The organism is Xanthobacter sp. DMC12 (genome assembly GCF_056314105.1).
This window is the reverse complement of record NZ_JBQUYZ010000005.1, coordinates 393,984-451,654: the sequence shown is the minus strand read 5'-3', so window position 1 is coordinate 451,654 and position 57,671 is coordinate 393,984. Positions and strand designations below refer to the sequence as shown.

Annotated in this window: 43 protein-coding genes (1 of these 43 only partly in view); 20 read left to right on the top strand and 23 right to left on the bottom strand. The window is 69.7% G+C overall.

Annotated elements, in window-relative coordinates:
• Positions 1–158: 158 nt before the first annotated feature.
• The 10 genes from ACT535_RS19870 to ACT535_RS19825 form a co-directional block, all read right to left on the bottom strand.
• Positions 159–3,638: an indolepyruvate ferredoxin oxidoreductase family protein gene (locus tag ACT535_RS19870; RefSeq protein WP_476365733.1), complete on the bottom strand. Its 3,480-nt coding sequence runs from the start codon at positions 3,636–3,638 to the stop codon at positions 159–161.
• A gap of 209 nt (positions 3,639–3,847) precedes the next feature.
• Positions 3,848–4,888 (bottom strand): nickel/cobalt transporter, encoded by a 1,041-nt coding sequence (locus tag ACT535_RS19865; RefSeq protein WP_476365732.1) that lies wholly within the window; start codon positions 4,886–4,888, stop codon positions 3,848–3,850.
• Positions 4,885–5,520, bottom strand: a complete 636-nt coding sequence (locus tag ACT535_RS19860) for a DUF1007 family protein (protein WP_168457317.1) — start codon at positions 5,518–5,520, stop codon at positions 4,885–4,887. The genes ACT535_RS19865 and ACT535_RS19860 overlap by 4 nt, the downstream gene beginning before the upstream one ends.
• 176 nt (positions 5,521–5,696) lie before the next feature.
• Positions 5,697–6,638: a prephenate/arogenate dehydrogenase family protein gene (locus ACT535_RS19855; RefSeq protein WP_476365731.1), complete on the bottom strand. Its 942-nt coding sequence runs from the start codon at positions 6,636–6,638 to the stop codon at positions 5,697–5,699.
• The gene (gene hisC / locus ACT535_RS19850; protein WP_476365730.1) at positions 6,635–7,789 is read right to left on the bottom strand and encodes a histidinol-phosphate transaminase; all 1,155 of its coding nucleotides are present in this window, start codon (positions 7,787–7,789) and stop codon (positions 6,635–6,637) included. The genes ACT535_RS19855 and hisC overlap by 4 nt, the downstream gene beginning before the upstream one ends.
• Positions 7,790–7,815: 26 nt before the next feature.
• Complete coding sequence (locus tag ACT535_RS19845) at positions 7,816–8,706, bottom strand: chorismate mutase (RefSeq protein WP_476365729.1); 891 nt, start codon at positions 8,704–8,706, stop codon at positions 7,816–7,818.
• Between the two features lie 317 nt (positions 8,707–9,023).
• On the bottom strand, positions 9,024–9,614 hold the full coding sequence (locus tag ACT535_RS19840) for a hypothetical protein (protein ID WP_476365728.1): 591 nt from the start codon (positions 9,612–9,614) through the stop codon (positions 9,024–9,026).
• A 147-nt stretch (positions 9,615–9,761) separates the two neighbouring features.
• A complete protein-coding gene (locus ACT535_RS19835; protein ID WP_476365727.1) occupies positions 9,762–11,030 on the bottom strand; it encodes a cytochrome P450 in 1,269 nt (422 codons plus the stop codon).
• Positions 11,017–12,753 carry a di-heme-cytochrome C peroxidase gene (locus tag ACT535_RS19830; protein ID WP_476365726.1) on the bottom strand — a complete coding sequence of 579 codons (1,737 nt, stop codon included), beginning with the start codon at positions 12,751–12,753 and terminating at the stop codon, positions 11,017–11,019. The genes ACT535_RS19835 and ACT535_RS19830 overlap by 14 nt, the downstream gene beginning before the upstream one ends.
• A gap of 159 nt (positions 12,754–12,912) precedes the next feature.
• A complete protein-coding gene (locus ACT535_RS19825) occupies positions 12,913–14,049 on the bottom strand; it encodes a helix-turn-helix transcriptional regulator (protein WP_476365725.1) in 1,137 nt (378 codons plus the stop codon).
• Positions 14,050–14,374: 325 nt separating this feature from the next.
• Between ACT535_RS19825 and ACT535_RS19820 the strand changes: the two genes are divergently transcribed.
• From ACT535_RS19820 to ACT535_RS19800, 5 genes are all read left to right on the top strand, one after another.
• On the top strand, positions 14,375–15,853 hold the full coding sequence (locus ACT535_RS19820) for a peroxidase family protein (protein WP_476365724.1): 1,479 nt from the start codon (positions 14,375–14,377) through the stop codon (positions 15,851–15,853).
• Between the two features lie 291 nt (positions 15,854–16,144).
• Complete coding sequence (locus ACT535_RS19815; protein WP_476365723.1) at positions 16,145–25,393, top strand: SDR family NAD(P)-dependent oxidoreductase; 9,249 nt, start codon at positions 16,145–16,147, stop codon at positions 25,391–25,393.
• A gap of 52 nt (positions 25,394–25,445) precedes the next feature.
• Entirely contained in the window at positions 25,446–26,636 is a 1,191-nt protein-coding gene (locus tag ACT535_RS19810) for an efflux RND transporter periplasmic adaptor subunit (RefSeq protein ID WP_476365722.1), read from the top strand.
• Between the two features lie 9 nt (positions 26,637–26,645).
• On the top strand, positions 26,646–27,791 hold the full coding sequence (locus ACT535_RS19805) for an ABC transporter permease (RefSeq protein WP_168457328.1): 1,146 nt from the start codon (positions 26,646–26,648) through the stop codon (positions 27,789–27,791).
• Complete coding sequence (locus ACT535_RS19800) at positions 27,788–28,558, top strand: ABC transporter ATP-binding protein (RefSeq protein WP_476365721.1); 771 nt, start codon at positions 27,788–27,790, stop codon at positions 28,556–28,558. The genes ACT535_RS19805 and ACT535_RS19800 overlap by 4 nt, the downstream gene beginning before the upstream one ends.
• Before the next feature lie 198 nt (positions 28,559–28,756).
• On the opposite strand, the gene ACT535_RS19795 is transcribed toward ACT535_RS19800, so the two are convergent.
• Complete coding sequence (locus ACT535_RS19795) at positions 28,757–29,347, bottom strand: MarR family winged helix-turn-helix transcriptional regulator (protein WP_476365720.1); 591 nt, start codon at positions 29,345–29,347, stop codon at positions 28,757–28,759.
• A 148-nt stretch (positions 29,348–29,495) separates the two neighbouring features.
• On the opposite strand from ACT535_RS19795, the gene ACT535_RS19790 reads away from it, so the two are divergent.
• From ACT535_RS19790 to ACT535_RS19775, 4 genes are all read left to right on the top strand, one after another.
• Positions 29,496–30,044: a flavin reductase family protein gene (locus tag ACT535_RS19790; protein WP_476365719.1), complete on the top strand. Its 549-nt coding sequence runs from the start codon at positions 29,496–29,498 to the stop codon at positions 30,042–30,044.
• 21 nt (positions 30,045–30,065) lie between these two features.
• Positions 30,066–31,553, top strand: a complete 1,488-nt coding sequence (locus ACT535_RS19785; protein ID WP_476365718.1) for a 4-hydroxyphenylacetate 3-hydroxylase family protein — start codon at positions 30,066–30,068, stop codon at positions 31,551–31,553.
• Positions 31,554–31,656: 103 nt separating this feature from the next.
• Positions 31,657–32,037, top strand: coding sequence for a cupin domain-containing protein (locus ACT535_RS19780; RefSeq protein WP_168457333.1), 381 nt, complete (start codon positions 31,657–31,659; stop codon positions 32,035–32,037).
• 24 nt (positions 32,038–32,061) lie between these two features.
• Positions 32,062–33,408 carry an amidase gene (locus ACT535_RS19775; RefSeq protein ID WP_476365717.1) on the top strand — a complete coding sequence of 449 codons (1,347 nt, stop codon included), beginning with the start codon at positions 32,062–32,064 and terminating at the stop codon, positions 33,406–33,408.
• 7 nt (positions 33,409–33,415) lie between these two features.
• On the opposite strand, the gene ACT535_RS19770 is transcribed toward ACT535_RS19775, so the two are convergent.
• The gene (locus ACT535_RS19770; RefSeq protein ID WP_476365716.1) at positions 33,416–34,804 is read right to left on the bottom strand and encodes an ATP-binding protein; all 1,389 of its coding nucleotides are present in this window, start codon (positions 34,802–34,804) and stop codon (positions 33,416–33,418) included.
• Positions 34,788–35,504: a response regulator gene (locus ACT535_RS19765; protein ID WP_168457336.1), complete on the bottom strand. Its 717-nt coding sequence runs from the start codon at positions 35,502–35,504 to the stop codon at positions 34,788–34,790. Before ACT535_RS19765 ends, ACT535_RS19770 begins: the two co-directional genes overlap by 17 nt.
• 207 nt (positions 35,505–35,711) lie before the next feature.
• Between ACT535_RS19765 and ACT535_RS19760 the strand changes: the two genes are divergently transcribed.
• The 3 genes from ACT535_RS19760 (at position 35,712) to ACT535_RS19750 (ending at position 37,533) form a co-directional block, all read left to right on the top strand.
• Positions 35,712–36,038, top strand: a complete 327-nt coding sequence (locus tag ACT535_RS19760) for a hypothetical protein (RefSeq protein WP_476365715.1) — start codon at positions 35,712–35,714, stop codon at positions 36,036–36,038.
• 127 nt (positions 36,039–36,165) lie between these two features.
• A complete protein-coding gene (locus ACT535_RS19755) occupies positions 36,166–37,008 on the top strand; it encodes a sterol desaturase family protein (protein ID WP_476365714.1) in 843 nt (280 codons plus the stop codon).
• Between the two features lie 150 nt (positions 37,009–37,158).
• Positions 37,159–37,533 (top strand): hypothetical protein, encoded by a 375-nt coding sequence (locus ACT535_RS19750; RefSeq protein ID WP_024280968.1) that lies wholly within the window; start codon positions 37,159–37,161, stop codon positions 37,531–37,533.
• A gap of 68 nt (positions 37,534–37,601) precedes the next feature.
• On the opposite strand, the gene ACT535_RS19745 is transcribed toward ACT535_RS19750, so the two are convergent.
• A complete protein-coding gene (locus ACT535_RS19745; protein WP_476365713.1) occupies positions 37,602–41,303 on the bottom strand; it encodes a hydantoinase B/oxoprolinase family protein in 3,702 nt (1,233 codons plus the stop codon).
• A gap of 332 nt (positions 41,304–41,635) precedes the next feature.
• Here ACT535_RS19745 and ACT535_RS19740 point away from each other — a divergent pair, with 332 nt between their 5' ends.
• The 5 genes from ACT535_RS19740 to ACT535_RS19720 all read left to right on the top strand — a co-directional run bounded on the left by ACT535_RS19740 (position 41,636) and on the right by ACT535_RS19720 (position 46,346).
• On the top strand, positions 41,636–42,184 hold the full coding sequence (locus ACT535_RS19740) for a TRAP transporter small permease (RefSeq protein WP_168457339.1): 549 nt from the start codon (positions 41,636–41,638) through the stop codon (positions 42,182–42,184).
• Positions 42,185–42,187: 3 nt separating this feature from the next.
• Entirely contained in the window at positions 42,188–43,504 is a 1,317-nt protein-coding gene (locus ACT535_RS19735) for a TRAP transporter large permease (RefSeq protein ID WP_476365712.1), read from the top strand.
• A 49-nt stretch (positions 43,505–43,553) separates the two neighbouring features.
• Entirely contained in the window at positions 43,554–44,540 is a 987-nt protein-coding gene (locus ACT535_RS19730) for a TRAP transporter substrate-binding protein (protein WP_168457341.1), read from the top strand.
• Positions 44,541–44,602: 62 nt separating this feature from the next.
• Positions 44,603–45,154 carry a winged helix DNA-binding protein gene (locus tag ACT535_RS19725; RefSeq protein WP_168457342.1) on the top strand — a complete coding sequence of 184 codons (552 nt, stop codon included), beginning with the start codon at positions 44,603–44,605 and terminating at the stop codon, positions 45,152–45,154.
• 97 nt (positions 45,155–45,251) lie between these two features.
• Entirely contained in the window at positions 45,252–46,346 is a 1,095-nt protein-coding gene (locus ACT535_RS19720) for a hypothetical protein (protein ID WP_476365711.1), read from the top strand.
• A 225-nt stretch (positions 46,347–46,571) separates the two neighbouring features.
• Here the strand turns inward: ACT535_RS19720 and ACT535_RS19715 are convergent, their stop codons facing one another.
• Positions 46,572–47,288, bottom strand: a complete 717-nt coding sequence (locus tag ACT535_RS19715) for an MgtC/SapB family protein (RefSeq protein WP_476365710.1) — start codon at positions 47,286–47,288, stop codon at positions 46,572–46,574.
• A 174-nt stretch (positions 47,289–47,462) separates the two neighbouring features.
• On the opposite strand from ACT535_RS19715, the gene ACT535_RS19710 reads away from it, so the two are divergent.
• Together ACT535_RS19710 and leuC are read left to right on the top strand one after the other, a co-directional pair.
• Positions 47,463–47,627, top strand: coding sequence for a hypothetical protein (locus ACT535_RS19710; protein ID WP_155982206.1), 165 nt, complete (start codon positions 47,463–47,465; stop codon positions 47,625–47,627).
• Positions 47,628–47,746: 119 nt separating this feature from the next.
• Positions 47,747–49,159 (top strand): 3-isopropylmalate dehydratase large subunit, encoded by a 1,413-nt coding sequence (gene leuC / locus ACT535_RS19705; protein WP_476330132.1) that lies wholly within the window; start codon positions 47,747–47,749, stop codon positions 49,157–49,159.
• A gap of 60 nt (positions 49,160–49,219) precedes the next feature.
• Here leuC and ACT535_RS19700 read toward each other — a convergent pair whose 3' ends face one another.
• Positions 49,220–50,218 carry an MBL fold metallo-hydrolase gene (locus ACT535_RS19700; RefSeq protein WP_476365709.1) on the bottom strand — a complete coding sequence of 333 codons (999 nt, stop codon included), beginning with the start codon at positions 50,216–50,218 and terminating at the stop codon, positions 49,220–49,222.
• Positions 50,219–50,290: 72 nt separating this feature from the next.
• Here ACT535_RS19700 and ACT535_RS19695 point away from each other — a divergent pair, with 72 nt between their 5' ends.
• Positions 50,291–51,079 (top strand): helix-turn-helix transcriptional regulator, encoded by a 789-nt coding sequence (locus ACT535_RS19695; RefSeq protein WP_476365708.1) that lies wholly within the window; start codon positions 50,291–50,293, stop codon positions 51,077–51,079.
• A gap of 7 nt (positions 51,080–51,086) precedes the next feature.
• On the opposite strand, the gene nadC is transcribed toward ACT535_RS19695, so the two are convergent.
• From nadC to leuD, 7 genes are all read right to left on the bottom strand, one after another.
• Entirely contained in the window at positions 51,087–51,941 is an 855-nt protein-coding gene (nadC, locus tag ACT535_RS19690) for a carboxylating nicotinate-nucleotide diphosphorylase (RefSeq protein WP_476365707.1), read from the bottom strand.
• 20 nt (positions 51,942–51,961) lie between these two features.
• On the bottom strand, positions 51,962–53,491 hold the full coding sequence (locus ACT535_RS19685; protein ID WP_476365706.1) for an L-aspartate oxidase: 1,530 nt from the start codon (positions 53,489–53,491) through the stop codon (positions 51,962–51,964).
• On the bottom strand, positions 53,488–54,513 hold the full coding sequence (gene nadA / locus ACT535_RS19680) for a quinolinate synthase NadA (RefSeq protein ID WP_476365705.1): 1,026 nt from the start codon (positions 54,511–54,513) through the stop codon (positions 53,488–53,490). Before nadA ends, ACT535_RS19685 begins: the two co-directional genes overlap by 4 nt.
• Before the next feature lie 58 nt (positions 54,514–54,571).
• A complete protein-coding gene (locus ACT535_RS19675) occupies positions 54,572–55,501 on the bottom strand; it encodes an NUDIX hydrolase (RefSeq protein WP_476365704.1) in 930 nt (309 codons plus the stop codon).
• A 102-nt stretch (positions 55,502–55,603) separates the two neighbouring features.
• Positions 55,604–56,626 carry a diguanylate cyclase domain-containing protein gene (locus ACT535_RS19670; RefSeq protein WP_168457351.1) on the bottom strand — a complete coding sequence of 341 codons (1,023 nt, stop codon included), beginning with the start codon at positions 56,624–56,626 and terminating at the stop codon, positions 55,604–55,606.
• Positions 56,623–57,285 carry a chemotaxis protein CheB gene (locus tag ACT535_RS19665; protein ID WP_476365758.1) on the bottom strand — a complete coding sequence of 221 codons (663 nt, stop codon included), beginning with the start codon at positions 57,283–57,285 and terminating at the stop codon, positions 56,623–56,625. The genes ACT535_RS19670 and ACT535_RS19665 overlap by 4 nt, the downstream gene beginning before the upstream one ends.
• A gap of 40 nt (positions 57,286–57,325) precedes the next feature.
• Positions 57,326–57,671, bottom strand: the 3' portion of a protein-coding gene (gene leuD / locus ACT535_RS19660; protein WP_168457352.1) for a 3-isopropylmalate dehydratase small subunit. Its footprint extends 260 nt past the window's final position; only the last 346 of its 606 coding nucleotides appear in the window; its start codon lies beyond the right edge, outside the window; its stop codon occupies positions 57,326–57,328.

Here is a 57,671-nt window from a genome sequence, read left to right as displayed (position 1 = left end):
TCACCGCCTTCCTTCACCGCCGTCGCCCTCCGGCTTGACCGGAGGGCCTATCTTTCCGCCAGAGCAGGCGTCCAGTCGCCGGGACACGCGGTGCCATGGGTCCTCCGGTCAAGCCGGAGGACGACGGGACGAGTCCCCTTTATGGCGCCGGAGACCTCCTACTCCGCCGCCACCGCCGTCGGGGCGGGCGGGTTGCGGAAGCGGGCCAGAAGGTCCTTCTCCTCGGCCTTCGCGGCTTCCAGGTGCCGCACCTTCACAGGACCGAAGCCGCGGATCTTCTCCGGGACGGAGGCGATGGCCACCGCGAGCGCGTGGTTGGCGGGATCGAGCTTTGCGATCAGCTCGCCCACCGTGCGCTCATAGTCCGCGATCAGCGCCCGCTCGGTCTTGCGCTCCTGCGTGTAGCCGAAGACGTCCAGCGCCGTGCCGCGCAGGCCCTTCAGCTTCGCCAGCAAAGAGAAACCCTTCATCATCCACGGCCCGAGGGTGATCTTGCGCGGCTCCCCCGTCGCCGGATTGGGGCGGGCGAGGAGCGGCGGGGCGAGGTGGAACTCGAACCTCAGCGCGCCGTCGAACGCCGCATCCGCCTGGGCGCGGAAGGCGCCGTCCGCATAGAGACGGGCGACCTCGTATTCGTCCTTGTAGGCCATGAGCTTGTAGAGATTCTTCGCCACCGCCTCGGCGAGCCCGCCCCGGCCGGGGGCCTTGGCCTGCTCCGCGGCGCGCACCTTGTCCACCAGAGCCTTGTAGCGGGCCGCGTAGGCGGCGTTCTGATAGAGGGTCAGATCGGCGACGCGGCGGGCGATCACCTCGTCGAGGCTCTGGGACAGCCGGCGGGCGTCGCTGGAGACGGTGCCCTTCGGCGTGGCGATGGCCTCCACGGCGGCCGGATCATGGGCGGCGCGGCGGCCCCAGAGGAAGGCGGCCTTGTTCATGGCCACCGCCTCGCCGTTCAGCTCGATGGCCCGCTCGATGGCGGCGGCCGAGAGGGGCAGGGCGCCGAACTGGTAGGCATAGCCCACCATGAAGATGTTCTGCGCCAGCGCATTGCCGAACAGCGCCTGGGCGAGGCGGCTCGCCTCGATGAAGTGGGTCTGCGGCTCGCCCGCCGCCTCGCGGATGGTGCGCTTGATGCGCTCGGTGGGCAGCGAATAGTCGGCGTTGCGGGTGAAATCGCCGGGCAGCACCTCGTGGGTGTTCACGACGACAATGGTCTTGCCCGGCTTCACCGCCGCCAGCACCTTCTTGGTGCCGGCCACCACCAGATCACCGCCCAGTACCACGTCCGCCCCGCGCGCCGGCACGCGGATGGCGGTGATGTCGGCGGGATCGTTGGCGAGGCGGATGTGGCTGTAGACGGCGCCGCCCTTCTGGGCGAGGCCGGCCATGTCGATCATGCCGCAGGCCTTGCCTTCCAGATGCGCCGCCATGCCGAGGATGGCGCCGATGGTGACGACGCCGGTGCCGCCCACCCCGGTGGCGATGACGCCATAGGTGCCGTGGATCTCGGGATGCGCCGGCTCGGGCAATTCGGGCCAAGCATCAGCCCCGCCAGCCGCGCCGGCGCTCTTCTTCGGCTTCGCCCCGTGGACCGTGACGAAGGAGGGGCAGAAGCCGTTCACGCAGGAGAAGTCCTTGTTGCAGGACGACTGGTCGATCTCGCGCTTGCGGCCCCACTCGGTCTCCAGCGGCTGCACGGAGACGCAGTTGGATTTCACCCCGCAATCGCCGCAGCCCTCACAGACGCGCTCGTTGATAAGCACGCGCTTGTCCGGATCGGGGAACTGGCCGCGCTTCCGGCGCCGCCGCTTCTCGGAGGCGCAGGTCTGGTCGTAGATCATCACCGTGACGCCCGGCACCGCCGCCAGCTCGCGCTGCACGGCATCCAGCTCGTCGCGGTGGTGGATGGTGAGGCCGGCGGGCCAGAGGGTACCCGCGGGATACTTGCCCGGCTCGTCGGTGACGACGACGACCCGCTCCACCCCCTCCGCCGCCACCTGACGGGCGATGACCGGCACGGTGAGGTCGCCGTCGTGCTTCTGCCCGCCGGTCATGGCGACCGCATCGTTGAAGAGGATCTTGTAGGTGACGTTCACCTTGGCGGCGCAGGCGGCGCGGAGCGCGAGATAGCCCGAATGGTTGTAGGTGCCGTCGCCGAGGTTCTGGAACACATGGTTGCGCTTGGAGAAGGAGGCTTCGCCGATCCAGTTGGCGCCCTCGCCACCCATCTGGGTGAAGCCGGTGGTCTCCCGGTCCATCCACTGCACCATGTAGTGGCAGCCGATGCCGGCATAGGCGCGCATGCCCTCGGGCACTTTCGTCGAGGAATTGTGCGGGCAGCCGGAGCAGAAATAGGGAATGCGCGTCGCCACGTCGGAGGTGGCGGCGAGCACCCGCTGCGCCTCTTCCAGCTCCGCCACGCGGGCGGCGATATCAGGGATGTCGCCATAGGCCAGCAGCCGGCGGCCGAGCTGGATGGCGATGTCGTTGGGGTCCAGCGCGCCCTTCACCGGGAACATCCAGCGGCCCTGCTCGTCCTTCTTGCCGATGCAGACGGGCTGGTTGGCGGTGCCGTACAATTCCTCGCGGACCTGCACCTCGATGAGGGAGCGCTTCTCCTCCACCACCATGATGAGGTCGAGGCCCTTGGCGAACTCGTAGAGGCCCTGCGTCTCCAGCGGCCACGGGCAGGCCACCTTCCAGATGCGCAGGCCGAGATCGTTGGCGCGCACCTCGTCGATGCCGAGTTCGTCGAGCGCGAGGCGCACGTCGAGATACGACTTGCCCACGGTGGCGATACCGATGCGCGGGCGGGCGCCGCCGGTGGTGATGAAGCGGTTGAGGCGGTTCGCCCTCAGGAAGTGCAGCACGGCGTCGCGCTTGAATTCCTGCAGCCGCTCCTCCTGCGCGATCGGCGTGTCGCCGAGGCGGATGTTGAGGCCGCCGGGCGGCATGGCGAAGCCGAGCGCCGGCTCGATGCGCACGCGGTCCAGCCGCCCGTCCACGATGCCGGTGCTCTCGATGGTGTCCTTCACCGCCTTGAGGCCGACCCACGTGCCGGAAAAGCGGGAGAGCGCCCAGCCATAGAGGCCGTAATCGATGATCTCCTGCACGCCGGCGGGGTTCAGCACCGGGATCATCACGTCGACGAAATGGAATTCGCTCTGGTGGGCGGTGGTGGAGCTTTCGCAGGTGTGGTCATCGCCCATGAGGGCCAGCACGCCGCCGTGGCGGGAGGTGCCGGCATTGTTGGCGTGGCGGAACACGTCGCCGGACCGGTCGACGCCCGGCCCCTTGCCGTACCAGAGGCCGAACACGCCATCGAACTTGCCTTCGCCCCGCAGCTCCGCCTGCTGGGAGCCCCAAAGCGCGGTGGCGGCGAGATCCTCGTTGAGGCCGGACATGAACTTGATGTCGTTGGCCTTCAGCACCTTCTCGGCGCGCAGGAACTGCTGGTCGAGCCCGCCGAGGGGGGAGCCGCGATAGCCGGTGACATAGCCGGCCGTGTTGAGGCCGGCGCGCCGGTCGCGCTCCTTCTGCATCAAGGCGAGGCGGACCAGGGCCTGCGTGCCCGATACGAACACGCGCTCCTGGGCCAGGTCATATTTGTCGTCGAGCGAAACAGGCTTCAGAGCCATCGCGACGCCTCCAGCGGGGCCGGCCAAGGCGCCGCGTCCAAGGGCACGGTGTCACGCGGAAATCACGCGCACCGTTCGACCTTCAGGCTGGCACGGAGTGTCGCACCCGGCAATTTCGTTGTTTCAATTCAAAGCGAAACGAAATTGCCGAAAAGCTGGGCGTGACGCATTTTGGTGCATCGCACCTGAACTTGGCTGCGTTGCGGCATTCAGCCGGGCAGCAGGCGCTCGCTTTCGAGATATCCGGTGAGCAGGCCGAAGCCGAACAGCATCACCAGTAGAGCCGCCCCCAGTTCCACCCCCAGCCGGGCCATGGTGGACCATTTGGTGTCGCGGCCGGCGATGCGCACGGCGAGCCGTTTGCCATAGACGGCGATGGCGGCGATGGCCGTCACGGTGGCGGCGGTGCCGAGGCCCATGGCGAAGGCGGCGGCGACGCCGCTCAGGAACACGCCCTGCGACAAGGCGAAGGTCAGCACCAGGATGGCGCCCGAGCACGGCCGCGCCCCGGCCGACACCACCGCGATGGCGGCGCGCTTCCATCCGCCTTGTCCCGCCAGTAGGGCAGGATCGGGCGCGTGGCTGTCTCCGCAATCGCAATCGGCAGCGTGGATGTGGCCCACGTCGCCCCGCGCCGCAGCAACGAGGGCGCGGCCCTTCACGATCGCGAGATAGAGCCCGAACAGGCCGATGCCGCCATAGGCCGCGACCTCAACGACCGTCATGGCCTGCGCCATGGAGACGGCGGTGGCGCCGAGGAGCAGGGCGAGGATGCCGACGAAGAGGATGGCCGCCACCGCCTGCACCATGCCGGCGGCCAGCGACAGCACGGCGCCCCGGCGCAGCGTACCGCCATCGGCGAGGAGATAGGAGGAGATCACCGCCTTGCCGTGTCCGGGACCGGCGGCATGGAAGACGCCGTAGGCGAAGGACAGGCCGGCGAGGAGGAAGGTGGCATTGCCATCCTTTTTGGCGGCGCGCACGGCCCCCACCAGCGCGCGATAGAATTCCGACTGCTTGGCGAGGATGAAGCCGGTGATGCCCGAGGGCGGCGCGCCGCCGCCGCCGAGGCCGAAGGGGGTGGCCTTCGGTCCACCGCCGCCGGGCGGTCCGAACCCCTGCGCGAACGCCATGTCCGGATAGAGTACCAGCGCCACGAGCAGCGCGAACAGCAACGCGGCGCCGAGCCCGAGAAGGATCATCCCCGCCCGGCGCATCCGCCCGGGGACGGCCGCGGTGGATGCGCTCACGGGCACTTCACCGTGATCTTGTCCGCGAACTGGGCGCCATAGGTGCTGCCCGAGGTGAGGCCGGCGAAGAAGGCTTCGTTCAGGGCGGAACTGGGCGGCGGCTCTGGCGAGGTGACTTCCTGCGTGCAGCCGGCGGGCGCCGCGACCATCTTCACCGGATCGTTGTCGGCGAAGGAGAAGGAGACGAACACGGTGGGATCATAGATCTCGATGGTCGCCGCCCCCTTCACCGCGATGGGCTTCGCCAGCGGCAGGGTGAAGTGCAGGGTCAGCAGCTCGTTCTCATAGGTGAGGTAATAATCCACCGGGTCCTTGAAGGCGAGCTTGCCGGTGGCGGTCTTTCCCCGGACGAAATAGTCATATTCCTTCAGGGACGTCACATTCACCTCGGCGAGCGGCTTCAGCACGTCGTCGCCATACGTGCCGTCCTTCTGCTTCTCCAGCCCCTGCAAGGCGAAGGCGGTGAAGGCGTCATCGAAGGTCCAGGCCTGCTTGAGCGCGGTGAGCTTGCCGTCAGCGCCATAGACCACCTCGGTCTTCATGGTCACCCAGACGTGGGGATGCGCCTCAGCCACCCCCGGCAGGAGCGCCGCGGCGAGCAGCATGACGACGGGCAGCAGGCGCGCCAGCATCCGAATCTACTTCCTTGTGTCGGGGCGAACCCTTCTCAGGTCGCGCGAGACTTCGGCGGAATGGTGACGCCGCTGCTACAGCGCCCATGACACGCGAAGATGACACGCGGGTGTGACGGAAGCTGACTGTGCGTCATATTCCCTGCGTCATCTTTTCCCGGCCCCTTAACCGGGGGTCAGCTGTCCTCGTGCTTCGGCTTTTCCGCCGCGCGGCGGCCGAAGTCGGGGGCGGCGGTCTCCTGCCCCTGCTCGATGATGGAGCGGCGGATGGCGCGGGTGCGGGCGAAGTGCTCGAACAGCGCATCCCCGTCGCCGTAGCGGATGGCCCGCTGGAGGGCGGTGAGATCCTCGGTGAAGCGGCCGAGCATCTCCAGCACCGCTTCCCGGTTGGTCAGGAACACGTCGCGCCACATGGTGGGGTCGGACGACGCGATGCGGGTGAAGTCGCGGAAGCCGCCGGCCGAGAACTTGATGACCTCGGAGGTCAGCGTCTCCTCCAGATGCGCCGCCGTGCCCACGATGTTGTAGGCGATGAGGTGCGGCACGTGGCTGGTGATGGCGAGCACCAGATCATGGTGCTGGGCGCTCATGGTCTCCACGTTCGCCCCCGCCGCCCGCCACAGGCTGACGACGCGCTCCACCGCCGCCGGGTCAGCGCCTTCGGGCGGGGTGACGATGCACCAGCGGTTCTCGAACAGCGTGGCGAAACCCGCGTCGGGGCCGGAAAATTCGGTGCCGGCCACCGGATGGGCGGGGATGAGATGGGCGTGGGCCGGCACATGGGGGGCCATGGCCTCCACCACGAAACCCTTCACCGAGCCCACATCCGAGAGGATGGCGCCCGGCTTGAGGCGCGGTCCCACCACCTCGGCGACCTTGCCCGAGGCGCCGACCGGAACGGCGACGACCACGATGTCGGCGCCTTCGGCGGCCTCTCCGGCATCCTGCGTCACCACGTCGGCGAAGCCGAGCTGGCGCACGCGTTCGCACACGGCGGGGTCAGCGTCGGCGACCACGAGGGTGCCGGCGAGGTGCTTCTCCCGCGCGGCGCGGGCGAGGGACGAGCCGATGAGACCCGCGCCGATGATGGCGAGGCGCGGCACGAGGGGCTGGATCACTTGGCGGGTCCCTTGACTTGCCCCGTCTCTCCGCCGGCCATGAACTCCGCGAGCGCGGCGACCACCAGTTCGTTGGCCTCCTCGGTGCCCACCGTCATGCGCAAGGCGTTGGGCAGGCCGTAGCTCGCCACCTGCCGCAGAACGAGGCCCCGGCGCGTGAGGAAGGCGTCCGCCTCCTTCGCCGTGCGGCCGGGCTCTTCCGGGAAGTGGATGAGCAGGAAGTTGGCGACGGACGGCGTCACCTTCAGCCCCAACGCCTCGATCTTGCCGGTGAGCCACGGCAGCCATTGCGCATTGTGCGCCACGGCCTTTTCCACGTGCGCCGCATCGGCAATGGCCGCGGCGCCCGCCAGCAGGGCCGGGGTGTTCATGTTGAACGGTCCGCGGATGCGGTTCATGGCGTCGATGACATGGGCCGGGCCCACCGCCCAGCCGATGCGCAGCGCCGCGAGGCCGTGGATCTTGGAGAAGGTGCGGGTCATGAGCACGTTCTCGGTGGAGAGCGCCAGCTCCAGCCCGGTCTCGTAATCGTTGCGGCGGACGTATTCGGCATAGGCCGCGTCCAGCACGAGGAGCACGTTGGAGGGCAGGCCCGCGTGCAGGCGCTTCACCTCGTCGAACGGCAGGTAGGTGCCGGTGGGGTTGTTCGGGTTGGCGAGGAAGACGAGGCGCGTCTTCGGCGTCACCAGCGCGAGCAGGGCGTCCACGTCCGCCGTGAGGTCGCGCTCCTTGGCCACCACCGGCACGCCGCCGGCGGCCAAAGTCGCGATCTTGTAGACGAGGAAGCCGTGCTCCGAATAGATCACCTCATCCCCCGCCGCCACATAGGTGTGGGTCACGAGGTTCAGGATCTCGTCGGAACCGGCGCCGCAGATGATGCGGTCGGGATCAAGCCCGTTGGCCTTGGCGATGGCCTGGCGCAGCGCGCTCGCAGAGCCGTCGGGATAGTCCTCCAGACGGCGGCCGGCCTCTGCGAAGGCCGCGAGGGCCTTCTCGCTCGGGCCGAGGGGGGTCTCGTTGGAGGAGAGCTTGAACACCTTCTCCACCCCCGGCGCGTGGCTCTTGCCCGGCACATAGGCCTCGATGGCGAGCACGCCCGGCTTCGGCTCGGGCCGGCCGGTGGGGATGGGGTCGTTCAGCACGGCGGACATCTCGGGTTACTCCAGACGATCTTTCTTCACGGCCGGGCGGAGACGCGCTCCACCTTGTGGGTGGCGGCGTGGCTGCCCACCTCGGCGACGGCGCGGATGCCCGCGCCCGCGTCAGTGAGGGGGCCCGTCACCTCGTCCACGGCATGGCCGGGGGGCAGGGACACCAGCAATGCGGCGCCGTCGAGGGCTTCATCGGGCGCCACCACCACCTCGGCGAAGGCGGGTATGGCACGGCCCGCGGCCGCGCTCCATCCCGTCACGCGCAGCGAATAGACGCGGACCTCGCGCACGGCGGCATCCGCGATGGGGTGGGAGACCACGAACACCGGCAGGCCGGCGGGATGGTCGTCGCGCTCCACGAAGGGCAGGCGGGCGATGATCTTGGGGGCGCCTTCCGCCTCCAGCGCCGTCCACCAGGGATCGGCGGCGGAAGGAGAGGGAGCGGCGGCGAGCAGGCCGAGATCGCCGCGTGAGCCGGCCACCGCGTCGATCACGCCGCGCGCCCCCATATGGGGCAGGAAGGGCACGGTGAAGCCGAAGTGGAAGCGCGCGCTGTCGCGCATGGGCGCCTCGCCGCCGGACAGGTCGGCATGCACGGAATAGGGCGCCTGGACGTACGTGAACGTGGCGATGATGACGCGCCAGATGCTCTCCACCGTGTCGAGCGGCAGCAGGCCGTGGTGGCGCTCCACCAGCCGGCGCATCATGTCCGCCTCGCGGGCGGGGCGGAAGGCGGAGCCCCCCTCTGTGCCCTGCGTGTGCTTCACCTGCACGAGGCGGTCGATGATCTCGCTGCGTTCCATGAGCAGCTGGTGCATGGCCGCGTCGATGCGGTCGATCTCGGACCGCAGATCGGCCAGAGACAGGGGAGCGCTGGAGATCGGAGCGTCGGAGAGGGGAGCGTCGTTGTGTGTCATTGGCGTTCGCGCGTCTGGAGCGCGACGCCCTGGCGGATGAAGTCCGTCCGCCGGATGAAACGCCCCTCCAACTCGGGGACGGAGAGCGCGGGCCGATCCGCCCGCATCGCAGGCTTCTGGCGCGCCCTCCAGCCGGCGAGGCTTACCGGGAACGGGCGCGGGAATCAAAACTTTGTTGCGCGGGTGGCTGGTATCGGGTGGCGCTAGAGCACGCGCCGATCTGATTGCATCGCAATCAGATCGGATCACGCGTTCTCTTTCTTGGAGTAAGAGGGCGATTCACCGAGCGGATTGATTCAATCCGCTCGGATCGCGCTCTAGCGCTTGAAATAGCCCTTCACCAGATGCTGCGCCACGAAGGCGTCGATGGCGGCGTGGATGGTGTCCCAGCGGGGCAGGGCGCTTGCCGGCACCTCCACGGCGGCGGACCAGACGGGCGTCTGGAACCAGAGCTGCGCGCGGGCGTCGGCGGCGTCCGGGGTCGCCGGCAAGCGGGCGAGCACGCCGCGATCCTCCGAGATGCGCACCAGATAATCACCCCCCGCCGCCGGAAACCGCTCCAGATCGTTGAGGAAGCCCTGCCTCTTGTCCTCCCGGCGCACGGTGGCGATGGTCTTGGTCATGCCGGCGAAATCGGGGTGGGGGCCGAGGTAGAAGGCGGTAACCCGGATCGTGGGATCATCTCCGGCCGGAGGTCCCTCGGCACGGGGAGGCGCGACGCCGGGCGTTGCCGCATGGGCCGCCATGGCGGCGGCCATGCCCGAGAGGGGGAAGGCGAAGGCGGATTCCCGGCTGCGGATGATGCAGCCGATGAGGCCAAGCTCCGGTGGCGCGAGGGCATAGCGCGTGGGGAAGGCGAAGAGGTCGTCGCCCGCCCGATAGAACAGCGTCTCGCCGAATTTCGCCACCGCCGCCTGCCGCGCCTCCCGCGGCGCCTCTTGCGGCTTGCCCGAGGGCTTTGCGGCAGGATTTGCCGCAGTTTTCGCGGCGGGCGCGGGCTGGCAGATCGCGGGAGGGACGTCGGGGACAGGAGCCATGCCCCCGACTATAGGCCCTTACGTCAGCCCGATGCGATAGGTCTGGGGAAAGGGCGTGCCCGCCATGTCCACCGGCGCCAGCGGTCGGGCGGCGGGGCGCAGCAGCACGCGCTTCACGATCTCGGGGATCATGGTGCCGCCCACATAGCGGCCGAGGCATTCGTGGTGCCCGTAGCCGAAATGCAGATAGGTGTGGAAGGGCCGGTCCGGCTTGAAGGCGTCCGGCTCCGGCACGAAATCGGGATCGAACATGGCGGAGAGGCTAAGCGGCAGCACCACCGTGCCCGTGCCCAGCACCTTTTCCCGTGCCGTGCCCTTGGCCAGCGTGTAGGTGGAGGCCGCCTCGCGGAACATGAAGGCGACGATGGGCGAGAAGCGCAGCGCCTCCCACACATAGCCGTCGAACACGGCATCATCGCCCGCCTTGGCCGCGGCCCGCGCATCGCTGAGCACTTCCGGCCGGGCGAAGAGCTCGGCCAGCGCGTTGATGGCGGCTTCCGCCGTGGTCTCGATGGCGCCGATGAGCAGGCCGCCGATGTTGATGACCACCCGGTCCATGCCGAAATGGTCCGCCGCCGGCAGGTTCAGGCTCAGGATGCGGGTGAGGCTGTCGTCCGGCGCGGTGCCGGCCTTGATCTCGGCGATGCGCGCCGGGATGAGCTGGGCGAACAGCGCGCGCAGCTTCACCCGGCTGTCCTCCGCCGCCTGGTGGATGGCGTCGGCGTCCGGGCGGTCGTCGTAGGGCAAATTGTTGAACTGGTCCATCTGGTTGGCATAGGACCAGTCGAGCAGGTCGGCGTCCGGGCCCTTGATGCCGAAGATGCGCTGCACGATGCGCAGGGGCACGAGCCGCGCCAGCTTCTGCACCGCCTCGATCTCGCTGCCGGCCGCGTTCAATGCCTCGTCGGCCACCTCGGCCACGGTGGCGCGGATCTTCGGCAAATCGTCCCAGGCGAGGATGGCGCGCATCACGGACTTGTCGCGGTAGTTCACCACCGTCTCGTCCATGGCGAGCATGAAGTCGCCCATCTTGGGCTTGTAGAGGTCGACGGTGAACACCTTCGGCACGGACAGGATCTCGATCACGTCCGCCCGTTTGGCGACGAGCGTCACCTCGCTGGTCTCGTAGACCGGCGCGTGGGCGCGCAGTTCCGCGAAGAAGGGGCGCGGCTCGCTGGCGATCCAGCCCCGCGCGAGCGGCCAGCGCTCTGCGGGGCGGACGGCGGCGAGCTTGTCGAGATAGGGCGTGTAGGGGCGCACGCGCGCCGCGGCCTCAGGGACGGACATCGGGGCCCTCCAGGACCTTGAGATATTCGATGATGGCGTAGCGATCCTCGGGCGAAAGCTTCGCCCCCGCGGGGAAGGCGTGGCCGCGGTTGGAATTGCCGGGCAGGCTGGTGTCGAAGCGGGACACGCGGGCGCGCTCGGCCTCGGGGATCGAGTCATAGGAGGACACGAAGCCGAGCTTCTCGGTGTCGAGCCGCTTCGAGCCCACGTAGAACACCGCCGGGCGCTCGTCCTCGGGGGAGAGCAGGTCGTAGATGGTGGGCACCGAGCCGTTGTGCAGGAATGGCCCCGTCGCCCACACGCCCGCGAGCGGGCCGGCCTTGTAGCTCGGCGGCAGCAGCCAGCCTGATTGCGGGGTGTTGCTGCCGGGGGCGAAGCGCCAGCCATAGGCGGCCTTGCGCGCATCACCGGTGATGCCGCGGGCGCGCAAATCGTTCTCGGTGATGGTGCTCACCGCCGCCAGCAGCAGGGAGCCGGCGAGAACCTGTCCGTCCGGCAGGCGCGGCGTGGTCGGCGGCAATTGGGTGAAGGGACCGGGCTTGGCGTAGCGGGTGATGAAGTTCATCGCCATCTTCGGGTCGGTCTTCACGGTGGCGACGTCCACCATGGACACGGCCAGCCACTGCCGTCCGCCCTCGGTCTCGGCGGCGGGGGTGAGGCGATAGTCGGGGCCGCCGTGGCAGCCGGCGCAATTGGCCTTGAACAGCTCGGCGCCGCGCTTCGCCTTGGCGGCGTCCACCTTGCCCAGCGCCTTCTCCGGCCACGGCGGCGGCTTCAGGCCCGAGACCCAGGCTTCGAGCGCGACCAGGTTTTCGGACAAGGCCGTCGAGCTGGCGGCGGCGAGGTTGCCGTTGGCGAAGTCCGCATGGCCGAACACGCCCAGCACCTCGCCGAGGTTGCGGCCCAGCGGGTTTCCGGCGACGCCGTTCCACTGCACGTAGCGCTGCTGCGGCGTGGTCCACAGGAAGGGGTAGCTCACCGGCGCATCGGGGATGCGGTAGTTGGCGGGCTCGTTGAGCGCGGTGGCGGACACCGCGTTCAGGATGTGGCCGAAGGCGTCGAGCCGCCCGCGGCCGTAGGGCACCGGCGTCCAGGAGGCGGCTTCAAGCCGCCGGATTTCGGTGGCGAGGGCTTCGAGCGCCGGGCGCACCGCCTTGGGGTCCATGGCCACGAGCCGCGCCGCGAAGCGCTGGAACTTGGCGGGATCGGCAAGGGTGATGTCCAGCGCCTTGCTGAGGCGCGCCATCAGCAACTGGTAGTCGCCCTGCGAGGCGCCGCCGTCGATGCGGATGAGCGCGCCGTTCTTCGCCTCGATGTCGGCGGTGTGGCAGGCGGCGCAGGTGAGCCCCACCATGGGGCCGAGCGCGCCCGGCGCGGGGCGCGGGTCCTTCACGAAGCCGATGGGCAGGCCATCCGGATTGAGCGCCGAAGGTCCGTCCGCGGGCAGGAAGCCCATCTCCGCCACATGGGCGGGGTCGAGGAACAGCTTGTCTGAGAGCGGCTGCTCCAGCGCCCGCAGCATGGCGTAGGGCATCAGCTGGGAGCCCTGGGAGGTGAAATAGAATTTCTCGCGCAGCTCGGGCGACCAGCCCTGGTCGAGGGCCTGCGCCTTGCCCGGCTCGGCCGGCGCCTCGTTGCGCGACATGATGGCGTCGGTGAGGGCGGCGAGCCCCAGGAACACGATGACCCCCGCCCCGACGACCAGACCCTTGCGCCCCACCATTCTTCCCCCCGGAAATATGCTCGATCCTGCCGCGCCGCCGGCCCCTGCCGGCGAACGCCCGTTTCAACCCCTCACGCATGAGCGGCCGCGCCATCTCGGGCGCGGCCGTATGATGTCCACGCGCCATGAATGCGCGATGAACCAGTGCGCGTGGAACCGTCAGACCAGCGAGAGGTCGAGGCTCTCGCGCAGCCGGGCGACAAGCTCGCCCTGCCGGTTGGTGCCGGTCTTCTCGTAGAGCGCCTTCAATTGGCTGCGCGCCGTGGAAAGCGCCACGTTGCGCTGCTGGGCGAAGTCGGCGAGGGAGGCCCCCACCGCCAGCGCCGCCGCCAGCGCCGCCTCGGAGGGCGTGAGCTTGAAGGTGGTCTGGATGCGCCGCGCCACGTCGGCCCCGCCGCGTCCCGGCTGGCGCACCACCACCGCGATCTGCGAGCGGGTGGCGAGGCGCGGGCTGCCTTCGCCGGCTGGAAGCGGATGCAGCGATACCCGGTAGGGGCCGGCATCCTCGCCGGCGCGCGGCACTTCCATGTGCTCGGCATGGGTGATGTTCGTCTCGCCCCGCGCCGCCGCCAGAGCCAGCGCGACGGCGGAGGCGACCTGCCGGGAGGCGCGGTCGTCGCGGAAGGCGAGCCGGCCCTGCCGGACAGTGATGTCGCCGGACTTCACCATGGTCTCGCCCGCCCGGTTGACGTGGGCGACGTGCATCTCTGCATCCACCAGGAAGATGCCGGCATCCACGATGTCGAGGGCGGCGGCGATGTCGCCCACCTTGGCCTTGGCCTCGTCGAGCAGCGCGTAAAGCTCGAACGCGCGTCTGAGGTGCGGCACCACGAGGCCGAGCTTCTGCCGCTCCGTCTGCCCGAACGGCCCCTGCGCCCGCCCGCGCATGGCGCAGATGGTGGCCATTACGTCGGCTTCCTGGGCGAAGTAGGAGACGAGCGAATGCTCGATGTCCATGGGCTCCACCACCTCGCGGAACAGGGCAGAGGCGCGGAACTGGTCGGGGTCCACCCCGTCCTCGCCGCAGATGACGCGGCCGGGATTGGAGAGGATGTAGGAGAGGCGGGGATCTTCCGTCGCGTGGCGATAGAGGAAGGTCTTGTAGTCGTTGTGGTCGTGGCCCCACACGCGCCAGGTGGGCTTGGTCTGCTGCTTCAGGCTGAAGACCGCGAGCTGGCCGACCCGGCCGTCGATGAAGCGGGTGACGCCCTCCAGCAGGATGCCCCATTGCCGGGGATCGCCGGAGAGTTCGTAAACGTCCCCGACGAGGCGGGAGTAGTGATCGAGTTCGCCCATGTCCGTCCCATTTCCCGCGAGGCGATGGTCCGGCCGGGCCGGCGCATCACGTCGCCATGATCCGATGGGCCGCCATGGCCCACCCCGCGAGGGCCGGACGGCGACTTGGTGTCTGCCTTGATGCCTGCCGATATCGGCGGATGCCCACAAAGATCGTGGGCGCAGCATTGCACAACCACCTCAGGCTGCAAGACGTCCCAAGGTCGGTCATCCCCCATTCGGGTGATGCTGACCGAACCGTTGAAATGGTGACGTAAGGGGGAGCCCCGGGGCGGGGGCATCAGAGGAGCGTGCCCTGAGAATGCGTGTCGAAAGGCCCCTTGAGATGACCACCGGAAGCGACGAGCAGCGTCCCTCGACCCGGGAGGCCATCAGCGCGCGCGTCCGGACTCTCGCCATCGAGGCGGGAGCGCGGCCGAGCGACCATGGCTTCGGCCGCATGTTCCCGACGCTGGCGGCGCCTGCCTGCGGCATTCCGGCCGGGACACGGACGCTGAAGGATCTCGCCCGCCTCGCCGCCGCCATGGGTGCGGGCGCCGAGGCGCCCAGCGGCCGGCCGCCGCGCCGCCGCGCCGAAGGCGATGCCGACATTCCCGCCGCCTATGCCTTTCTGGTCGAGTTCGTGCTCAACGATCTCGTCTGGGAGCGCCGTCCGGTGGAAGAGACGCAGCTCGCCGGCGCGACCGCTTTCTCACCGGTGGGCAGCTTCTCCACCCTGTTCAACCGCCGCTCGGGCTGCCTCGATCTCGAATCCGTCTATGACGCGCCGCGCGATCCCGCCGCCGTGCGCCGCATGCTGCTGGGCGAGGTGTGGCGCAATCCACTCGGCGAGCCGGCGCTGCCGCCGCGCAAGGGCCTCCGCAACGATCTGCCGCGCCAGCCGCGCGCGCTCGATCCCGCCCGCGACCGCGCGGCGCGCATGAGCGACGCGCGCAACGATTCGAGCCTGCCGCTCAGCCAGCTCCACGTCGCCTTCCTCAAGGCGCACAACGCGCTGGTGGCCACCGGCCGATCGTTCGAGGCGGCGCGGCGGGCCCTGCGCCAGCGCTATCAATGGATGCTGCTGTTCGACCTCCTGCCCAAGATCGCCGATCCGGCGGTGGTGGAGGAGGTGCTCAGCGAAGGGCCGCGTCTGTGGCGGACGGAGCGGGCGGGAGACATCTTCATTCCGGTGGAATTCTGGGCGGCGGCCTTCGCCATCGCCCCGAGCCTCGCCCGGCCCAGCTACGACTACAACCGTCACCTGCGCGATACGGAGGCCGCGGCGCTGTCCACCCGCGCCGCCCTCGGCCCGTCCGGCTGCGGGCCGGATGGCCTTCCGGCGGACCGCATCATCGCCTGGGAAGGCTTCCTGCCGCTGGAGGCGGAGGCGCCGCAGCGGGCCCGGCAGCTCGACACCATCCTGGCCGGCGCGCCGGAGACGGTGGAGGCGGCGGCGCTCCGGCACCTGTCGCGGGGCTACCGGCTGGGGCTGCCCAGCGGGCAGGCGGTGGCGCAGCATCTGGGTCTGAAGCCGCTCAGGGACGACACGCTGCTCGCCGCCCTGCCGGAAGCCCAGCGCGTCGCGGCCCTGCCATTCTGCGAAGCGACGCCGCTCTGGTTCTACATCCTCGCCGAGGCGGGCGATCCCGCCGGGCCGGCGGGCAAGCATCTGGGGCCGGTGGGCAGCCGCATCGTGGCGGAGGCCCTGTGGACCCTGACCCGCCATTCGGACGCCTCCATCCTCGCGCCGGGCGAGCCGCGCGACTTCGACCGCTTCACCCTGAGCGATCTCGTGCTGCTCGCCGCGGAAGAGGACGGCTGAACCGGGCCGCCGCCCACCCTTGAGACGGGACCGCCGGAGCTACGCTTCGGCGGTCCTTTCGCATTGGCACAACCAGGGGGACGCGTTGCTGCGGATGCGGCCAAAATTCGGCGGGCTACTGGGGCGCCGTTTGCTTCTAAAAGATGCAGAGCAGCTGGTACTTCGGTAAATTACATATTATCATAATACCGTTACAAAGTATTTCGTGGCTCGCTCAAGAATTGGTGATGACAACAATTCTCGTATGAGCCTATTTTGCAGCGCGGGATCACACGGAAGGGGGCGCTTCCGATGGACAGTGTCGATCTGCTCGACGGTGATTTGAAGACCGTCATCTCCCACTCTCTCACCGAACCGCAGGCCACCGAACCTCTGGCGGTCGCCGTGGTCGGCATCGGCTGCCGGTTCCCCGGCGGCATCTCCGGCGGCTCCGATTATTGGTCTTTCCTCATCGGCAAACGCTGCGGCATCCGGGAAATCCCGGCCGATCGCTGGAATTACCGTAACTATTACGACGCGGACCCCGAATGCGCCGGGCGCTCCTATTCCAAATGGGGCGGCTTCCTCACTGGCGACGTGTTCAGCTTCGATCCCGCCTTCTTCGACATGGCCCCGCGCGAGGTCATGTCCATGGACCCGCAGCAGCGGCTGCTGCTGCAGGTGGCGTTCGAGACCGTCGAGGATTCCGGCATCACGCTGCGCACGCTGCAGAAGAAACGCACGGGTGTATTCGTCGGTATTTCCACATCGGACTTCAGCTATTCCCAGCGCTACCGGCGCGTCGCGACCGATATTTTCGCCGGCACCGGCTCGGCCTATTCCATCGCCGCGAACCGCATCTCCCACCGGCTGGACCTCAACGGCCCCAGCATCGCCCTCGACACCGCCTGCTCCTCTGCGCTGGTGGCGGTGGACCAGGCGATCCGCCATCTCTCCATGGGCACCTGCGACGTGGCTTTGGCCGGCGGCGTGAACATGATGCTGGACCCCGGCCCCTTCGTCGCCTTCTCCAGCGCCAACATGCTGTCCGCGACCGGCGCCATCTACACCTTCGATGCCCGCGCCGACGGCTTCGTGCGCGGCGAGGGTTGCGGCCTCGTGCTGCTCAAGCCCCTCGCCCGCGCGGTGGCGGACGGCGACCGCATCTATGCGGTGCTGCGCGGCTCCACGGTGAACCAGGACGGCCGCACGCCGACCCTCACCGCCCCCAGCGACGTGGCCCAGACGGCCATGCTCAACAGCCTCCTGGAGCAGACCGGCATCGACCCGGAAGACGTGGGCTATGTGGAGGCGCACGGCACCGGCACGCCGGTGGGCGACCCCATCGAGGCCAGCGCCATCGGCCGCGTGTTCGGCGCGGGGCGGGTGGACCGGCCGGTGCTGGTGGGCTCCTTCAAGCCCAATCTCGGCCATCTGGAATCCGCCTCCGGCATCGCCGGCCTCATCAAGATCGTACTGTCCGCCCACCATGGCGTGGTGCCGCCCAACCTCAATTTCGAGCGGCCCAACCCCAACATTCCGTTCGATGCCCTCGGCCTGAAAGTGCCGGTGGAGCCGACCCCCTACGATGCCGAGGACGGAGTGCGCCTCTCGGTGGTGAATTCCTTCGGCTTCGGCGGCACCAATGCCTCGGTGGCGGTGGAGAGCTGGCACGGCGGCGGACGGGCCGCGAAGGCCGTGCCCGCGCGGGCGGTGCCATCAGACGATCCCGCCTTCATTCCCCTCTCCGCCAACGGCAAGCCGGCGCTCGCGCTCTGGGCCGAGGAACTGGCCGAGGCGGTGGACGACGGCGGGGCGCTTTCGGGCGTCTCCTACGACAGCCTCTCGCAGGTGCTGAAGACCAGCCGCGACCATCTCAACGAGCGCGCGGTGATCCTCGCCGACCGCGCCGCGCAGGATCTGCCGCACAAGCTGAGGATGCTGGCGCTCGGCGCCGACGCGCCGGCTGAAGAGGCGGAGGTCGTCGCCCCCTACATCATCACCGGCCGCGCGCGCCCGCGCCGGCTCGCCTTCACCTTCTCGGGGCAGGGCGGGCAATGGTGGGCCATGGGCCGCAAGCTGCTCACCACCGAGCCCACCTACCGCGCCTTCGTGGAGGAGTTCGACGCCGTGCTGAAGCCGTGGACCGGCTGGTCCGTGGTGGAGGAGGTGCTGAAGGACGAGGGCAAGACCCGCATCAATGATGCGGACGTCACGCAGGCCTCCATCTTCACCATGCAGGTCGGCCTCTATCGCATGTGGCGCGAGCGCGGCCTTACGCCGGAACTGCTGGTGGGCCACAGCTTCGGCGAGGTGGCGACCACCTATATCGCCGGCTGCATCGATCTCGAAATCTGCGCCAAGATCATCTACCACCGCGGCCTCATCCCCCACGGCAGCACGCGCCGCGGCGCCATGGCGACGCTGGGCGTCACCTTCGACCAGCTCGCGCCCTTGCTGCCGGACGACGGCAGCGTGGTGGTGGCGGCCTATAACGGCCCCACGGCGCAGACCATTTCCGGCATGGAAGCCCCGGTGGATGCGGTGCTCGCCGAGGTGCGCCGGCTGTTCCCGGATGTCACCGCCCGCCGCCTCACCATGGATTTCGGCTGGCACTCTCCCCACCTCGACGATTGCGAGGCGAAGTTCCGCGCCGGCCTCGGCGAGATCGACTGGAAGCCGCCGTCCATTCCCATCGTCTCCACCGTCACGGCCATGCTGGAGACGCGGTTCGACAGCGAATACTGGTGGCAGAATCTGCGCCAGCCGGTGAATTACAAGAAGGCCATCGATTTCTGCCTCGACCTCGGCATCGACGCCTTCCTGGAACTTGGCCCGCACCGCACGGTGACGCCGTTGATCCACGGCATCGCGCAGGAGCGCAACGCGTCCGTCGTGGCCGTGCCCTCGCTGGAGCGGCAGGGCGATGACCGCCTCGTCATGGCCCGCTCCATGGCGAGCCTTTATGTGAACGGCGTCGCCTTCGACTGGACCGAGGCGGCGAAGGACGCGCAGGCCGATGCGCCTGCCCGCGCGGAGCATCTCGCCCTGCCGCGCCGTCCGTGGGCCAATGAGCGCCTCGTGCAGCTGCCGCTGGAGGCGAAGCACTTCCTCTTCGACACCGACCGCCACCCGCTGCTCGGCTGGCGCGAGAGCGGGCCGGAGCCGGCCTGGACCAACGAGATCACGCTGAAAAGCCTCAAGTATCTCGCCGACCACCGCCCCGGCGGCGACTGCCTGTTCCCGACCGTCGGCTATGTGGAGATGATGACGGCGGCGCTGCGCGAGCTGTTCGGTGCGGCTCCGGTGGAATTGCGCGACTTCAAGATCATGGAGGCGCTCTCCATCGGCCCCGACGACGTGGTGCTCCTGCGCACGTCCTATGATCCCGTCACCAACCGCCTGCGCATTTCCTCGCTCAAGCGCGATACGGACGAGGACTGGCGCCTGCGCGTGGAGGCCTATGGCTGGCAGCACGCCTTCACGCTGCCGAAGGCGAAGTTTGACCCCGCCGTGCTCGCCGGCACCCCGGCCATCACGCGGGAGGATTTCTATCGCCTCACCGCCCGCCACGGGCTCGATTACGGCCCCACCTTCCAGGCCGTGGAGGCGCTGTGGCTGCCCGGGCCGCGCCATGCGGTGGCGCGCATCGTCAGCACCGAGGCGGAGAAGCGCACCGGCTTCATCGCCTTCCCCGGCCTGTTCGATTCCGTGCTGCAGGCCGGCCTCGTGGTGGACGACGTGGACGCGGGCCTGTGGATTCCCGGCGAGCCCTTGCCGGAGATGGAAGAGGTGGGCGGCAAGTATCGCCTCATGCTGCCCATCGGCATCCGCAAGGTGATGGTGGCCGGCCCGCTGCCGAGCGAGGTCATCTGCGAATTCTTCACCGATCCGCGCGACGACACCGGCATCTATCGCGTCTACGCGCTGGACGGCACGCCGCTGCTCGCGGTGGAGAACCTTCAGGTGAAGACGCTGGGCGCGCTGAAGGCGGCGACCGGCGAGGGTGCCGTCGTCATCGACGAGACCTATGAGAGCGACGCGGACAAGCCGCCGGCCCCCGTCCGCACCGGCCGTTGGCTGCTCGTGACCGGCGACGCCGCCGAGACCGCCCCGCTCGCCACCGCGCTTCAGGCGCAGGGCTCCACGGTGGCGACCATGGACCCGGCCCCCCTGTTCGCCATGGAGGCCGATGCCTTCACCGCGCAGGTGGAGACGATGCTCGCGGCGCCGGAAGGCCTCGCCGGCATCATCTATGCCGCCACCGCCGGCACGCATCTCGCCGACGCCGAAGCCCTCTCCACCGAGGCGCTGCTCGCCGCCGTGGAGCCGGCGACCAACGGCCTCGTCACCATCGGCAAGGCGCTGGACCTGCTGCGCACCGCGCCCCTGCGGCCCACCCTCGTGGTGCTCGGCCGCGCCGGGCGGCGGGTGCCGGCGGACGGCGCCATGAGCACGGACGGCCTCGCCGATGCCCCGCTGCTCGGCCTCACCCGCACCATCGGCAACGAGTGCCCGGAATTCGCTGTCCGCCATGTGGACGCGGATGCCGCCGCCTTCGCCGCTGGGACCACTTTGGCCCAGGCGGTGGCGGAGGAGAGCGCGGAGGCGGAGATCGTGCTGCGCGGAGCCGGCCGCCTCGTGCCGCGCCTGCGCCAGAGCGAGCTTGCCGCCCAGGCGCCGAAGCACCGCGTGATTGCCGTGGGCGCGGATCGCTCCAACTTCACGGTGACGATGACCCAGCCCGGCGTCATCGACAATGTGGTGCTGCGCGAGTGCCCCTATCCCGCCCCCAAGGCGGGCGAGGTGGTGGTGGAAGTTGCGGCCGTGGGCCTCAACTTCCGCGACATCATGGCCGCCACATCCATCCTGCCGGACGAGCAGGACGGGCCGGGCGCGTGGTGGCGCAATCTCGGCCTCGAATTCGCCGGCACCATCCAAGTGGTGGGCGAAGGCGTCACCGGCTTCAAGCCGGGCGATCGGGTGATGGGCATGGGCAAGGGCTTCCTGCGCCGCTTCGCGGCCGCCGATGCCCGCTTCCTCATGCATGTGCCGGACAGCGTGGAATTGAAGGACGCCGCGACCCTGCCGGCCGCCTTCATGACCGCGCACTATTCCTTGGTGGACATCGGCCGCCTGCTGCCGGAGGAGCAGGTGCTGGTGCATCTCGCCACCGGCGGCGTTGGCCTTGCCGCCATCCAGGTGGCGCGCAACATCGGCGCCGACATCCTCGCCTCCGCCGGTTCCGACGCCAAGCGCGACCATCTGCGTGCTCTGGGCATCGTCCATGTGATGAACTCGCGCAGCCTCGAATTCGCCGAGGACGTGCGCGCGGCGACAAGCGGGCGCGGCGTGGACGTGGTGCTGAACGCTCTTTCGGGCGCCGGCATCGACAAGGGGCTGGAATGCCTCGCACCGTTCGGCCGCTTCGTGGAGATCGGCAAGCGCGACCTCGCGCAGGACAAGCCCATCGGGCTCAAGTCCCTCTATTACAACAATTCCTACTCCGTCATCGACCTCTCCACCATCGCCGACGAGCGCCCCGCGCGGCTCTCCTCGCTGCTGCGGGCGGTGGAGGCGGAGGTGGCGCGCGGCGCCTACCGGCCGCTGGTGGCCACGCGATTCCCGGTGTCGCGGGCGGCGGAGGCCATGCGCCTGTTTGCCAAGGCGCAGCACATCGGCAAGGTGGTGCTCACCTTCGACGAGCCGGAGGTGGAGGTCCAGATCGACCTCGCCCAGCCCATGCAGCTCTCGAAGGACGCGAGCTATCTCGTCACCGGCGGCCTGCGCGGCTTCGGCGTCGCGGTGGCGGATTATCTCAGCCGTGCCGGGGCCGGGCGCCTTTTGCTCGCCGGCCGCAACGGCACGCCGGACGAAGACTCTGCGCCGGCCATCGCGGTTATCCAGGCGCGCGGGACGGAAGTGGTGCCCCTCGCCCTCGATGTCACCGATCCGGACGCAGTGGAGGCGGTGATCGCCGCTTATGCCGCGTCCGACAAGCCGCTGAAGGGCATCGTCCATGGCGCGGCGGTGATCGAGGACGGCTTCCTCGCCCAACTCGATGCGGCGCAGATCAGCCGCGTCATCCGCCCCAAGGTGGGCGGCGGCTGGAGCCTGCACCGTGCGATTGAAAAGCACGGCGTGGCGCTGGATTTCTTCGTCAGCTTCTCCTCGCTGGCGCAGGTCATCGGCAGCCCGGGGCAGGCGAACTACACGGCGGCCAACGCCTTCCTCAATGCGCTCGGTTCGTTCCGCAAGGGGCGGGGCGTCGCCGGCTCGTCGGTGGCGTGGGGCTCCATCGCCGGCTCGGGCTTCGTCGCCCGCTCCGAGGCGCTGGGCAATTATCTCGAAAGCATCGGCATGAAGCCGGTGCCGGATACGGAAGCTGCCGCCTCCCTGGGCACGCTGCTGCGCGCGGAGGGCGAGAACCCCGCCTTCGCCCGCGCCGACTGGTCCGCCATCGCCCGTGCGCTCGCCCGCACAGCCGCGACGGGACGTGTGAAGCCGCTGCTGGCACAGCGCTCCGCCGGCCGCTCCCGCATCCAGGCCGATCTCCTCGCCGCCCCGCGCGAGCAGTGGGAGGCCATGCTCGCCGATCTCATCCGCGGCGAGGTGGCGAAGGTGCTGAAGGTGGCGGCTGCCGACATCCCGCCCGACCGGCGGCTGTCGGAGCTGGGCCTAGACTCGCTCTCCTCCTTCGAGCTGAAGAACCGCATCGAGGCCCATGTGGATGTGAACATCCCGGTGGCCAAGTTCCTGCAGACGCCCACCATCACCGGCCTGTCTGGCGTGGTGGCCGCCACCTTCGAGGCGGCGCAGAAGGCGCGTGCCGCCAGCGCGGAAGCTCTCGCGGCAGGCGGCGAAGGGGCGGCCGGAAGCGCCGGCCCGCTCGCCTTCCGCCCGCTGGTGCGTCAGGAGGCGCTGCTGGCCCTCGCCACCCGGCCCATGACCACGCAGGCCGTGCGCGGCGCGCTGGAGGTGGCGGCCTCCCGCGCCGTCCCCGCCGGCCTCGCTTTCGAAAAGCTGGCGCAGGCGCTGGCAGACCTCGCGGCGGCGCAGGATGCTTTGCGCCTCACCGCCACCGAGACCGGCGCCATCGTGCTCAACGGCGCGCCGGACCTTGAATGGGTCGCCTCCGCCGGCGCCCTCGCGCCGGTGACGCAGCCGGGGCCGCTGTGGCGCTTCGGCGTCTCCAAGGGCGACGATGGCGCGCTGACGCTCCACGCCCGCGCCCACCGCGCGGCGGCTGATGCGCTCGCGCCCCATCTCGCCCTCGCCGCCTTGCTGGCGGCGGTGGAAACGGCCCCCGCGCCCGGTGCGCCCTTCACCGCCTTCGCGGCGGAGGGCCGCCCGGCCGATGGCTCGGCGGAGCAGGGGCGCCATCTCGCCTTCTGGAAGGAAGTGCTGCGCGCGGCGCCGCCCGCGCTGAAGACCGGCGTGCGCTCGCTGGCGCTGGCGCCGGCCGGCTTCGGCATCAATCGCGGACCGGCGGGGCGCCTCGCCGCCCGCCTCGCCATGCCCGGCTTCGGTGCCCTTCCGGCGGCCGAGCAGGAGGCGCTGCTGGTGTCGGCCCTCGCGCGCACCCTCGCCACCCGGCATGGCGTGACTGGGCTCGCCATCGAGTGCCACGATCCGGCGCGGCACGACGCGCTGATCGGTCCGGTCTCCACCTCCGTGCCGCTGCTGCTGGACCGGCTGTGCGAAGCCGACCGGCTGGTGCGCCGCACCCGCCAGCGCCTTGCCATGGCGCGCGATCACCGCGCCATCGACACGGCGGCGCTGGAGGCGACCCTCGGTGGCAAGCTCAATGCGGCCGGGGCGGCGCTCCGGCAGCTGGGCTTCTCCTATGTGGATGCGGCCTCCGCCTCGGCGCTCGCCGCGCTGGGCGTCGCCGATCCGCTCGTCGCACTGGCCGATCCGTTCAACGAACTGCGGCTCGACGCGGTGGCGGACGACGATGGCGTGCGCCTCGTCCTCGCCCTCGACACGGCGGCGTTCGACGCGGGGGCCGCGCGCCCCTTCCTCGATGCCTTCGCCGCGACGCTGGAGGCGCTCGGCGGCAATCCCGCAAGCGTCTGCGATGCCCAATGGCACGCCCCCGCCGAGGCCCTGCGGCGCACCGCCGCCGCCGCGCCCGAGCCGGTGGCGGCGACATCCGCCCCGGCGCATGTGAGCGGCGAGCGGGAGGTGCCCCTCTCGCTCAAGCAGGGGCTGCTGCTGCGCTCCTTCCTGAAGCCGGAGACCGGCCATGCCTGCCGCGCGGCCTGGACGGTGAACCGCGCTTTCCGCATCTCCCCGCGCATGGACATCGAGCGCCTGCGCCGCGCGCTCAAGCTGGTGGAGGAACGGCAGGAGGCGCTGCGCTCGCGCTTCGTCGTCGGCGACGATGGCCGTCCGCGCGTCTTCATCCTGCCTCCCGGCGAGCCCTCGCTGGTGGTGGAGGACATGCCCGACGCCACCGAGGCGCAGATGGAGGCCCGTGTCGTCGAGCTGATCGGCGATGCCATGGATCCCTTCACCAATCCGCCCTATCGCATCACCGTCCTGCGCTGCGGGCCGGAGGGCGACGTGGTGGTGGCGCACGGGCACCACACGGTGTTCGACGGCTGGTCCCTCGGCCTGTTCGTGGAAGAGCTGTTCCAGGCCTTCCTCGGCATTCCGCTGCCGCCGCCGGAGATGGATGTCGCGACCTACGTCAACACGTTCGAGCGGGCGACCGATCCGGCCTTCATGGCCGAACGCGACGCCTATCTGCGCAGCCTCTATGCGGTGGACCCGCCGCCGGTGCCCAACTTCGGACGCCGGGCCAAGGGCCTCGCTCCGAACTTCGACCTCACCCAGGGCGGGCCGGCGGGCGAGATGTACGCCTTCCTCAGCGCCGACGGGCAGCAGCGGCTCCAGGCCCGCGCCCGGGCGGCCGGCGTCACCGAGACGGCGCTGCTCATCGCGGCCGTCGGCCAGTCGGTGGCGGCGCTGGGCGGGGTGGACGACGTGATGCTGAACGTGCCCGCCGCCATGCGCACGGACCGGCGGCTCAACGGCTTCATCACCTGGGTCGCCGGCTCGGCCCTGCTCCGGGTGCCGGCGCGGGCGATGCCGCGGCTGGAGACGCTGGCGGCGAGCGTCGCCGACCAGCTCAACCGGGCCATGCCCTACGTGCCGTTTGAATATGCGGCGCTGGACGGCGTGGTGCATGACGAGGTGATCGCCGCCGGCTCCTACCTCGCTTTGTACCAGAGCGGCATGCACAGCCCCGACCGCTTCGCCCGTGGCGCCACCACCTCGACGCTGCAGCGGCAGGGCAAGGGCGAGACATTGGACCTCGGCCTCATCAAGGTCTCGCCGTGGGCCAACCTGCCCCTGACGCGCTACGCCATCAACGAGTTCGACCTGCGCTCCTTCCAGAGTGCGGACGGGCTCGCCTACCGCCTCGGCTTCGACCTCACCGCCTTGACTCCCGCCGAAGCGCGCGGCCTCTTGGAAGAGGTGCTGGACCGGATGGAACTCGGCGGCGACGGCTGCACCGCCATCGTCGATGTGGACGAGGAGCAGCCCGCGTGAGCGTCAGCGACGACTGTCTGTCCGATAACGCCGCCCATCTCAGGGGGCGCCCGTGAAGCCGGAGCGCGTCCAGCCCGTCCACCTCAAGCCCGACCATTCGGCCGGGTGGCGGCGCTTTGCCGTGGTGATGCTCCTCCTCCTCGCGGCGGGCGGCGCCGGCTTCTGGTGGTATGTGCTGCCGACGCCGGTGGCCTACCACGAGGTGCGCCTGCGGATGATGAGCCTCGAGATCAACGGCCCGGGCCTCCTCGACGCCATCAACCGCGTGGTGGTGACGAGCCGCATCCAGGGCTTTCTCAAAGTCATCGAGGCCGACCGCAACGACAGCGTGAAGCGCGGTCAGGTGCTGGCCCGTCTCGAATCCGTCGATCTCCAGAACCAGCTCGCCGCCGCCCAGGCGGAGGCGAGCGCCGCTGGGCGCATGGTGACGGAGGCCGAGGCGGATCGCGCCCGCGCGCAGGCCGTTCTCGACAAGACCAAGATCGAATATGAGCGCCGCTCCACCCTCGTGCGCCTCAACGCCGCCTCGCAGGCGGAGCTGACCACCACGGAAGCCGCCTTCAAGCAGGCGGAGGCGGACATGGCGCGCTCGGAGGCCGGCATCGAGCGGGCGCGGGCGCAGCTTCTCTCGCAGGAAGCCAATGTGAAGGTGCTGGAGGCGCGCCTCGGCGAGGCCACCATCAGCGCCCCGCTGGACGGCGTGGTGATCTCCCGCGAGCGCAATCCCGGCGACCTGCTGCTGCCGGGCGCCAACCTGATGCAGGTGGTGGAACTGTCCTCCATCATCATCTCGGCCCGCTTCGACGAATCCGCCCGCGCCACCATCAAGGCCGGCCAGCCGGCGCGCGTCACCTTCGCCGCCGATCCGGGGCGGGTGTGGAACGGCAAGGTGCTGCGCCTGTCGCGGCAGGTGGATCAGGAGACGCGCGAGTTCACCGCCGACATCACCCTCGATTCCCTGCCCGAGAGCTGGGCCATGGGCCAGCGCGCCAACGTGGCGGTGGAGGCGCAGTCGCCGGAGCAGGTCATCGGCATTCCGGAATCGCTGGTGATCCGCCGCGACGGGCGGGCCGGCGTGTGGCTGGCGCAGCGCGGCCGCGCCAGCTGGACGCCGGTGACCCTCGGCTACATCAGCGGCTCCAACGTGGTGGTGACGCGCGGGCTGAAGGAGGGTGACGTGGTGCTGGCCCCGGCCGGGCGCTACGCCTTCCAGCCGGTGAGCCTCGGCACCAAGCTGCCCTGAGGGTTCGAGATGAACATCGCGCTCAGGGACATGCGCTTTTCCGCCTTGCGCTTCGCGCTGACGGCAGTGGGCATCGGCATGCTGCTCGGCGCCACCATGGGGATGATCGGCCTCTATCGGGGCATCGTCCACGAGGCGCTGCTCATCATCAACGACATCGGCGCCGACCTCTGGGTGGTGGAGGGCGGGCGCTCCGGCCCCTTCGCCGAGACGTCCGCCGTGCCCGCCAATCTCGACCGGCGGGTGGAGGGCGTGCCTGGGGTGGATTCCACCCGCCGCTTCATCCAGTACAATCAGCAGTACACGATCGACGGCAAGCCGGTGCGCCTCGCCGTGACCGGCGTGGACTACCCCAAGGACTCCGCCGCCTGGATCCCCCTCATCGACGGCCGCGCCTTCCGCTCCACGCGCTACGAGGCCATCGCCGACCAGTCCACGGGCCTCCTCGTGGGCGACGTCATCCGCCTCGGCCATGATGACTACACGGTGGTGGGCCTCACCAAGGGCCAGGTGGACATGGGCGGCGACGGCATGTTCTTCGTCACCATTCCCGATGCCCAATCCATCAACCGCGTGCTGCCCTCCGAGGCCGTGCTCCTGAACCGCCTCGCCAAGGGCCGCTCGCGCATGGGGCTCGGGGATGGCGGCTCCATCGCGGCCGTGATGGTGGAGCTGAAGCCCAATGCCGATGTGAAAGAGGTGCAGCGCCGCATCAAGGCGTGGGGCGACGTGGAGGTGCTGACCCAGGACGAGGAGCGCGACATGCTGCTGAACGGCCGCCTGTGGCGGCTGCGCGTCCAGATCCTCGCCTTCACCGCCATGACGCTCCTGGTGGCGGGCTCCATCATCGCGCTGACGATCTACATGCTGACGCTGGAGAAGATCAATCAGATCGCGCTTCTGAAGCTCATCGGCGCGCGGGACCGGGTCATCATCGGCCTCATCGTGCAGCAGGCTTTGTGGATCGGCGTGCTGGGCTATTCGGTCGCCCTCGCCATCTCCTTCACGCTCTATCCCAACTTTCCGCGCACGGTGCTGCTGCTGCCGGACGACCTTGCCTGGATCGCCTTCTCTCTCTTCCTCATCAGCCTGTTCGCCAGCTGGTTCGCCATCCGCCGCGCCATGCGGGTCAGGGCGCAGGAGGTGCTGGCATGAGCGCTATTGCCGGGGCCGCTCCCGTGCCCGCGCTTCCCGTCGCCGAGCCGGTCTCCGCCGACGCGGTGATGGAGGTGCGCGGCGCCAGCAAGATCTATCTTTCCGGCCCCAATGCGGTGGCGGCGCTCTCCGACATGACGCTGGCGCTGAACGCCGGCGAGCTGACCGGCATCGTCGGCCCCTCCGGCTCGGGAAAGACCACCTTCCTGATGATCGCCGGCCTCCTGGAGCCGCCCTCCACCGGCACGGTCTTCTTCCGGGGCCGGCCCATCGCCGATCCACAGACCAAGCTCAACAGCCTGCGTGATTTCCGACGCACCCATGTGGGCTTCATCTTCCAGAAGGCGAACCTCATCCCCTTCCTCACGGCGGTGGAGAACGTGCAGATCGCGCTGGAGATCAACGACGTGCGGCCGAAGGCGGCGCGGGAGCGGGCGCGGGAATTGCTGGACCAGTTCGGCCTCGGCCAGCGCGAGGACAATTACCCCACCCAGCTCTCCGGCGGCGAGCAGCAGCGCGTCTCCATCGCGCGGGCATTGGCCAACGACCCTGTGCTGCTGCTGGCCGACGAGCCCACGGCGGCGCTGGACGGCACGCGCGGCCGGCAGGTGATGGAGGTGTTCCGGGCGCTGGCCGACGAACGGCGGGTGGCGGTGGGCGTCGTCACCCACGATCCGCGCTGGTCGGACATCTTCGACCGCATCGTGGAGATGAGCGACGGACGGATGGTGTCGGAGCGGGCGGGGGGCGTGGCGGGGCATTTGTAGAGGGCGGTGCGCCCCGGACCAGCGACGGCGCAGCCGGAGCGCCGAGCCGGGGCCCAGGGGAAAAGCCGGCGAAGCCGCCGATACTCCGAGACCCTCCGCTGAGCCGCCTGCGGCGAACCCTTGCGCTGGGCCCCGGCTCGCATTCCGCTGACGCTGCATGCGTCCGGGGCGCGAAGGTGGTTCCCCCTGCGCCGCCCCTCACACCAGCGGCGAGACCTGCTCGCGGGCCGTCTCGATTTTCCCGTCCGGGGCCAGATAGTCGATCAGCTTGAGGGTGCGCTCTCCGGTGCCGGCAAGCTTGGCGACGACGGAGCGCATGGTGCGGAATTCGCTGGCCGAGAGCGGGCCGAACAGGGTGTCGTTGGCCGGCGCCTGCACCCGGGTCAGCTCGGCGAGGCGTTGCTCGGCCTCAGGCGTGACGGCGAGGAGCACCCGGCGGCGGTCGCCCGGATTGGTGGTCTTGCTGACGAGGCCGGCGGCGACCAGCTTGTTGACCTCGATGGTGACGAAGGCGCCCGAGAGATGCAGGTGCTCGGCCAGCGTGGCGACGCCCAGTTCCGGCTCCTTGCCGCTCAGGCGCGCGATGGACATCAGGATCGAATATTGCGTCCCTGACAGGCCGATGAGGCCGCCGAGGCGGTTGCGCACTTCCTGGATGGCGGCGGCGAACGCCAGCATGTCGTGGACCAGCTCGCGGAATTCGGTGTCCGATCCGTCGATGAGCAAGGCGGCACGAGAGGCCGTCAAAGGCAGCGGCCTTCGGCCCCGCCCGTTCTTCGTCTGAGGCATGGAACGTCTGCTCCCGCGCACCGTGGACCCTCTCCCTGCAGAGGGGCGGCACGCGGAAATGTTTTTAGCCGGGCAGGGGGCTTGACGTCCATCAGCCATTTTGTAATAGCTTTATTACAAAGCTATATCGCGCTGTGGACATTGCCCCATGTCTTCGCCAGGTCCGACATCCTCGCCCAGCTTCGCATCGTCTTCCGTCGCGCCCCGCGTCGCCGATTTCGATCCGCGCGCCTTCCGCCAGACGCTGGGGGCGTTCGCGACCGGCATCGCCGTGGTGGCGGCCGAGGCGGCGGACGGAACGCTCATCGGCATGACCATGAGCTCCTTCAATTCGGTCTCGCTGGACCCGCCGCTGGTGCTGTTTTCCGTTGCCCGCTCGGCGCTTTCGCTGCCAGCCCTGCGCACGGCGGCGGCTTACGGCATCTCGGTCCTTGCCCACGACCAGCAGGACCTCTCCGGCCGCTTCGCCCGGGCCCAGGGCGAGAAGTGGACCGGCGTCGATCACCTGCGCGGCCATGGCGGGGCGCCGCTCCTCGCCGGCGCGGCGGCGCATCTGGAATGCGTGCCCCACGCCATCCACGACGGGGGCGATCACGAAGTTTTCATCGCCCGCGTCGTCGCCCATCGCTCGGCCGTGGCCGAGCCGCTTATCTTCCATGCCGGACGCTACCGCACGCTCGCGGCCGTCGCCGGCTGAACCGAACTTGAGGACCCTGCCATGATCAAGACCGGTGCCGAGCATATCGAGAGCCTGAAAGACGGCCGTCAGATTTTCATCGATGGCGAACAGCTGGGCGATGCCACCACCCACCACGCCTTCCGCCGGTCCATCGCCTCCGTCGGCAAGATGTTCGACTTCCACAGCGCCCCGGAAAACCGGGAGCTGATGACCTTCGAGACCGACACCGGCACCCGCGCCAACCGCATCTGGCAGCTGCCCACCAGCTATGAGGAGCTGAAGACCCGCCGCCGCGGCCTCGAGGCCTGGACCGAGCTGCATGGCGGCTTCCTCGGCCGCGCGCCGGATCACGTCGCCTCCTGCATCTCCGGCATGTACATGGGCCTCGACCAGTTCGAGCTGTACGACCCGGCCCGCGCTCGCGCGCTGGCGGACTACTACCGCTACGCCCGCGACAACGATCTTTATCTCACCTACGTCATCATCAACCCGCAGGCCGACCGCTCCAAGAACGCGGCCGAGCAGGCCGATCCCTTCCTCTCCGCCGCCGTGGTGGACGAGGACACCACGGGCATCACCGTGCGCGGCGCCAAGATGCTGGCCACCGGCGGCATCATGGCCAACGAGGTGTTCGTCACCTGCATCCAGCCCCTGCAGAAGGGCGAGGAGCCCTATGCACTCTCCTTCTGCATTCCGATGAATGCGAAGGGTCTGAAGATCCTCTCCCGCAAGTCGTACGAGGCGGCCTCGCCCAGCGTGTTCGACAACCCGCTGTCGAGCCGCTTCGACGAGAACGACGCCGTGCTCTATTTCGACGACGTGAAGGTGCCGTGGGACCGCATCTTCATCGCCCGCGACATCGCCATGACGAACAAGCAGTTCCATGCGACGCCGGCCCACGTCTACCAGAACTACCAGGCGCAGATCCGCCTGTCGGTGAAGCTGAAATTCCTGCTCGGCATCGCCCGCCGCATCACCGAGGTGAACGGCACCACCAATTTCCCGCAGGTGCGCGAGACGCTGGGCCAGCTCGCCGCCGAGGCCGGCATGGTGGATGCCTTCGTCGCCGCCATGGAGGCCAAGGGCAGCTATTACGGCCCTTATTTCGTGCCCGACCGCCACACGCTCTATGCCGCGCAGACGCTGGCCCAGCAGCTATACGGCAAGTTCATCACCGCTTTGCGCGAGCTGGCCGGCGGCGGCATGATCATGCTGCCCTCCTCGGTGCACGACTATGAGAATACCGAGGTCGCCCGCCTCATCGGCAAGACCCAGCAGTCGCCGGCCGCCAGCGCCGAGGAGAAGGTGAAGTTCTACAAGCTCGCCTGGGACGCGGTGGGCTCGGAATTCGCCTCGCGCCACACCCAGTACGAGATGTTCTATGCGGGCGCCTCCTTCGTGGTGAAGGGCCATTCCTTCCGCACCTACGACTGGGCGGGCGCGGAGAAGCTGCTCAACGACATGCTCTCCTCCTACGCCCTCTCCGACGAGGTGAAGCCCTTCGCCGCCGCCCGCGCGGCCGAGTGAGACCCAAAGGCTCGGCCCCCAAACGCACGCCTGGTTCATTTACCGCCGCCCGCGCGGCCGAGTGACAAGCGATTTCCCGGACAACACAGCGAAGACCACAGCCATGGCCATCAACAAGATCCACGACGAGTTCCACACGCTCGACCTGACCACCGGCTGGGAAGTGCCTCCCGGCTATCCCTCGGGCATCCAGCAGAAGATCCTCGCCGGCGCCCTCGACGAGGAGAACCGCGCCGGCTCGCGCTCGCGCCTCCTGAAGTTCGAGCCCGGCGTGTTCACCACCAAGCCCTTCGTCCACGAATACTGGGAAGAGGTGTTCCTCGTCTCCGGCGACCTCACGGTCGGCAATGACGAAAAGGGCGAGGGCGGCGAGAGCTTCCCGCCCTTCACCTATGCGGTGCGTCCCCCGGGCGCCGTGCATGGACCGTTCAAGTCGGAAAAGGGCTGCATCCTGTTCGAAATCCATTATTTCGATCCGGCCTGATTCCTCTTCTTCGCGGACGTCCCCATGCAGCCCACCCTCGCCGCCCTCGCCGATGATCTCGCCTCCGGCCGCACCACGGCGCGGGCGTTGGTGGAGGACTGCATCGCCCGCATCGACGATCCCGACGGGGAGGGCGGGCGCGCCTTCGTGCGGGTGAACCGGGAGGCGGCCCGCGCGGCTGCCGATGCGCAGGACCTGCTGCGCAAGGCCGGGGCCGCGCCCTCGCCCTTCGCGGGCATTCCCATCGGCATCAAGGACCTGTTCGACGTCGCCGGCGAGGTGACGGCGGCGGGCTCCAAGGTGCTGCGCGATTCCCCTCCAGCGAAGGCGGATGCCCCGGCCGTGGCGCGCCTGCGCCGGGCCGGCTTCGTGCTCGTCGGCCGCAACACCATGACCGAGTTCGCCTATTCCGGCCTCGGCATGAACCCCCATACCGGCAACCCCGCCGCCCCGTTCGAGCGGGCAACGGCTCCGCGCGTCTCCGGCGGCTCCTCCTCCGGCGGCGCGGTGGCGGTGGCGGATGGCATGGCCCATGCGGCGCTCGGCACCGACACGGGTGGCTCCTGCCGCATCCCGGCGGCCTTCTGCGGCCTCGTCGGCTTCAAGCCCACCGCCCGGCGGGTGCCGCGCGAAGGCGCTTTCCCGCTCTCCACCACGCTCGATTCCATCGGCCCCATCGCCCGCTCGGTGGCCTGTTGCGCGGCGCTCGATGCCATCCTCGCGGGCGGCGAGGCGCCGCTGCCGGGCCGCCCGGTCGCCGGCCTGCGCCTCCTCGTGCCCACCACGGTCGCTCTCGACGGGCTGGACGCGCCGGTCGCCGCCGCCTTCGAGGCGGCGCTGGAGCGCCTCGCCAAGGCCGGCGCGCACATCGTCTCCGCGCCCTTCCCGGAGTTCGGGGAGATCGCCACCCTCAACGCCAAGGGCGGCTTCGCGGCGGCGGAGAGCTATGCAGTCCACCGCCGCCTGCTGGCTGAGAAGGGCGACGCTTATGATCCCCGCGTCTCCGTCCGCGTGCGGCGCGGCTCTGAGCAGTCGGCGGCGGATTATGTGGAGCTGGTGGCGGCCCGCGCCGGCCTCGTCGCCCGTGCCGCCGCGCGGCTCGCCGGCTTCGATGCGCTGGCGCTGCCCACTGTCGCCATCGCCCCGCCGCGCATCGCCGACCTTCTGACGGACGACGACGCCTATGGCCGCGCCAACATCATGGCCCTGCGCAACCCCACCCTCATCAACATGATCGACGGCTGCGCGATCTCGCTCCCCCTCACCGGCGAAGGCGGGCTGCCTGCCGGCCTCATGCTCGCCGGGGCACCGGGAACGGATGCGGCGCTCTTCGCAGTGGCTGCTGGCGTCGAGGCGGCGCTGAAGGACTGAGGGCCGGTCAGGCTTTGGGGGCGTCCGGCTTCGGCAGCCGCACGGTGAGGCGCGCGCCGCCGCCGGGGCGGTCAGCGATGGTGACGCTGCCGCCGTGCCCCTCGGCGATCTGCCGCACGATGGTGAGGCCGAGCCCGGCGCCGCCGCTGTCGCGGTTGCGCGAGGGCTCCAGCCGGTAGAACGGCTCGAACACCACCTCGCGCTCGCCCGCCGGAATGCCCGGCCCGCGATCCTCCACCACGAGGTCCACCGCCTCGCCGCGATCGTGCAGGGAGATGTCCGCGCACCCGCCATAGGCGATGGCATTGCCGGCGAGATTGGCGAGCACGCGGGCCAGCGCGCCGCGATGTCCGGCCACCATCCGTTCCGCGTCGGCGCCATGGAGCGTGACCGCCGCCCCCTGCGTCCGCCGCGCCTCGCACTCGGCCCGCGCCAGCGCGGCAAGGTCCACCGTTTCGCCAGAGGCGGGGGCGAAGGAGGCGCGGGCGAAGGCGAGGGCGTCGTCCACCAGCGCCTGCATCCCGTCCAGATCGGTCCGCGCCTTCTCCACCTGATCGCCGGGCGGCATCAGTTCCAGCCGCAGCCGCAGGCGCGTGAGATAGGTGCGCAGATCGTGGCTGATGGCCCCCAGCACGAGGGTGCGCATGCGCACCAGCTCCGAGATGCGGGCCTGCATGGCGTTCACCGTACGGATGACAAGGCGAACGTCGGCGGCGCCGCGCTCCTTCACATGCGAGGGCTGGAGCTGGGCGCCGAACAGCTCCACCGCCGCCGCGAGATCGGAGAGGGGGCGGGTCTCCCGCCGCACCGCGAGGAGGGCGAGGAGCGCCACGAAGAAGCCGAGGATGCCGCCGAGGAGCCCCACCGGCAGGCCGAGGAAACGCACGGTCACGTCGCCTCCCGCCACGATCTCCAGATAGCTGCCGTCGGCCAGCGCAAAGGCCACGGAGAGCCTCGCGCCGCGCAGGTCACGCAGGCGCTCGACCAGCCCGTGGGGCTGACCATCCCCGGCGAGCGAAAGCGCGATGAAGCGGTCCGGCGGCAGTCCCGTGAGCAGCCGGAGCCGGCGCTCGGCAAAGCCGAGCAGGCGCGGCGTCTCGATGTCCGGCTTCTCGGCGCGGATGGCGACGAGGAAGCCCGGCCCGGCCGCCGCGCGCACGGCGAGATCGCGCTCGGCGGGGGGCAGCCGATCCAGCAGCTGCGCCAGCGCGGCGATCCGCTGCATCACCACCAGCACGGCGACCGGCGAGGAGGATCGCTGGCGCTCCAGCACATAGGCGGCGAGCATCAGCAGCTGCACCGCCAGCAGGCCGGCGACGACGATCAGCGCCAGCCGCGTGCCGAGCCCGAACCGGCGGTGAGGGCGCGCCGCCGCCGGATCAGAGCTGGCGGACATCGACAGTGAGCAGGTAGCCGCCGTTTCGGACGGTCTTGATGAGGCTGGCCGCGTCTTCCGACACGCCGGACAGCTTGCGGCGCAGGCGGCTGACCGAGACATCGATGGTGCGGTCGAACGGGTCGGCCGAACGACCACGCGTCCAGTCCAGCAACTGGTCGCGGGAGAGCACGCGCTTCGGCCGTTCGAGGAAGCAGGCGAGCAGCTCGAACTCGGCCGAGGTGAGGTCGAGGAGGGGGCCATCGGCCTCGGCGACGCTGCGCGCGTCGAGATCGGCCACGAAGCCGGCGAAGGCGACGCGGCGGTTGCGGACGGGGGGCTCGGCCAGCGCACCCTCCGCCCGGCGCAGCACGGCCCGGATGCGGGCGAGCAGCTCGCGCGGATTGAACGGCTTCGGCAGATAGTCGTCGGCGCCCATCTCCAGCCCGACGATGCGGTCCACGTCGTCGCCCTTGGCGGTGAGCATGAGGATGGGCACCCCGCCCCGCGCCCGCAGGCGGCGGCAGATGGAAAGCCCGTCCTCGCCCGGCAGCATGAGGTCGAGGATCACCAGATCGGGCCGTGCGGTGGCGAGGATGCGGTCCATGGCGGAGCCGTCCTCGGCCGCCAGCACGCCGTAGCCCTCGCGGCCGAGGAAGTCCGCGAGCAGGGCACGGATCTCGCGGTCGTCCTCGACGATGAGCAGGGTGCGCTGGGCCAAAAGCGGGTCTCCAGGGGGCGGTGTGGGTCTCGGTTGGGACGGGGCGAGTTTCGCCGGATGGAAGGGCGCCATCAATGCGCGGCCATGTCGAGGATACAAAACGTTACAGCACCTCACCGGCAGGCAAACGCGGTGCAACGGGCATCCGCGACGCTCTCACCATCGCAACCGGCCATGCCCTCGGGATGGCGCCTGAGTGAGACCGAGATGCCCAGCCTGATCCCCTTCTCCCGTTCCGCCGCCATCATCACCGTCGCCGGCTTCACGATGCTGTCGGGCATCGGCGAGGCGGCCGCCTGGACGCGGACCGGCAGCGTGACGACGCCGCGCGGTTCCTATCACGGCGCAGCCGCTGGCAGTTGCGCCGGCGGCACCTGCAGCCGCGCCGCCGTGGCGACCGGCCCCTATGGGGGCAGCGTCTCCCGCACCGGCAGCGTCACCCGGACGGGGCCCGGCAGCTACGACTACCAACGCACCACCACCGGCCCTGTCGGCAACAGTGTGTCACGCTCCGGCTCGGTGAGCCGCTACTGACCTGATCTCGGGCTCCGGGCCGTGAAGGCTCGGAAAGCCGGGTCGCGGCCTCCGCCCCAGGTCGCGGCCCGGCTGACTCTTCTCGTCTCCAGCGGCGGGGCAGGGGGCTCCACACGGGACCATCATCATGTTGGCCATTCTCGCCGGCGGCACCGGCGTGCACCATCCCCTCGCCTTCGCGCTCATCGCGCTTTCGCTGATGCTGGCGGAGTATCTGTTTCACAGGCTCAACCATCACGACCGCTACGACGTGCGGGAGACCGCCGCCTCCCTCGCCATCGCGGTCGGCAACAAGGTGATCGCTGTGCTCACCGCGGGGATCGTCGCGGTGCCCCTGTCCTTCACGTACGAGCACCGGCTGTTCGACATTCCCATGCGCGGGGCGGCGGCCTGGATCGCGCTCTTCCTCGGGGTGGAGCTGAGCTACTACGTCCACCATTTCGCCATGCACAAGGTGCGCTGGCTGTGGGCGACCCATTCCGTCCATCACTCCGCCACCCGGCTCAACCTCTCCGCCGCGGTGCGGCTCGGCTGGGGCGGGCAACTCACCGGCGGGTTCGTGTTCTACCTGCCGCTGGTGCTGATCGGCTTCCCGCCGCTGGCGGTGTTCGGCATGCTGGGGGCGAGCCTCGTCTACCAGTTCTTCCTCCACCTCGCCGCCCCGCCCCATCTCGGGCCGCTGGAATGGGTGCTGAACACGCCCCGCCATCACCAGGTGCATCATGCGGCGAACGGCGCGGTGCTCGATCGCAATTTCGGCGGTGTGCTGATTATTTTCGACCGCATGTTCGGCACCTTCGCCGAGGCGCCGAAGGGGGAGCCGCTGGTGTTCGGCGTGGCCGGTGTGGAATCGAGCCTGAACCCCTTCCGAATCGTCGCGAATACCTGGGTGGACATGTACCGGCAGTGGGGTGTCAGCCGGGGAGTCAGGGCCCGCCTGCGCGTTCTTTTCGGGCCTCCGGGCGGATAGGGTATCGAGGTAGGTTGAGATTTGCGTGGAATGCATTTCTGGAATGCGGAAAATATGCGTGCTGCATCGCAGCAAGTCCGCTATGGTGCACCACAGCTAAAGCGCACCGAGATCTTGGCCGCGGGCCGCACGGAGCGCAGCGAGGCTGACATGAAGAACATCCTCCTCGCCGGCGTTGCCGGCCTCCTTTCCGCGACCTCTGTGATCGCGGCCGCTCCTGCCTTCGCCGGTGAGACCCTCCCCGCCGAGCGTCAGGCTATCGTGACCAATCTGGGTGGCAAGGCGTCTGCCGTCACCTATTTTGTGCGCAATACCAAGGGGTACCAGGTGGTGACCACCCTCGACGCCGCCGGCGAGCCCGGTGCCGCGCCGGCCGTGGTCCGCGTTTCCACCGTGCTCCAGCAGCCGGGCGACGAGCAGATCGTCTCCCTCCCCGGCCCGGTCGGCCGTGACGGCACCTCGCTGCGCATCGTGCGCGTCGGCGACGCCATCCAGGTGGAAAAAGTGGGCGCGCTCGCCTACTGACATTTTGCCGCACCGCAGCAGAAAGGCGCCCGTCGGGCGCCTTTTTTGTTGGCTCAGGGGGTGTTTTGTTACCGTCCTCTCAGCTTCGCATCCCCGTAGCCGCCTCCCGTCGGGGTGACGATGATGACCGCCTCACCCGCCTCCAGAACCTTCTGGTCGCATCCCTGGAGGATCTCGGTCGAGCCATCGAGGCGCCGCACAAACCCTTCTCCCAATTGGCCTTGCTCGCCCCCATCCACGCCAAAGGGGTGGATGCGGCGGTGCGAGGAGAGCAGCGCGCAATCCATCTGTTCCAGAAAACGAATACGCCGGTAAGTCCCTGATCCCGCATGCCAATGGCCCCGCCCACCGGAGCCGGGACGGATGTGGAAGTCCTCCAGCAAAACGGGAAAGCGCGTCTCCAGCACCTCCGGATCGGTGAGGCGGGAATTGGTCATGTGCACATGCACGCCATCCGTCCCGTCGAAGCCGGGACCGGCAGGGGAGCCGGAGCAGATGGTTTCATAATACTGGTAGATGTCGTTGCCGAAGGTGAGGTTGTTCATGGTGCCCTGGGAGGCGGCCATGGCCTTCAAGGCGCCGAACAGGCAGTTCGTAACTGCCTGCGAAGTCTCGACATTTCCCGCCACTACCGCGGCCGGATAGACCGGCGACAGCATGCAGCCTTCCGGCACCACGATGCGGATGGGCCTGAGGCACCCCGCATTCATGGGGATCTCGTCCTCCACCATCACCCGGAACACATAGAGCACCGCAGCGCGGGTGACGGGGGCGGGGGCGTTGAAATTGGTGGGCTGCTGGGGCGAGGTGCCGGTGAAATCCACCGTCGCCTCGCGCTTTTCCTTGTCCACCGAGATCTTGACCTTGATGACGGTGCCCTGGTCCATCTCGTAATGGAACGTACAGTTGTCAAGACGATCCAGAACGCGCCGCACGCTTTCGGCCGCATTGTCCTGCACGTGACCCATATAGGCCTGCACCACGTCAAGGCCGAACGTGTCGATCATCTTCAGAAGTTCGCGCACGCCCTTCTCGTTGGCGGCGATCTGCGCCTTGAGATCGGCGATATTCTGCACCGGATTGCGGGCCGGATAGCGGGCCGTGGTGAGGAGGTCGCGCAGTTCGGCCTCGCGAAAGGTGCCTTCCGCGACCAGCTTGAAATTGTCGATATAGACGCCTTCTTCCTCGATATGGGTGGCCAGCGGGCTCATGGAGCCGGGGGCGACGCCGCCCACGTCCGCATGGTGTCCGCGGGAGGCGACCCAGAAGAGGATGGCCTTGCCGGCGTCGTCGAAAACCGGCGTTACCACTGTAATATCAGGTAGATGCGTGCCGCCATTGTAAGGGGCGTTGAGAGCGAAGACGTCGCCGGGGCGGATGTTGCCCTGGTTCTCGCGGATGACGGTTTCCACCGAGCGGTCCATGGAGCCGAGGTGGACGGGCATGTGCGGCGCGTTGGCGACGAGATCGCCCTCGGCGGAGAAGACGGCGCAGGAAAAGTCCAGTCTTTCCTTGATGTTGACCGAGTAGGCGGTGTTCTGGAGGGTCACGCCCATCTGCTCGGCGATGGACATGAAGAGGTTGTTGAAGACCTCCAGCATCACCGGGTCGGCATGGGTGCCAACCGCTTCTGAACGTTGCAGTTTTTCCGTCCGGGTGAGGATCAGGTGGTTCTTGGCGGAGACCTCCGCCCGCCAGCCCTTCTCCACCACCACCGTCTGGTTCGGTTCGATGACGATGGCTGGCCCCTTCAACCCCATGCCGGGCTTGAAGTTTTCCCGCTTCACCACAGGCGCGTCATGCCATGCGCCACGGGCAAAGAAGCGGGTTTGGGAGGTATCAGAAGGGGTTTCGGCGTGAAGTGGCAGGTCCGGCTCGGCGATCCCCGCGCCCCCGCCGGCCGAGATCACCTCAAGTGCCTCCACGACAATGGTTTTTTCCGGCGAGACGAAGCCGAACTGGGCCCGGTGCTTCGTCTCGAACTCGGCGGTCATCGCGGGAATATCGGCGAGTTGCACCGGGATTCCGGTATCGGTTCCACCATATCTCAGGTGGGCTTTGGCATCAGTCAGGATCGAGTCAGTCCGGATGCCCTGCGTGGCGAGCTCGGCAGAGGTGGCGGCGGCCATTTCCGCGGTCAGCTCAACCAGAGCGGGAAGGAGGGTTGCGGTCATCTCCTCCCCCACCGCCCGGGTGCGCTGGGCGCGGACGGAGGCGAGGCCCATGCCATAGGCGGAGAGCAGACCGGAGAAGGGGTGGAGCAGCACCTTCGTCATGCCCAGCGCGTCGGCGACGAGGCAGGCGTGCTGGCCGCCGGCGCCGCCGAAGCAGTTCAGGGCGTATCGGGTCACGTCATAGCCGCGCTCCACCGAGATCTTCTTGATGGCATTGGCCATGTTCTCCACCGCGATGGTGACGAAGCCGTCCGCCACCTCCTCGGGGCTGCGTCCGCCACCGATCTCGGCGGCAAGGGCGGAGAATTTCTCCCGCACCACCTCGGCATCCAGCGGCTGGTCCTGCGCGGGGCCGAAGATCTTCGGGAAGTAGTCGGGAATGAGCTTGCCCAGCATCACGTTGGCGTCGGTGACGGCCAAGGGCCCGCCCCGGCGATAGCAGGCGGGGCCGGGATTGGCGCCGGCCGAATCCGGGCCGACGCGGAAGCGCGCGCCGTCATAATGCAGGATGGAGCCGCCGCCGGCCGCCACCGTGTGGATGCGCATCATGGGCGCGCGGATGCGCACGCCGGCCACTTCGGTATCGAACGCGGTCTCCAGCTCCCCGTCATAATGGCAGACGTCGGTGGAGGTGCCGCCCATGTCGAAGCCGATGATGCGGTCGAAGCCGGCGAGCGCCCCGGTCTCCGCCGCCCCCACCACGCCGCCGGCCGGGCCGGAGAGCAGGGCATCCTTGCCCTGGAACAGGTCGGCGGCGGTGAGGCCGCCCGAGGACATCATGAACATCAGGCGGATGGCGCTTTCCGCCTCCTCCGGGCCGCCCGACAGCTCCTCCGCCACCTGCCGCACGTAGCGGCGCAGGATGGGGGAGAGATAGGCGTCGGCCACCGTGGTGTCGCCGCGCCCCACCAGCTTGATGAGGGGCGAGACCTCGTGGGAGACGGAGACCTGCGGGAAGCCGATCTCCCGCGCCAGCGCCGCCACCTGCTGCTCGTGCTCGGGGTAACGGTAGCCGTGCATGAAGACGATGGCCACCGCCGCGATGCCGTCCGCCTTCGCCCGCTCCAGCGCGGCGCGCACGGTGGCGAGGTCGGGGGCGGCTTCGACGGTGCCGTCGGCGCGCACCCGCTCGTCCACTTCCAGCACGCTCTCGAACAGCATGTCCGGCAGCACGATCTTCTTGGCGAAGATCTTCGGCCGGGCCTGGTAGCCGATCTTGAGCGCGTCCTTGAAGCCGCGGGTGGTGACGAGGAGGGTGCGGTCGCCCTTGCGCTCCAGAAGGGCATTGGTGGCGACCGTGGTGCCCATCTTCACGGCAGAAACGAGCCCGGGCGGGATCGGCGCGCCGGCGGGGAGTCCCAGCAGCTCGCGGATGCCATGCACCGCGGCGTCGCGATAGGCCTCCGGATTTTCCGACAGCACCTTGTGGGCGACGAGGCTGCCGTCCGGCCGTTTGCCCACGATATCGGTGAAGGTGCCGCCCCGGTCGATCCAGAATTCCCAAGGCGCGGGAGAGGGTGCGGCGGCTGACGGAGAGGGGGCTGCCGCAGCGTCGGCTTCGGCGGCTGCGCTCGTCTTCACATCGTCGCTCGACATCGGCCCCGTTTCCCGTCTGGATGGTGGCAGGCGGGGTTGGCAGGCTTCCTGCTCCCCTGTTCTGGCGCGGCAAGGGCGCGCCAGCGAAGCACAAGGCTCCGCTCGCGAATAAGGAAGTCATGGGGGCGATAAAACGTCAACAATTTGTTGACGAAATATCGAAGGCGGGAGAACATCCTGCCAAGAGCGCCTGAATGCCGGTTCTTCTTGGCGGGCAGAACAATGGCGCCGGTCTCCAGAGGGGTTCCGATGACCAGCGAAGAATTCCGTCACCGAACGGGGGCCGCGCGGACCTGCGCCCCGGCCCCGGCTTGCTCCCCGGGAGCGCCACGATGATCCGCAAGCTGCTCGATGGCCTTTATTTCGCCTCCGGCGTGGTGGCCGCCGGGTTTCTCATCGTCATCTTCCTGTTGATGATGGGCCTTTCCGTGGGCCGGCAAATCGGCCTCAACATTTCCTCGGGCGACGACTTCGCCGCTTGGTCCATGGCCGCCATGGCCTTTCTCGGCCTCGCCCACACCTTCCGGTACGGCGAGATGATCCGCGTGGGCCTGCTGCTGGAGCAGCTCACCGGGCGGCGGCGGCAGGCGCTGGAGCTGTTCGCGCTCACTGTCGGCATCGCCTTCCTCGCCTATTTCACCTGGAACGCCGGCCGCCTCACCTATGATTCCTGGCGCTTCGACGACATGTCCCAAGGTGTCGTGGCCGTACCGCTGTGGATCCCCCAGACGGGCTACGCCGCCGGCCTCGCCATCCTGCTGATCGCCATGGTGGACGAATTCGTGAATGTCGCCCGCGGCAATCGTCCCCGCTACGAGAAGGAGCCCGTCTCCTCGCCCGAGGAACTGGTGGAGCGCATCGCATCAGGAGGCGGCGTCTGAGCCATGCCGCACCTCGATCTCATCCAGCTTTCGCTGGTCCTCCTCGTCTTCCTCATCGCCATTCTCGCCTCCGGCGTGTGGATCGCCCTCGGCCTCGGCCTCGTCGGCCTTTTGGCCATGGTGCTGACGACGCCGGTGCCCATCGGCCAGGTGCTCGCCACCACGGTGTGGAGCGCCAGCGCCTCGTGGACCCTCGCCGCCCTTCCCCTCTTCATCTGGATGGGCGAAATCCTGTTCCGAACCCGATTATCGGAGGAGATGTTCCGCGGCCTCGCCCCGTGGCTGCAGTGGCTGCCCGGCCGGCTGCTGCATGTGAACGTGGTGGGCTGCGGCATCTTCGCGGCGGTGTCCGGCTCCTCGGCCGCCACCTGCGCCACGATTGGCAAGATCGCGCTGCCGGAGCTGGACAAGCGGGGCTACGACAAGGGCATGAGTCTGGGCTCGCTGGCCGGTTCCGGCACGCTCGGCCTGCTCATCCCGCCCTCCATTCCCATGGTGGTCTATGCGGTGACGGCCAACGTCTCCGTGCTGCAGGTGTTTCTGGCGGGCTTCCTGCCCGGTCTGCTCGTGATGGGGCTCTATTCCGGCTACATCATGCTGTGGTCGCTGCTCAATCCCGGCCGCACGCCGCCGCGCGATCCGCACATGCCGTTCGCCCAGAAGCTCCGGCAGTCGGCGCGCCTCTTGCCCTGCCTGTTGCTTATCGCGGCGGTGTTCCTGTCGCTGGTGCTCGGCATCGCCACCGCCACCGAATGCGCTGCCTGGGGCGTGACCGGAGCGCTGGCCCTGGCGTGGTGGAGCGGCACGCTCACCTGGAAGACGCTGATCGAGAGCGTGATGAGTGCCACGCGGCTCAGCTGCATGATCATGCTCATCATCGCCGGCGCCGCCTTCACCACGGCGGCCATGGCCTATACCGGCATTCCCATGGCCCTCGCGGAGTGGGTGCAGGGGCTGAACCTGACGCCCGGCAAGCTCGCCCTCGCGCTGACCGTGATGTACATCATCCTCGGCTGCCTCGTGGACGGCATCTCCATGATCGTGCTCACCGCGGTCATCGTGCTGCCCATGGTGAAGCAGGCGGGCTTCGACCTTGTGTGGTTCGGCGTCTATCTCGTGATCCACGTGGAGATGGCGCAGATCACCCCGCCGGTGGGCTTCAACCTGTTCGTGCTGCAGAACATGAGCGGACGCGATACCTTCTCGGTGGCGAAGGCGGCGTTTCCCTTCTTCATTCTGCTGAACATCGCGGTCATCATCATCACGACGTTTCCCGAGATTGCTTTGGTGCTGCCGCGCTGGGTGTTTCCCGGCGGCTGAGAGGAAAACGAGTACGCGTCGTTCACACCGAACCAGAGAGAGACCCGACATGGCGCCTTTCCGCACCCTAGCTCCCGCGCTTCTCGTCGCCGGCATCGCCGCATTGGCGAGCGCCGCGCCGGCCGCCGCGCAGACCAAGTGGAACCTCGCCTCGGCCTATCCGGCGGACAATTTCCACACCGAGAACCTCGCCCAGTTCGCCAAGGACGTGGAGGCGGCGAGCGGTGGCAAGCTCGCCGTGACGCTCCAGCCCAACGCCGTCCTCTTCAAGGCGCCGGAGATCAAGCGGGCCGTCGCCACCGGGCAGGTGCAGGCGGGCGAGGTGCTCATCTCCATCCACGAGAACGAAGACCCGATCTTCGGCGTGGACGTGGTGCCCTTCCTCGCCACCTCGTTCGATGCCTCCAAGAAGCTGTGGGACGCGTCCCGCCCGGCGGTGGAGAAGAAGCTCGCCTCCCAGGGCATCAAGGTGCTCTATGCGGTGCCGTGGCCGCCCCAGGGCCTGTTCTCCAAGACGGCAGTGTCCAAGGTGGAGGACCTGAAGGGCGCCAAGTGGCGGGCCTACAATGCCGGCACCTCGCGCATCGGCGAGGCGGTGGGCGCCCAGCCCGTCACCGTGCAGCAGGCGGAACTGGCGCAGGCGCTCGCCACCGGCGTTGTCAACGCCCTCATCACCTCGTCCGCCACCGGCAACGACGTGAAGATCTGGGAGAGCATCCCCTATTTCTACGACATCCAGGCCTGGCTGCCGAAGAACGTCATCTTCGTGAACCAGGCGGCGTTCGACGCCCTCGACAAGCCCACGCAGGACGCGGTGCTCAAGGCCGCCGCCGCCGCCGAGGCCCGCGGCTGGAAGCTCTCCGAGGAGAAGACCAAGGCCTATATGGACATCCTCGCCGCCAAGGGCATGACCGTCGCCCCGCCCTCGCCCGAGCTGAAGGCCGGCTTCGAGAAGATCGGCGGCACCCTGACGGAGGCGTGGCTCGCCAAGGCCGGCGCGGCTGGCCAGGAGGTCATCGCCGCCTACAAGAAGTGAGCCCGACGTGACCCGCGGCCGGGGAGGGTGCTTTTCCCCGGCCGCCCCACAGGATCGATCCCGTGACCAAGGACACTCCCCCGAAGGCGCTTGAGGGCGCCCGCCGAAAGAGCGGCCCCTCCATCGTCTCCTCCGCCCATCTCGCGGACGGGGCGCTGCCGGCGCTGTCCGAGTTCGAGTTCGGGCTCAACATGCTCACCCACGCCTATGGCCGCTGGATGGTACGCTGCATGGCGGCGGCGGGCGTGCCGGACCTCTCGGCGCTGGACGTCCTGATCCTGCACCACGTGGTCCACCGCGACCGGCCGAAGACCATCGCCGACCTCTGCCTCGTGCTCGACGTGGAGGACACCCACCTCGTCACCTATGCGGCGAAGAAGCTGCAGGCCCTCGGCCTCGTCGAGGGCGGGCGCCGGGGCAAGGAGAAGACGCTGTCCGCCAGCGACACCGGCCGCGCCGTCTGCGCCCGCTATCGCGAGGTGCGGGAGGCGCTGCTCGCCGATGCGGTGGCCGCCACCGGCATCGATCCGGCCCGGCTGTCCGAGATCGCCGCGCTGATGCGCACCCTCTCCGGCCACTACGATCAGGCCGCCCGCGCCGCCGCGTCTCTCTGACGTAACGTCACATCCGCCGCGCAGGCATGGTGCGCCGGGGGCGTTCGGCTATGATGGGCCGTCGCCCCACCGGACCGCAAAGGACGGACCGCGCCTCATGTGGCTTGACGATCTGCGCCCCTTCCGTCCCGCCGTGGCCGATCCGGCCCCCTGCGCGACCGAGGACGCCTATCGCGCGTTCGGACTGGCGAGCGCCACCGTGTGCGACGCCGTGCCGGCCAGCCTCCCGTTCGGCCGGCTGCGGCTGTTCTCCCGGGAGGATGCGCCCGCCCGGAACGTTCTGGTGGTGGCGCCCATCGCCGGCGGCTATCCCTTCCTGATGCGCGATCTCATCGCCGCGCTGCTGCCCGCCGCCGGGCGCGTCGGCATTACCGAATGGCCCAATGCCCGCTACCTGCCGCTCGATGCCGGCCGCTTCGGCTTCGCCGAGAATTGCCTGGAGACGGCGCAGATGGCCCGCGCGCTCGCGGTGACGGGGCCGGTGCATCTGGTGGGCGTGTGCCAGGGCGCGCTGCCCGCCTTCGCCGCCGCCTGCCTCCTGGCGGACGAAGGCCAGCCGGTGGCGAGCCTCAGCCTCGTGGGCGGGCCCATGGACCCCGCGCGCAATCCCACCCGCCTGTGGACCATGCTGCAGCAGCGCTCGCTGGAGGCGCTGGAGGCGCAGGTGATGGAGGAGGTACCGCAAAGCCTGCCCGGCGCCGGGCGCCGCGTGTTCCCCGCATGGCGGCAGATCGATACCTTCGCCCTCTACCTCTGGCGGCAATCCATGAGCGGCGGCGAGCTGCCCATGCGGCTGCTGTTCGACGAGGGCGCCGATCCCCTGTGCTTCCCGCTCTCCCGGCTGTGCTGGACCATGATGGACGTGCCGGCCGAATTCTTCATGGAGAACGTCTCCACCATCTTCCGCGACAATGCGCTCGCCCACGGCACGCTCGCCATCGGCGGCCACCCGGTGCGGGCGGAGGCGCTGCGCGGGGTGCTGCTCACGGTGGAGGGCGCGGACGACGACATTTCCGCCCCCGGCCAGACGGAGGCGGCGCACGATCTGTGCCGGGCCGTGCCGGATGCCCTGCGCCGCCGCGTCAGCGTCGCGGGCGCCGGCCACTTCGGGCTGTTCTACGGCCGCAAGATGCGCGCCACCGTGGTGCCCGCGCTGATCGAGGCGATGGAGGCGGGGGAACGGGCGCTGTGAGGGGCGGGTGACATGGCACCACCCCTTCGGCTGGTCCCGACCGCCCGTCCCTTTGAACAGGGCGCGGCACCCTCCCCTCCTGCTGTCATCACCCGCCGTGTGCGGGCGATCCACGATACGGCGGGGCGCGGTGCTGGTCCGGAGAGGGCAGGCGAACGGCGGAGTGGATCCCCCGGACGAGCCGGGGGATGACGGTCCCTGCGCAGGATGGGCCGATAACCGCCCCTATTCCTCCGTCACGCTCTCCCAGGTGGCGTGGCGGGTGCGGGGCGTCCGCGCGAGGCGGTCGGTGATGGCGTCGAGCTCGGCGGGGACGACCGAGGTGGTGACGAGCTTCGCCACCAGCACAACCGCGCCGTCGGTGCCCGGCTCCTCGTCCACGTCGCGCACGAGATATTTCTCGCCCTCCAGCGTGTCGATCAGCACGTCGCGCAGGTCGGCCGCGGCGGCGGAATCCACCGTGAGGCGCACCTCGTAGCTGACTTCCGAGCGGCGGGCGTCGAGGGGCGCGCGGTCGATGGCGCGGGCGACGGGACGCAATACCGTGTTGCCGGCGATGATGATGAAGGTGATGAGCGCCGCCTCGGCGATGCGGTCGGCCCCGGCGCAGGCGCCCACGGCGGCCGAGCACCAGAGGGTCGCGGCGGTGTTGAGGCCGCGCACGTTCATGCCTTCCTTCATGATGACGCCGGCACCGAGGAAGCCGACGCCGGTCACCACGTTGGCGGCGACGCGCATGGCGTCGGTCGGCCCGCCGAGGCTGGCGGCGAGATCGACGAAGGCGGCGGAGCCCACGGCCACGAGCACATTGGTGCGCAGCCCGGCGGTGCGCTGGCGATACTGCCGCTCCGCGCCGATCAGCGTGCCGAACAGGAAGGCGGCAGCAAGGCTCACCACGGTGTCGAGGAACTGCGCCCCGTGGAAGTTGGAGATGAACTGCACCCGAAACTCCTCCTCCTCCTGCGGCGGGCCTCACGGCCGGCCGCCTAGCGCCTCGCCCAAGATGATGGCGAGGGCAAGGTCGCGGGGGCCGGATCATCCCCGTCCCGCGCCCGGTTTTCACATCCCTGCGCGCCGGATTGTCGCGTCAGCGTGGAACTGCTAAAAACCCGCCCCATGCGACAGACGCGTGACCATCGCCACAGCCTCGACCGGGCGGCCCATTGCGGGGCCGGTCCGTTCGCGCGCACGACGATGGAGTTCGCGGCGGTGCCCGATCATGTGCGCCTGCCGGGCCGCTTCTTTGGCCGCTTCACGACGGCGGCCTCCTCGGTGCTTTGACGCCCGCATGCTGACGCGCCCATAAGCGGCGCCACGGATACCGCCCTTCCATCGTTACCGGCCCGGCCGCTCCGACGCGCGCCGGCCTTTCCTCAGGACACGACGCGATGAACGCCCCGGTGAACGGCCCCAAGACGCTCTACGACAAGATCTTCGACGACCACGTCGTCTCCCGGCAGGATGACGGCACCTGCCTGCTCTACATCGACCGCCACCTGGTTCACGAGGTGACGAGCCCGCAGGCCTTCGAGGGGCTGCGCATGACCGGCCGCAAGGTGCGCGCGCCGCAGAAGACCCTCGCCGTGGTGGACCACAACGTCCCCACCACCGACCGCACCCTGCCGAACCCGGACCCGGAGAGCGTCGCCCAGATCGCCGCGCTCGCCGAGAACACCAAGGAATTCGGCGTCGAATATTATGACGGCTTCGACAAGCGTCAGGGCGTCGTCCACGTGGTCGGCCCCGAGCAGGGCTTTACCCTGCCCGGCACCACCATCGTCTGCGGCGACAGCCACACCTCGACCCACGGCGCGTTCGGCGCCCTCGCCCATGGCATCGGCACGTCCGAGGTGGAGCATGTGCTCGCCACCCAGACGCTGATCCAGAAGAAGGCGAAGAACATGCGCGTCACCGTCTCCGGGCCGCTGCCCGAGGGCGTCGGCGCCAAGGACGTGGTGCTCGCCATCATCGGCACCATCGGCACGGCCGGTGGCACGGGCTACGTCATCGAATATGCCGGCGAAGGCATCACCTCCCTCTCCATGGAAGGGCGGATGACCGTCTGCAACATGTCCATCGAGGGCGGCGCCCGCGCCGGTATGGTGGCGCCCGACGAGAAGGCATTCGAGTATCTCAAGGGCCGGCCGAAGTCGCCCAAGGGCGCCGACTGGGACGCCGCGGTGAAGTTCTGGCAGACCCTGCGCTCGGACGAGGGCGCGCATTTCGACGCCGAGATCCATCTCGACGGCGCCAACCTGCCGCCCATCGTCTCTTGGGGCACCAGCCCCGAGGATGTGGTGTCCGTGGAAGGCTTCGTGCCCGATCCGGCGCTCATCGAAGACGAGGGCAAGCGCGCCGCCAAGATCCGCGCGCTGGGCTACATGGGCCTCGCCGCCGGCACCAAGATCACCGACATCACCATCGACCGGGCCTTCATCGGCTCCTGCACCAACGGGCGCATCGAGGACCTGCGGCAGGCGGCGGCCATCGCCCGCGGGCACAAGGTGAACCCGAACGTCTCCGCCATGGTCGTGCCGGGCTCCGGCCTCGTGAAGGAGCAGGCCGAGGCCGAGGGTCTGGACAAGATCTTCATCGAGGCGGGCTTCGAGTGGCGCGAGCCGGGCTGCTCCATGTGCCTCGCCATGAATGCCGACCGCCTCGCCCCCGAGGAGCGCTGCGCCTCCACCTCGAACCGCAATTTCGAGGGCCGCCAGGGCTTCAAGGGCCGCACCCACCTCGTTTCCCCCGCCATGGCGGCGGCGGCGGCCATCGCCGGCCACTTCGTGGACGTGCGGAACTGGCCGAAGGCGTGAGCTTCCTTCCTTTCTGAATGCGGACGGCCGGGCATCGCCCGGCCGTTTTCGTTTGGGGCCTCACTCCGCCAACTGGTAGGTGAGGGGGAGCCAGCGATAGGCTGTGCCCTGCCGCCCCACATAGCCCACCGACGGGAAGGACGTGTGATAGCCCACCACCGGGATGCGGTCGGTGGCGGCCATGTCGTAGATGCGCCTGCGGGTGGCGGCGCCCTGCGCCTTGTCCATGTCGAACAAGGCGGACCACTCGGGATGAGCGAGGGAGGCGACCTCGTGGTGGGCACAGTCGCCCCAGACCAGAAGCCGCTTTCCCCCGCTCTCCACGTGAAACGCCAGATGGCCCGGCGTGTGCCCGAACGCCTCGACCGCATGGATGCCGGGCACGATCTCGGCCCCCGGCCGCACCCGCGTGACGCGCTCGGCGAAGGGGGCGAGGTTGCGGGCGAACACCTGCGCGGTGGCATGTTCGAGGCTGTCAGGCGTCGCTGAAAGGCGCTCGGGCGCGGCCCAGTAGGCGAATTCGGTCTCGCCGATCACGTAGCGGGCCTTGGGAAACATCTCCTTGCCCGCCTCCACCAGCCCGCCGATATGGTCCACATGGGCGTGGGAGAGCACCACCACGTCCACCTGCTCGGGGGCATAGCCGGCGGCGGCGACCTGCTGCGCCAGCCATCCGCCGTTCGGCCGCGGGATGAAGCCGTTCTCGCCGTTGCCGGCATCGAACAGCAGAAGCTGCGCGCCGGTGTTCACCAGCGTCGGGGTGAAGCCGGGCCGGAAGCGCTTTTCCGGCAGCAGGCTGGCGCGCATCAGCGCCGCGACCTCTTCCACGGGACGATCCTCGCCGACGATGGGCCATGGGCCGTCGATCATCGCCGAGGCATCCAGCACGGTGGTCACCTCGAACGCACCCAGCTTGAAGCGGAAGGGCGTGACGGGGAGGGGGCCGCGCTGCGGCGCCATGGCGCGCGCCCGGCCGGTGTGCAGCAGGGCCGGAGTGGCGAGGGCGGCGGCGAGGAGGGCGCGGCGGCTGGGCGCGCCGGGGCGGGATGGCGAAGCCATGGCTGTCTCCCTGCGGGCGGCTTTGTGCGGCCCGTGGCGATGTGATGAAGTGCCGACGGGAGGAGCCTAGGCATGGGCACGCGGCCCCGCTTGTACGAACGTGCTGCGACGGGGCAGGGCCTCGGGCCGCTCTGGTTCCTGGATGCGGGCCGCACCTTCTTCGCCGGCCCGCTCGTCTACAATGCCCCGCACCAGCACGGCGCGCCGGTGTTCCTGGCCGGGCTCTACGGATCGTTCGGGCTCAGGGTGTCAGGCGGCCCTTGGCGGGCGTGCCGCACCGCCCTCGTGCCGGCGGGCGTGGTGCATGAGCTGGACGTGGGCGGCGAGCCCATCGCGGTCTTCTATCTGGAGCCCAGCATCGACGGCGCCCATGCGCTGGCGCCGCTCGTGGCCAATGCGCGGGAGGAGCAGGGCGCGCTTTTCGGCCACGGCGGCGCGCTGCCTTTGCTGCGCGAACTCTGGGAAGCGCCGGACGCGGCCGGCTGGGCCGGAGCGGCCCTGGCCGATGTGGTGGATGTGTCCCGCCGCCGCGCCCGCGCGACGCTCGATCCCCGCATCCAGCAGGTGGCGGCGGCGATGAGCGATGCGGAGCGCGTGCCGGAGCTTGCCGCCCTCGCGCGGCAGGTCGGCCTCTCCCCCTCACGCCTGCAGCACCTGTTCACCGCCGAGATGGGCGTGCCGTTCCGCCGCTACCGCGCCTGGGGACGGATGCGGCGGGCCATCGCGGAGATCGCGGCGGGCAGCAGCTTCACCGCCGCCGCCCATGCGGCGGGCTTCGCCGACCAGGCTCACTTCACCCACGACTTCCGCCGCACCTTCGGCGCGGCGCCGTCCCAGAGCCTGCGCGGCGTGCGCTTGTGATCGCCCGTCAGCCCACCCAGTCGAGGCCGATGTCCAGGATCGGCGCGCTGTGGGTCAGCCAGCCCACGGAGATGAGATCGACGCCCGCCGCCGCGATGGCCGGTGCCGTCTCGCGGTTCACCCGGCCCGAGGCTTCCGTGAGCATCCGCCCGCCCACCATGCGCACCGCCTCGGCGAGGGTGGCGGGGGTCATGTTGTCGAGCAGCACCGCATCGGCGCCGAGCGTCAGCAGTTCCTCGAGCTGGGCGAGGGTGTCCACCTCCACCTCGACCTTCACCATGTGACCGGCGCGGGCGCGCACGCGCCTGACCGCCTCGGTCACCGAGCCGGCGATGGCGACGTGATTGTCCTTCACCAGCACCGCATCATCGAGGCCGAAGCGGTGGTTGGCGCCGCCGCCGGCGCGCACGGCGTATTTCTCCAGCGCGCGCAGGCCGGGCGTGGTCTTGCGGGTGCAGACGATCTCGGCCTTGTGGCCGGCCACCGCATCCACCAGCGCGGCGGTCGCCGTGGCGATACCGGAGAGGCGGCAGGCGAGGTTGAGGCCGGTGCGCTCGCCGGTGAGCAGCGCGCGCGAGGGGCCTTCCACCTCGGCGAGGACGGTGCCCGGCGTCACGCGCGAACCGTCCGCCATCACGGGCGTGAAGCGCACGTCCGGGTTCAGCAGGCGGAAGGCGATGCGGGCGCAGTCGAGCCCCGCCACCACGCCGTCCTGACGGGCGGCGAGGACGAGGCGGCTGACGTGTCCGGCAGGCACCACCGCATCGGTGGTGATGTCGCCGGCGCGGCCGAGATCTTCCAGCAGCGCGGCGCGGACGATGGGCTCCACCATCAATTCGGGGAGCGGGTCGAGGGCGGCCATGGCGGCTCCGTTCGATGGGATCAGGCGAAGGCGAGGTCCGGCACGCGCATGCGCTGGGCGGCGGCGCGCGCTTCGGCGAGGGTAATGCGCGAGCGCCGGGCCACCGGCGCGGTCTGCGGAAAGTCGGTGCGCGCATGGGCGCCGCGGCTCTCGGTGCGGGCGAGGGCGGAGGCCGCCATCATCAGGCCGACACGGGCGGGCGCGGCGGCCGGAGTGGTGCCTTCTGCGAGCGGCAGCAGGCGCTGGAGTGCGCTGGTCAGCCCCTCCGCGTCGCGGGTGACGCCGACGAGGCGGGAGACAATGGCGCGCGCCGGCGCCGCATCCGCCGCAGGCGGCAGCGCGGACGGGGCGGGGACGATGGTGCGCCCCGCCGCCTGCCCGGCGATGCTCTGCGCCACCTCCCGCCCGCACACCACCGCTTCCAGCAGCGAATTGGAGGCGAGGCGGTTGGCGCCGTGCAGGCCGGTGGCGGCGCATTCGCCCGCTGCCCAGAGGCCCGGGAGGGTGCTGCGGCCGTGCGCATCCACGGCGATGCCGCCCATGTGGTAGTGCGCGGCGGGGCGGATGGGCACGAGGTCGGTAGCCGGATCGATCCCGGCGGCGCGGCAGCCCGCCGCCACCTGCGGGAAGCGGGTGGCGAAGCGCGCGCCGAGGCTGGCGCGGGCATCGAGGAACACCTCGCGCCCCGCCACCACCTCGCGCCAGACGGCGCGGGCCACGACATCGCGCGGCGCAAGTTCCTTGCCCGGAACACCCTCCAGAATGCGCCGGCCGCTGCCGTCCACGATGAGCGCGCCTTCCCCGCGCACCGCCTCGCTGATGAGCGGGAGCGGGCGGGCGGGGGTGGCCAGCGCGGTCGGGTGGAACTGCACGAATTCGAGGTCCGCCAGTTCCGCTCCGGCCTCGGCGGCCAGCGCGATCCCCACGCCCCAGGAGGCGACGGGATTGGTGGTGTGCTCGTAGAGCGCGCCGACGCCGCCGGTGGCCAGCACGAGGCGGCGTGTGGCGAGCACCCGCGCGCCCTCGGCCGTGGCCACGAGCAGGCCGCAGACGTCGCCGTCACGCATCAGGATGCGCCGCGCCTCGCCCAGAACCAATGTGATGGACGGGCAGGCCCGCGCGGCCTCGGAGAGCGCGCGCACAAGCTCCCGCCCGGTGCCGTCGCCGTCCGCATGGACGATGCGGCGCCGGCTGTGGGCGGCCTCGAGGCCGAGCAGCAGGCCGCCTGCCGCGTCGCGGTCGAAGCGCACGCCGAGGCGCTCCAGCGCGGCGATGGCGTCCGGCCCAGCGGAGAGGATGCGGCGCGCGGCCTCGGCATCACAGAGGCCGTCGCCCGCTGCCAGCGTGTCCGCGAGGTGAAGCGCGTCATCATCGTCCAGCCCGACACTGGCGGCGATGCCGCCCTGCGCCAGCGGGCTGGAGCCGTCCGCGCCCAAAGGCGCGCGGGTGACGAGCACCACCGGCTCGGGGGCGAGGAAGAGGGCGGCCGCGAGCCCCGCGATGCCGGCGCCGACGATGACGGGGCGGCCGTCCAGCCTGTCCCCGGTCATAGCGCCAGCATCCGCTCGACCGAGGCGCGGGCGCGCTCGGCGACCTCGGGGGCGATGGTGACTTCGTGGAGGTTGTTCTCCAGCGCCGCGCGGATGTTGCGGAGCGTGATCTTCTTCATGTGCGGGCAGAGATTGCAGGGGCGCACGAAGTCGATCTCGGGATAGTGGACCGCCATGTTGTCGGCCATGGAGCATTCGGTGAGCAGCACCACGCGGGGCGGGCGCTTCTCGCTCACATAGTCGCTCATGGCGGCGGTGGAGCCGGCGAAATCGGCTTCCGCCACCACTTCCGGCGGGCATTCGGGGTGGACCAGCACGGTGACGCCGGGATTGGCCGCGCGCAGCTCGCGCACGTCGGCGGCGGTGAACAGCTCGTGGACCTCGCACTGGCCGGCCCAGGAGATGATGTCGATGCCGGTCTCGGCGGCGACGTTCTTCGCCAGATACTGGTCCGGCAGCATGATGACCTTGGGCACGCCGAAGGACTTCACCACCCGCGCCGCATTGCCCGAGGTGCAGCACACGTCCACCTCGGCCTTCACGGCGGCGGACGTGTTCACATAGGCGATCACCGGCACGCCGGGATTGGCGGCGCGCATGAGGCGCACGTCGGCGGCGGTGATGGAATCGGCCAGCGAGCAGCCCGCCTCCTGGTCCGGGATCAGCACGGTCTTGCCCGGGTTCAGCAGCTTCGCCGTCTCGGCCATGAAGTAGACGCCGGCGAGCACGATCACGTCCGCATCCACCCGCATGGCCTCGCGGGCCAGCGCCAGGCTGTCGCCCACGATGTCGGCGACGCAGTGGAAGATCTCCGGCGTCTGGTAGTTGTGGGCAAGGATGACGGCGTTGCGTTCGCGCTTCAGCCGGAGGATGGCCTCCGCATCCTCGGCGAGGAAGGCCCAGTCGGCGGGTGGCACCACCCGGCGGACCTTCTCATAGAGCGGCGCGGTGCGGGCGAAGGCCGCCGCGAGGGCGTCCGGCGTGGGAGAAACGGCGGCACTGGAAAGGGCAGATACGACCATTGTCTATACTCAGTTTGAGCATATGGTGGGCATATGCTTATCCTGAGCATAAGTCTTGTCAAGAGCGTGCGAGGGGCAATTTCGTTCCGGCGAAGGCCCGCTCCTCCACCACCGCATGGCGGAAGCGGAAGAGTTTTGCAGGCCGGCCAAGGGTTTCGGTGGTGGCGCCGCCGGCTTCCTCCACCAGTTCCTGCTGCTCCATCAGCCGGCGAAAATTCTGCTTGTGCAGCGTCCGCCCCGCGATCGCCTCCACGCAGCGCTGCAGCTGGAGCAAAGTGAAGGTGGGCGGCATCAGCTCGAACACCACAGGGCGGTATTTGATCTTGGCCCGGAGGCGCGCAATCGCGGTGGCGAGGATGCGGCGGTGGTCGGCGATCATCGCGCGCCCCGCGCCCGCAGCCTCCTCCCGCCCCTCGCGGCGCAGGCGCTCGCCGACGATGCCGGCCTCGTAGAGCAGTTCGTAGCGCTGAAGGGTCAGTTCCTCGTTCCAGGCCGCGCCGTCGAGCCCGAAGCTGAGGGCGGCGCGCTGCTTGCGGTGGCTGCGCTCGGCCGCCGAGGGGGCGGCCTCGGCCCATGTTGTGAGGGCCGGCGCGAGCGTCGTCGCGATCACGGGCGGCGCCCCGTCGCGGTGGTCCTCCCACGGGAAATATTCATACCAGCCGTGCCACTCGGCGGCGCCGGCGGTGGCGGCCTGCTCGCGGGCGAGGCCGAGATAGGAGATGGAGATGGTGCGCGCCGCGCTCTCCGCCCCGGCGCGGTCCTTGTCGGCGAAGGTGTAGAGCTGCTCCAGATAGCCGAGCGGATGGTGGGTGCGCTGCTCCACCCAGTCGCGCAGCCCCTGCTGGAGCGAGCGGTGCGCCAGCTCGAACGGACCGGAGGGCAGGGCGGACCCGTGCTCCACCGTCATCACCCGCGGCTCTCCGCCCGTCACCGCGGCGAGCACGGCGATGAGGTCCACGACGACGGATCGGCTGGCGGACTTCGGCATGAAGCTCCCGAACGGCGGCGCGCGAGCGAACCGCCCGCGCTCTCCCGGATATCATGGTCGCGTCGGGCTGCGAAGGCGCGCGGCGGGCCTTCGGGGATCGCCTCAGGCGGACTGCACCGCCGGCCGGGCGATGGCGATGCGCACGCCGTCCTTGCCCTGCTGCTTCACCTCGTACATGGCCGTATCGGCGAGGCGGATCAGCTCGGTCTCGTCCGTGGCGTGGCGCGGGTAGAGCGCGATGCCGATGCTGGCGCCCACGCTGACCGTATAGGCCTGGTCATTGTAGGAGACGACATAGGGCTCGCGCAGCACCTCGCACAGGCGCTGGCCCTGGGCGTGGGCGGCATCGCCGTCGGTGAGGTCCACCATGATGACGGCGAATTCGTCGCCCGACAGGCGGACGGCGAAATCCTCCTGCCGCAGGTTGCCGCGCAGGCGGTTGGCGATGGCGCAGAGCAGCTTGTCGCCGACCCCATGGCCGTGCCGGTCGTTGACCTGCTTGAAGCCGTCGATGTCGATGTAGAGCAGCGCGAACTCCCGCCCGTGGCGCTGCGCCTGGGCGCGCGCGCGGGTCAGGTGCTCCACGAACAGGATGCGGTTGCCAAGGCCCGTGAGCGCATCGTGGGTCGCCATGTGGCGGATCTGCTTCTCGACCCGGCGGCGCTCCTCGATTTCGATCTCCAGCTGGCGGTTGCGCTTCTCCAGCTCTTCCAGCGCGCCCTTGAGGCGCAGCTTGGAGATGTGCAGGTCGAGGAAGACCGTGACCTTGGAGAGGAGCACGGCGTCGTTGATGGGTTTGGCGATGTAGTCCACCGCGCCGAAGGTGTAGCCCTTCAGCCGGTTGATGTCGTCGTGATAGGCGGCGGACACGAAGACGATGGGGATGTCGCAGGTGGCCGGATCGTTGTTGAGCAGGGAGGCGACCTCGAACCCGTCCATGTCCGGCATCTGCACGTCGAGCAGGATCAGCGCGAAGCGGTGGTCGAGGCAGAGCGCCAGCGCCTCGTTGCCCGAATGGGCCTCGTAGATCTCGGCCTTCACCGGCGCCAGCAGGCGGCGCATGCCCACGAGGTTCGCGCGCACGTCGTCGACGACGAGAATCTTGGGCAGGTCGGCCACGCTCATTCGGCCATCCTCGCTGACGGGGGCATCCTCGCTGACGGGGGCATGCCGGCGGTCCGGCCGAAGGCGTTGAGTGCCTCGGCGAGCGCGGACAACGGGGCGCAGAGATCCGCGCCGGCGCGCTGCAGGGCGGCCAACGGCATGGTATCGACCTCGGCTTCCGACGGCTCCTGCACGAAGGCACGGCCTCCCAGTTCGCGAATGCGCTTCAGTCCTTCCGCCCCGTCGCTGCTGGCGCCGGTGAGGACCACGCCAGCCAGAGCGTCGCCGTAGGCCTCGGCGGCGCTGGCGAACAGAACGTCGATTGAAGGACGCGAATAGCACACCCGCGCCTCCACCGAGAGGGAAAAACAGCGGTCCCGTCCCACCTCCAAGTGGTAACCGCTAGGGGCGACATGGACAAGGCCACCCGCGAGGGGGCAGCGCTCCTGCGCCAGGACGACGCGCCGGCCCGAGAGGCGGGTGAGGATGTCGGGGAGCAGGTCCGGCCCATCCGCGCCGACATGATTGACCACGGCGATGCCGACATCCGGCCTGGGGCCGAGCGCGGCAAGGAGGCGGCCGAGCGCCGCAGGTCCGCCCGCCGACGCGCCGATGACGATGGCGCAGGGTGCGGGCCGCACGTCCGCGCGCCGGGGGGAGGGGGTCGGGGATGGCTCCATCACCCGACCATCCTGTCAGCGGGGCGGCCGGCTCACGGCGTCACAGCCAGGGCTGCTCGGCGCCCTTGGCGGTCTCATACTGGTCGATGGCCGGCGCCTTCTGGAGGGTGAGGCCGATATCGTCCAGACCCTCGACCAGGCAGCGCTTGCGGAAGGGGTCGATCTCGAACTTGACCACGCCGCCGTCCGGCCCGCGGATTTCCTGCGCCGGCAGATCGATGGTGAGGGTGGCGTTGGCGCCGCGCTCGGCGTCGTCGAACAGCTTGTCCAGGTCGTCCTTGGAGACGACGATGGGCAGGATGCCGTTCTTGAAGCAGTTGTTGTAGAAGATGTCGGCGAACGAGGTGGAGATCACGCAGCGGATGCCGAAGTCGAGCAGCGCCCAG

What these genes read in the sequence shown, in the direction of transcription:
- ACT535_RS19870 (WP_476365733.1), bottom strand. Translation starts at nt 3,638, where the DNA reads ATGGCTCTGAAGCCTGTTTCGCTCGACGACAAATATGACCTGGCCCAG.
- ACT535_RS19860 (WP_168457317.1), bottom strand. Translation starts at nt 5,520, where the DNA reads ATGCTGGCGCGCCTGCTGCCCGTCGTCATGCTGCTCGCCGCGGCGCTC.
- hisC (WP_476365730.1), bottom strand. Translation starts at nt 7,789, where the DNA reads ATGTCCGCCGTGCTGAACGACCCCATCCCCACCGGCCGGCCCGAGCCG.
- ACT535_RS19845 (WP_476365729.1), bottom strand. Translation starts at nt 8,706, where the DNA reads ATGACACACAACGACGCTCCCCTCTCCGACGCTCCGATCTCCAGCGCT.
- ACT535_RS19835 (WP_476365727.1), bottom strand. Translation starts at nt 11,030, where the DNA reads ATGTCCGTCCCTGAGGCCGCGGCGCGCGTGCGCCCCTACACGCCCTAT.
- ACT535_RS19830 (WP_476365726.1), bottom strand. Translation starts at nt 12,753, where the DNA reads ATGGTGGGGCGCAAGGGTCTGGTCGTCGGGGCGGGGGTCATCGTGTTC.
- ACT535_RS19825 (WP_476365725.1), bottom strand. Translation starts at nt 14,049, where the DNA reads ATGGGCGAACTCGATCACTACTCCCGCCTCGTCGGGGACGTTTACGAA.
- ACT535_RS19820 (WP_476365724.1), top strand. Translation starts at nt 14,375, where the DNA reads ATGACCACCGGAAGCGACGAGCAGCGTCCCTCGACCCGGGAGGCCATC.
- ACT535_RS19815 (WP_476365723.1), top strand. Translation starts at nt 16,145, where the DNA reads ATGGACAGTGTCGATCTGCTCGACGGTGATTTGAAGACCGTCATCTCC.
- ACT535_RS19805 (WP_168457328.1), top strand. Translation starts at nt 26,646, where the DNA reads ATGAACATCGCGCTCAGGGACATGCGCTTTTCCGCCTTGCGCTTCGCG.
- ACT535_RS19800 (WP_476365721.1), top strand. Translation starts at nt 27,788, where the DNA reads ATGAGCGCTATTGCCGGGGCCGCTCCCGTGCCCGCGCTTCCCGTCGCC.
- ACT535_RS19795 (WP_476365720.1), bottom strand. Translation starts at nt 29,347, where the DNA reads ATGCCTCAGACGAAGAACGGGCGGGGCCGAAGGCCGCTGCCTTTGACG.
- ACT535_RS19790 (WP_476365719.1), top strand. Translation starts at nt 29,496, where the DNA reads ATGTCTTCGCCAGGTCCGACATCCTCGCCCAGCTTCGCATCGTCTTCC.
- ACT535_RS19785 (WP_476365718.1), top strand. Translation starts at nt 30,066, where the DNA reads ATGATCAAGACCGGTGCCGAGCATATCGAGAGCCTGAAAGACGGCCGT.
- ACT535_RS19780 (WP_168457333.1), top strand. Translation starts at nt 31,657, where the DNA reads ATGGCCATCAACAAGATCCACGACGAGTTCCACACGCTCGACCTGACC.
- ACT535_RS19775 (WP_476365717.1), top strand. Translation starts at nt 32,062, where the DNA reads ATGCAGCCCACCCTCGCCGCCCTCGCCGATGATCTCGCCTCCGGCCGC.
- ACT535_RS19770 (WP_476365716.1), bottom strand. Translation starts at nt 34,804, where the DNA reads ATGTCCGCCAGCTCTGATCCGGCGGCGGCGCGCCCTCACCGCCGGTTC.
- ACT535_RS19760 (WP_476365715.1), top strand. Translation starts at nt 35,712, where the DNA reads ATGCCCAGCCTGATCCCCTTCTCCCGTTCCGCCGCCATCATCACCGTC.
- ACT535_RS19755 (WP_476365714.1), top strand. Translation starts at nt 36,166, where the DNA reads ATGTTGGCCATTCTCGCCGGCGGCACCGGCGTGCACCATCCCCTCGCC.
- ACT535_RS19750 (WP_024280968.1), top strand. Translation starts at nt 37,159, where the DNA reads ATGAAGAACATCCTCCTCGCCGGCGTTGCCGGCCTCCTTTCCGCGACC.
- ACT535_RS19745 (WP_476365713.1), bottom strand. Translation starts at nt 41,303, where the DNA reads ATGTCGAGCGACGATGTGAAGACGAGCGCAGCCGCCGAAGCCGACGCT.
- ACT535_RS19740 (WP_168457339.1), top strand. Translation starts at nt 41,636, where the DNA reads ATGATCCGCAAGCTGCTCGATGGCCTTTATTTCGCCTCCGGCGTGGTG.
- ACT535_RS19735 (WP_476365712.1), top strand. Translation starts at nt 42,188, where the DNA reads ATGCCGCACCTCGATCTCATCCAGCTTTCGCTGGTCCTCCTCGTCTTC.
- ACT535_RS19730 (WP_168457341.1), top strand. Translation starts at nt 43,554, where the DNA reads ATGGCGCCTTTCCGCACCCTAGCTCCCGCGCTTCTCGTCGCCGGCATC.
- ACT535_RS19720 (WP_476365711.1), top strand. Translation starts at nt 45,252, where the DNA reads ATGTGGCTTGACGATCTGCGCCCCTTCCGTCCCGCCGTGGCCGATCCG.
- ACT535_RS19710 (WP_155982206.1), top strand. Translation starts at nt 47,463, where the DNA reads ATGCGACAGACGCGTGACCATCGCCACAGCCTCGACCGGGCGGCCCAT.
- ACT535_RS19700 (WP_476365709.1), bottom strand. Translation starts at nt 50,218, where the DNA reads ATGGCTTCGCCATCCCGCCCCGGCGCGCCCAGCCGCCGCGCCCTCCTC.
- ACT535_RS19695 (WP_476365708.1), top strand. Translation starts at nt 50,291, where the DNA reads ATGGGCACGCGGCCCCGCTTGTACGAACGTGCTGCGACGGGGCAGGGC.
- nadC (WP_476365707.1), bottom strand. Translation starts at nt 51,941, where the DNA reads ATGGCCGCCCTCGACCCGCTCCCCGAATTGATGGTGGAGCCCATCGTC.
- ACT535_RS19685 (WP_476365706.1), bottom strand. Translation starts at nt 53,491, where the DNA reads ATGACCGGGGACAGGCTGGACGGCCGCCCCGTCATCGTCGGCGCCGGC.
- nadA (WP_476365705.1), bottom strand. Translation starts at nt 54,513, where the DNA reads ATGGTCGTATCTGCCCTTTCCAGTGCCGCCGTTTCTCCCACGCCGGAC.
- ACT535_RS19675 (WP_476365704.1), bottom strand. Translation starts at nt 55,501, where the DNA reads ATGCCGAAGTCCGCCAGCCGATCCGTCGTCGTGGACCTCATCGCCGTG.
- ACT535_RS19670 (WP_168457351.1), bottom strand. Translation starts at nt 56,626, where the DNA reads ATGAGCGTGGCCGACCTGCCCAAGATTCTCGTCGTCGACGACGTGCGC.
- ACT535_RS19665 (WP_476365758.1), bottom strand. Translation starts at nt 57,285, where the DNA reads ATGGAGCCATCCCCGACCCCCTCCCCCCGGCGCGCGGACGTGCGGCCC.